The 56,964-nt window shown below is 60.5% G+C and carries 55 protein-coding genes and 1 tRNA gene (1 of these 56 cut by a window edge); 22 read left to right on the top strand and 34 right to left on the bottom strand.

The window, feature by feature from the left end; translation table 11 throughout:
- Positions 1-154 precede the first annotated feature (154 nt).
- The 3 genes from BR24_RS07440 to BR24_RS07430 all read left to right on the top strand — a co-directional run bounded on the left by BR24_RS07440 (position 155) and on the right by BR24_RS07430 (position 2,834).
- On the top strand, positions 155-1,645 hold the full coding sequence (locus tag BR24_RS07440; protein ID WP_496540868.1) for a pentapeptide repeat-containing protein: 1,491 nt from the start codon (positions 155-157) through the stop codon (positions 1,643-1,645).
- A gap of 89 nt (positions 1,646-1,734) precedes the next feature.
- On the top strand, positions 1,735-1,947 hold the full coding sequence (locus BR24_RS07435) for a hypothetical protein (protein ID WP_496540867.1): 213 nt from the start codon (positions 1,735-1,737) through the stop codon (positions 1,945-1,947).
- A complete protein-coding gene (locus BR24_RS07430) occupies positions 1,947-2,834 on the top strand; it encodes a DMT family transporter (RefSeq protein ID WP_496540866.1) in 888 nt (295 codons plus the stop codon). Before BR24_RS07435 ends, BR24_RS07430 begins: the two co-directional genes overlap by 1 nt.
- A 76-nt stretch (positions 2,835-2,910) precedes the next feature.
- Here BR24_RS07430 and BR24_RS07425 read toward each other — a convergent pair whose 3' ends face one another.
- From BR24_RS07425 to BR24_RS07390, 8 genes are all read right to left on the bottom strand, one after another.
- Positions 2,911-4,578 carry a nickel-dependent hydrogenase large subunit gene (locus BR24_RS07425; protein ID WP_496540865.1) on the bottom strand — a complete coding sequence of 556 codons (1,668 nt, stop codon included), beginning with the start codon at positions 4,576-4,578 and terminating at the stop codon, positions 2,911-2,913.
- A gap of 30 nt (positions 4,579-4,608) precedes the next feature.
- Positions 4,609-5,574 (bottom strand): hydrogenase small subunit, encoded by a 966-nt coding sequence (locus BR24_RS07420; RefSeq protein ID WP_496540864.1) that lies wholly within the window; start codon positions 5,572-5,574, stop codon positions 4,609-4,611.
- A gap of 14 nt (positions 5,575-5,588) precedes the next feature.
- Entirely contained in the window at positions 5,589-5,990 is a 402-nt protein-coding gene (locus tag BR24_RS07415) for a cytochrome c3 family protein (RefSeq protein ID WP_496540863.1), read from the bottom strand.
- 127 nt (positions 5,991-6,117) lie between these two features.
- A complete protein-coding gene (locus BR24_RS07410; protein WP_496540862.1) occupies positions 6,118-7,572 on the bottom strand; it encodes a sensor histidine kinase in 1,455 nt (484 codons plus the stop codon).
- Positions 7,569-8,228: a cobalamin B12-binding domain-containing protein gene (locus BR24_RS07405; protein WP_496540861.1), complete on the bottom strand. Its 660-nt coding sequence runs from the start codon at positions 8,226-8,228 to the stop codon at positions 7,569-7,571. Before BR24_RS07405 ends, BR24_RS07410 begins: the two co-directional genes overlap by 4 nt.
- Positions 8,225-8,686 (bottom strand): hypothetical protein, encoded by a 462-nt coding sequence (locus tag BR24_RS07400; RefSeq protein ID WP_496540860.1) that lies wholly within the window; start codon positions 8,684-8,686, stop codon positions 8,225-8,227. Before BR24_RS07400 ends, BR24_RS07405 begins: the two co-directional genes overlap by 4 nt.
- 186 nt (positions 8,687-8,872) lie before the next feature.
- On the bottom strand, positions 8,873-10,135 hold the full coding sequence (locus BR24_RS07395) for a DEAD/DEAH box helicase (RefSeq protein WP_496540859.1): 1,263 nt from the start codon (positions 10,133-10,135) through the stop codon (positions 8,873-8,875).
- Positions 10,136-10,454: 319 nt separating this feature from the next.
- On the bottom strand, positions 10,455-11,054 hold the full coding sequence (locus tag BR24_RS07390; RefSeq protein WP_496540858.1) for a flavodoxin family protein: 600 nt from the start codon (positions 11,052-11,054) through the stop codon (positions 10,455-10,457).
- Between the two features lie 117 nt (positions 11,055-11,171).
- Here BR24_RS07390 and BR24_RS07385 point away from each other — a divergent pair, with 117 nt between their 5' ends.
- Complete coding sequence (locus tag BR24_RS07385) at positions 11,172-11,588, top strand: winged helix-turn-helix transcriptional regulator (RefSeq protein WP_496540857.1); 417 nt, start codon at positions 11,172-11,174, stop codon at positions 11,586-11,588.
- A gap of 62 nt (positions 11,589-11,650) precedes the next feature.
- Here the strand turns inward: BR24_RS07385 and BR24_RS07380 are convergent, their stop codons facing one another.
- From BR24_RS07380 to BR24_RS07335, 10 genes are all read right to left on the bottom strand, one after another.
- Positions 11,651-12,676, bottom strand: coding sequence for a PEP-CTERM sorting domain-containing protein (locus BR24_RS07380; protein WP_496540856.1), 1,026 nt, complete (start codon positions 12,674-12,676; stop codon positions 11,651-11,653).
- A 367-nt stretch (positions 12,677-13,043) separates the two neighbouring features.
- The gene (locus BR24_RS07375) at positions 13,044-13,211 is read right to left on the bottom strand and encodes a hypothetical protein (protein ID WP_496540855.1); all 168 of its coding nucleotides are present in this window, start codon (positions 13,209-13,211) and stop codon (positions 13,044-13,046) included.
- 13 nt (positions 13,212-13,224) lie between these two features.
- A complete protein-coding gene (locus BR24_RS07370; RefSeq protein WP_496540854.1) occupies positions 13,225-13,620 on the bottom strand; it encodes a CBS domain-containing protein in 396 nt (131 codons plus the stop codon).
- A 27-nt stretch (positions 13,621-13,647) separates the two neighbouring features.
- Complete coding sequence (locus BR24_RS07365) at positions 13,648-13,995, bottom strand: P-II family nitrogen regulator (RefSeq protein WP_496540853.1); 348 nt, start codon at positions 13,993-13,995, stop codon at positions 13,648-13,650.
- Between the two features lie 4 nt (positions 13,996-13,999).
- Positions 14,000-14,779, bottom strand: coding sequence for a DUF1538 domain-containing protein (locus BR24_RS07360; protein ID WP_496540852.1), 780 nt, complete (start codon positions 14,777-14,779; stop codon positions 14,000-14,002).
- 13 nt (positions 14,780-14,792) lie between these two features.
- Entirely contained in the window at positions 14,793-15,545 is a 753-nt protein-coding gene (locus BR24_RS07355; RefSeq protein WP_496540851.1) for a DUF1538 family protein, read from the bottom strand.
- 225 nt (positions 15,546-15,770) lie between these two features.
- On the bottom strand, positions 15,771-16,454 hold the full coding sequence (locus BR24_RS07350) for a type 1 glutamine amidotransferase domain-containing protein (RefSeq protein ID WP_496540850.1): 684 nt from the start codon (positions 16,452-16,454) through the stop codon (positions 15,771-15,773).
- Between the two features lie 206 nt (positions 16,455-16,660).
- A complete protein-coding gene (locus tag BR24_RS07345) occupies positions 16,661-17,509 on the bottom strand; it encodes a glycine betaine ABC transporter substrate-binding protein (protein WP_496540849.1) in 849 nt (282 codons plus the stop codon).
- A gap of 116 nt (positions 17,510-17,625) precedes the next feature.
- Positions 17,626-18,990, bottom strand: coding sequence for a radical SAM protein (locus BR24_RS07340; RefSeq protein WP_496540848.1), 1,365 nt, complete (start codon positions 18,988-18,990; stop codon positions 17,626-17,628).
- Between the two features lie 10 nt (positions 18,991-19,000).
- Entirely contained in the window at positions 19,001-20,257 is a 1,257-nt protein-coding gene (locus BR24_RS07335) for a M24 family metallopeptidase (protein WP_496540847.1), read from the bottom strand.
- A gap of 194 nt (positions 20,258-20,451) precedes the next feature.
- Here BR24_RS07335 and BR24_RS07330 point away from each other — a divergent pair, with 194 nt between their 5' ends.
- Together BR24_RS07330 and BR24_RS07325 are read left to right on the top strand one after the other, a co-directional pair.
- Positions 20,452-21,336 (top strand): LysR family transcriptional regulator, encoded by an 885-nt coding sequence (locus tag BR24_RS07330; protein ID WP_496540846.1) that lies wholly within the window; start codon positions 20,452-20,454, stop codon positions 21,334-21,336.
- Positions 21,337-21,535: 199 nt separating this feature from the next.
- On the top strand, positions 21,536-23,710 hold the full coding sequence (locus tag BR24_RS07325) for a malate synthase G (RefSeq protein ID WP_496540845.1): 2,175 nt from the start codon (positions 21,536-21,538) through the stop codon (positions 23,708-23,710).
- A 338-nt stretch (positions 23,711-24,048) separates the two neighbouring features.
- Here the strand turns inward: BR24_RS07325 and BR24_RS07320 are convergent, their stop codons facing one another.
- The 6 genes from BR24_RS07320 to BR24_RS07295 all read right to left on the bottom strand — a co-directional run bounded on the left by BR24_RS07320 (position 24,049) and on the right by BR24_RS07295 (position 31,307).
- Positions 24,049-26,130, bottom strand: coding sequence for a methyl-accepting chemotaxis protein (locus BR24_RS07320; RefSeq protein ID WP_496540844.1), 2,082 nt, complete (start codon positions 26,128-26,130; stop codon positions 24,049-24,051).
- Between the two features lie 554 nt (positions 26,131-26,684).
- Positions 26,685-26,760 (bottom strand) — tRNA-Ala (locus tag BR24_RS07315).
- A gap of 84 nt (positions 26,761-26,844) precedes the next feature.
- Positions 26,845-27,684 carry a DNA polymerase III delta subunit-related protein gene (locus tag BR24_RS07310; protein WP_496540843.1) on the bottom strand — a complete coding sequence of 280 codons (840 nt, stop codon included), beginning with the start codon at positions 27,682-27,684 and terminating at the stop codon, positions 26,845-26,847.
- Between the two features lie 11 nt (positions 27,685-27,695).
- Positions 27,696-28,970 (bottom strand): adenylosuccinate synthase, encoded by a 1,275-nt coding sequence (locus BR24_RS07305; protein ID WP_496540842.1) that lies wholly within the window; start codon positions 28,968-28,970, stop codon positions 27,696-27,698.
- Positions 28,971-29,074: 104 nt separating this feature from the next.
- A complete protein-coding gene (locus tag BR24_RS07300) occupies positions 29,075-29,455 on the bottom strand; it encodes a hypothetical protein (RefSeq protein ID WP_496540841.1) in 381 nt (126 codons plus the stop codon).
- Between the two features lie 145 nt (positions 29,456-29,600).
- Positions 29,601-31,307 (bottom strand): methyl-accepting chemotaxis protein, encoded by a 1,707-nt coding sequence (locus BR24_RS07295; protein WP_496540840.1) that lies wholly within the window; start codon positions 31,305-31,307, stop codon positions 29,601-29,603.
- 173 nt (positions 31,308-31,480) lie between these two features.
- Between BR24_RS07295 and BR24_RS07290 the strand changes: the two genes are divergently transcribed.
- From BR24_RS07290 to BR24_RS07255, 8 genes are all read left to right on the top strand, one after another.
- The gene (locus BR24_RS07290; RefSeq protein WP_496540839.1) at positions 31,481-32,755 is read left to right on the top strand and encodes an IMP cyclohydrolase; all 1,275 of its coding nucleotides are present in this window, start codon (positions 31,481-31,483) and stop codon (positions 32,753-32,755) included.
- Between the two features lie 134 nt (positions 32,756-32,889).
- A complete protein-coding gene (locus BR24_RS07285; RefSeq protein WP_496540838.1) occupies positions 32,890-33,174 on the top strand; it encodes an ArsR/SmtB family transcription factor in 285 nt (94 codons plus the stop codon).
- Positions 33,174-34,331, top strand: coding sequence for a mercury methylation corrinoid protein HgcA (gene hgcA, locus BR24_RS07280; protein ID WP_496540837.1), 1,158 nt, complete (start codon positions 33,174-33,176; stop codon positions 34,329-34,331). Before BR24_RS07285 ends, hgcA begins: the two co-directional genes overlap by 1 nt.
- A complete protein-coding gene (gene hgcB, locus BR24_RS07275) occupies positions 34,331-34,606 on the top strand; it encodes a mercury methylation ferredoxin HgcB (RefSeq protein ID WP_496540836.1) in 276 nt (91 codons plus the stop codon). The genes hgcA and hgcB overlap by 1 nt, the downstream gene beginning before the upstream one ends.
- A gap of 113 nt (positions 34,607-34,719) precedes the next feature.
- Entirely contained in the window at positions 34,720-35,997 is a 1,278-nt protein-coding gene (locus BR24_RS07270) for a double-cubane-cluster-containing anaerobic reductase (RefSeq protein WP_496540835.1), read from the top strand.
- Complete coding sequence (locus BR24_RS07265) at positions 35,998-36,750, top strand: acyl-CoA dehydratase activase (protein WP_496540834.1); 753 nt, start codon at positions 35,998-36,000, stop codon at positions 36,748-36,750. It begins immediately after the preceding gene.
- A 262-nt stretch (positions 36,751-37,012) separates the two neighbouring features.
- A complete protein-coding gene (locus BR24_RS07260; protein WP_496540833.1) occupies positions 37,013-37,771 on the top strand; it encodes a substrate-binding periplasmic protein in 759 nt (252 codons plus the stop codon).
- A gap of 12 nt (positions 37,772-37,783) precedes the next feature.
- Positions 37,784-40,036: an ATP-binding protein gene (locus BR24_RS07255; RefSeq protein WP_496540832.1), complete on the top strand. Its 2,253-nt coding sequence runs from the start codon at positions 37,784-37,786 to the stop codon at positions 40,034-40,036.
- Here BR24_RS07255 and BR24_RS07250 read toward each other — a convergent pair.
- Entirely contained in the window at positions 40,033-41,187 is a 1,155-nt protein-coding gene (locus BR24_RS07250; protein WP_496540831.1) for an iron-containing alcohol dehydrogenase, read from the bottom strand. The two genes, BR24_RS07255 and BR24_RS07250, sit on opposite strands and share 4 nt — an antisense overlap.
- 140 nt (positions 41,188-41,327) lie before the next feature.
- Here BR24_RS07250 and BR24_RS07245 point away from each other — a divergent pair, with 140 nt between their 5' ends.
- Entirely contained in the window at positions 41,328-41,888 is a 561-nt protein-coding gene (locus BR24_RS07245; RefSeq protein WP_496540830.1) for a GAK system XXXCH domain-containing protein, read from the top strand.
- Positions 41,889-41,974: 86 nt separating this feature from the next.
- Here the strand turns inward: BR24_RS07245 and BR24_RS07240 are convergent, their stop codons facing one another.
- Positions 41,975-42,904, bottom strand: coding sequence for a PilZ domain-containing protein (locus BR24_RS07240; RefSeq protein ID WP_496540829.1), 930 nt, complete (start codon positions 42,902-42,904; stop codon positions 41,975-41,977).
- The gene (locus tag BR24_RS07235; protein WP_496541146.1) at positions 42,904-44,040 is read right to left on the bottom strand and encodes a murein transglycosylase domain-containing protein; all 1,137 of its coding nucleotides are present in this window, start codon (positions 44,038-44,040) and stop codon (positions 42,904-42,906) included. The genes BR24_RS07240 and BR24_RS07235 overlap by 1 nt, the downstream gene beginning before the upstream one ends.
- A gap of 137 nt (positions 44,041-44,177) precedes the next feature.
- Between BR24_RS07235 and BR24_RS07230 the strand changes: the two genes are divergently transcribed.
- Complete coding sequence (locus BR24_RS07230) at positions 44,178-44,480, top strand: Hpt domain-containing protein (protein WP_496540828.1); 303 nt, start codon at positions 44,178-44,180, stop codon at positions 44,478-44,480.
- Between the two features lie 309 nt (positions 44,481-44,789).
- Here the strand turns inward: BR24_RS07230 and BR24_RS07225 are convergent, their stop codons facing one another.
- From BR24_RS07225 to BR24_RS07200, 6 genes are all read right to left on the bottom strand, one after another.
- Positions 44,790-45,167, bottom strand: coding sequence for a RidA family protein (locus BR24_RS07225; protein WP_496540827.1), 378 nt, complete (start codon positions 45,165-45,167; stop codon positions 44,790-44,792).
- Positions 45,168-45,187: 20 nt separating this feature from the next.
- Positions 45,188-46,165, bottom strand: a complete 978-nt coding sequence (locus BR24_RS07220) for a hypothetical protein (RefSeq protein WP_496540826.1) — start codon at positions 46,163-46,165, stop codon at positions 45,188-45,190.
- A 129-nt stretch (positions 46,166-46,294) separates the two neighbouring features.
- On the bottom strand, positions 46,295-46,645 hold the full coding sequence (locus BR24_RS07215) for a hypothetical protein (protein WP_496540825.1): 351 nt from the start codon (positions 46,643-46,645) through the stop codon (positions 46,295-46,297).
- A gap of 2 nt (positions 46,646-46,647) precedes the next feature.
- The gene (locus BR24_RS07210; protein WP_496540824.1) at positions 46,648-47,250 is read right to left on the bottom strand and encodes a DUF8043 domain-containing protein; all 603 of its coding nucleotides are present in this window, start codon (positions 47,248-47,250) and stop codon (positions 46,648-46,650) included.
- Positions 47,251-47,337: 87 nt separating this feature from the next.
- Positions 47,338-48,879: a glycosyltransferase family 9 protein gene (locus BR24_RS07205; RefSeq protein WP_496540823.1), complete on the bottom strand. Its 1,542-nt coding sequence runs from the start codon at positions 48,877-48,879 to the stop codon at positions 47,338-47,340.
- 72 nt (positions 48,880-48,951) lie between these two features.
- Positions 48,952-49,992 carry a putative nucleotidyltransferase substrate binding domain-containing protein gene (locus BR24_RS07200; protein WP_496540822.1) on the bottom strand — a complete coding sequence of 347 codons (1,041 nt, stop codon included), beginning with the start codon at positions 49,990-49,992 and terminating at the stop codon, positions 48,952-48,954.
- Between the two features lie 222 nt (positions 49,993-50,214).
- Here BR24_RS07200 and BR24_RS07195 point away from each other — a divergent pair, with 222 nt between their 5' ends.
- From BR24_RS07195 to BR24_RS07175, 5 genes are all read left to right on the top strand, one after another.
- On the top strand, positions 50,215-50,508 hold the full coding sequence (locus BR24_RS07195) for a sodium/substrate symporter small subunit (RefSeq protein ID WP_496540821.1): 294 nt from the start codon (positions 50,215-50,217) through the stop codon (positions 50,506-50,508).
- Position 50,509: 1 nt separating this feature from the next.
- The gene (locus tag BR24_RS07190; RefSeq protein ID WP_496540820.1) at positions 50,510-52,081 is read left to right on the top strand and encodes a sodium/solute symporter; all 1,572 of its coding nucleotides are present in this window, start codon (positions 50,510-50,512) and stop codon (positions 52,079-52,081) included.
- A gap of 175 nt (positions 52,082-52,256) precedes the next feature.
- On the top strand, positions 52,257-52,898 hold the full coding sequence (locus BR24_RS07185) for a LysE family translocator (protein WP_496540819.1): 642 nt from the start codon (positions 52,257-52,259) through the stop codon (positions 52,896-52,898).
- A gap of 103 nt (positions 52,899-53,001) precedes the next feature.
- Positions 53,002-53,346 carry a hypothetical protein gene (locus tag BR24_RS07180; RefSeq protein ID WP_496540818.1) on the top strand — a complete coding sequence of 115 codons (345 nt, stop codon included), beginning with the start codon at positions 53,002-53,004 and terminating at the stop codon, positions 53,344-53,346.
- 78 nt (positions 53,347-53,424) lie between these two features.
- The gene (locus tag BR24_RS07175) at positions 53,425-55,962 is read left to right on the top strand and encodes a TIGR03960 family B12-binding radical SAM protein (RefSeq protein ID WP_496540817.1); all 2,538 of its coding nucleotides are present in this window, start codon (positions 53,425-53,427) and stop codon (positions 55,960-55,962) included.
- Positions 55,963-55,964: 2 nt separating this feature from the next.
- Here BR24_RS07175 and BR24_RS07170 read toward each other — a convergent pair whose 3' ends face one another.
- Positions 55,965-56,330, bottom strand: a complete 366-nt coding sequence (locus BR24_RS07170; RefSeq protein WP_496540816.1) for a protease inhibitor I42 family protein — start codon at positions 56,328-56,330, stop codon at positions 55,965-55,967.
- A 258-nt stretch (positions 56,331-56,588) separates the two neighbouring features.
- Here BR24_RS07170 and BR24_RS07165 point away from each other — a divergent pair, with 258 nt between their 5' ends.
- Positions 56,589-56,964: the beginning of an ABC transporter substrate-binding protein gene (locus tag BR24_RS07165; RefSeq protein WP_496540815.1), read on the top strand. 1,226 nt of this gene lie beyond the right edge of the window; only the first 376 of its 1,602 coding nucleotides appear in the window; the start codon lies at positions 56,589-56,591; its stop codon lies beyond the right edge, outside the window.

The raw sequence follows: 56,964 nt of genomic DNA, 5'->3' as shown, positions 1-56,964 counted from the left end.
TTGTCTTTTCCATGCGCCGGGCGACTTGAAGGATCATGAAGCGCTTATGGATGCCGTTTGGGAGCGGGTAAACTGTGTGCTTGAAGCCAATGTCGGGCGGGCGGATGACGATCAGGTCTCTTGTGATTTAAGGGGGACGGTCTTTGGTGAAGACGTGGATTTTGACAGAATGGTCTTTCCTGCGAGCAACTTCTTTAGCGCCACGTTCGAGGGTGAAGCCAACCTCTGGGCCGCCAAGTTCGGGGGGGAAGCCGACTTCACGGACACCACGTTCGAGGGGGAAGCCGACTTCCGAAACGCCACGTTCGAGGGGAAAGCCAACTTCTGGGACGCCACGTTCGGGGGGGAAGCCGACTTCTGGGACACCACGTTCGAGGGGGAAGCCTACTTCCGAAGCGCCACGTTCGGGGGGAAAGCCGACTTCACGGGCGCCACGCTCGGGGGGGAAGCCGACTTCTGGGACACTACGTTCGAGGGGGAAGCCGACTTCCGAAACGCCACGTTCGAGGGGAAAGCCAACTTCTGGGCCGCCACGTTCGGGGGGGAAGCCTACTTCTGGGACGCCACGTTCGGGGGGGAAGCCGACTTCCGAAACGCCAAGTTCGGGGGGAAAACCAACTTCACGGGCGCCACGTTCGGTGGGAAAACCAACTTCATGGACGCCACGTTCAAGAGGAAAGCTCAATTTCCTTTATGCACCTTTTCTTCTTTCGTAACCGCTGACAAAACGATCTTTGAAGGTAAAACCTCGTTTGAAAAAGCCACGTTTGAAAAAAACGCCTCGTTTTCACAGACCACATTCAATGAAGTAATTTTTGCCCTGTCCCGATTTTACGAGGAACCCGTCTTTGACCGGGCGGACCTTCGTAAGGCCGAACTGCTTGGCGCGCCTGTAGAAGACTTTCGGCTCATGGCCTGCAAGCTGCCCACGCGACGCGGCAGGCGCATAACCTCTGATGCCCGCAAGGTGAACGGAATTGGCTATTTTCCGCTGGACAACGTGAACACTGTTCGCAATCTGAAAGAAGTTCCGCCGCCGGGGCACCTTGAAGACCTCTACCGCCGCCTGAAAAAAGTCGCCCGCCGGGAGTACGACGAGACGCTGGCCTCGGATTTCCATTACGCGGAAAAGGAGATGCAACGCCACCGAGGCTGGGACATGCTGACCAACTGCGAACGCAGCCGGGAAAACGACCACGGCTTCTGCCTCCGCGACCGGACGAGAGGACTCGGACTCTGGTTAATCCTTTCTCTGTACCGTTTCATCAGCGGCTACGGCGAGTCGCCCCTGCGGGCCTTCGGAGCGCTTTTACTGCTGATACTGCTTCCCGGCGCACTCATGCACCCCCTGCCGGTTCATTTGCCGCTGTGGCTTGCCATTATCGGTTTGATGGCCTTTCCGAAGGGCATCCTGCTACCCATTGTGCTGGGTGTAGCTTTTTGGCACTTTCCTCCCCCAATACCAAGTTCTTTGGAGAATCTGGACCTCGGCGCGAGCTGGCTGCATTTCATTCCACTGGTAAAATTGCCAAAGGCGGCCGAATTCGACTGGGTACCAAGGGCGCTTATGCTCTGCTCTCAGGTCGCCATCACCCTTCAGGCGGCGCTGTTCGGTTTCGCGCTGCGCAACAGGTTCCGGCGATAGGTGCGTTTTTCTTGAAACCACGCCCCTTTTGTGTCAAATCTCCCGAAACGGAAAAATGCATCAAAAACAGCTTGAAAGGGGCAACGGTCATGGCTGACGAAAGCACCAAGCGGTTCCTTGAATGGATCGACGTTCTCGCCAAGGGCATCCTCGCAGGAGGCTCCCTCGGTGTCATCGCGGGATGGTTCGACCTCCTGCCCATGGCCCGCGGCGTGGCGCTCGGCGGGCTGGCCGGATGTCTCGCGGCCATCAACTTCAAGCAGCGCAGGGACGAGAAGCGCAAGAACGACAGGGACGCGTAATGCAGCTCCGCGTCGTCCTCGCACTGTGCGCCACCCTCACCTTCTGGGCCTCGGCCTTCGTCGGCATCCGCGCGGCCCTGCCCGACTTCGATCCCGGACACCTCGCCCTGCTGCGCTTTCTCTTCGCCTCGGCCGCCATGCTGGTCTACGCCTTCATCGCCAAAATCCGCCTGCCGAGACTGCGCGACCTGCCGATCATCCTGCTGCACGGATTCCTCGGCTACACCGTCTACCATGTGGCCCTGAACTACGGCGAAACCACGGTCAGCGCCGGATCCGCGAGCTTCATCATCAGCTCCATCCCGGTCTTCTCCACCCTGTTCGCCGTGGTGCTGCTGGGCGAGCGCATCGTCAAGCGAACCCTCGTGGGCATCGGCATCAGCATGGCGGGCATCGCGCTCATCGCCTTCGGCGAAGGCGGCGGCATGAGCTTCGACTTCGGCGCCCTGCTCATCCTGCTGGCCGCCGTGTCCGAGAGCCTCTACATCGTACTCCAGAAGCCCTACCTGGAACGCTACACGCCCTTTGAGTACGTCACCTACACGCTCATCGCCGGGACAATCTTCATGGGCCGCTTCCTGCCGGGACTGCCAGAGGCCGTGGCCGGGGCGTCCTTGGAGAGCATCCTCGCCGTGGCCTACCTCGGCGTGTGCCCGGGCGCGGTGGCCTATGCGTTCTGGTCCTACGCGCTCTCCAAGGGCAATGTGTCCAAGATCGTGGTGACGCAGTACTCCCTGCCGCTGCTGACCATCGTCATCGGCCTTATCTGGCTGGGCGAGTTCCCGGCCCCGCTGGCGCTTGCGGGTGGTCTGGTGTCCCTTGCGGGCGTCGTCCTCATCACGGTCCCCAAGGAATTCCTGCGGCGCTGGACGCGGCGCGAAGCCTGATCCAAAGCGAATCACGCACGAAAAAGCCGGGCATCCGATCGGACGCCCGGCTTTCTTTTTTCATTATACGAGACCGCTACAGCACGCGGAACTTCTGGCGGGTGCCCTTGCGGTTGTCCACCAGATGCACCGAGCAGGCGATGCACGGGTCAAAGGAGTGGATGGTCCTGAGAATCTCCACCGGACGATCCGGGTCGGGGCAGGGGCAGCCGATGAGCGACTGCTCCGCGGGACTCAGCTTGCCTTCCTTGCAGCGCGGACCGAGGTTCCACGTGGACGGAACCACCATCTGGAAGTTCTCGATCTTCTTGTCCTTGATGCGAATCCAGTGCGAGAGGCCGCCACGGGTGACGCAGCACATGCCGACCCCCTTGGCCTCGTCCGGCATGGTCCACTTGCGATAGATCTTGTCGTCGCCTGACTTGACCCGCTCGTCCACTTCGTCGATCCACCCTTCCATACGGCGGGTGAGCATGGCGGTCTCCACCACGCGGGACACGGTGCGGCCCATGGTGGAGAAAAGGTGCTCCGACTTCATGCCGGTCTTGGCGAACACGTCGTCCAGCATCTTCCTTGTCTCGGATTCGCCGCGCGCGTAGGCGATGGCCCGACGGGCGAGCGGCCCGGTCTCCATGGCCTCGGTCTTGTAGCGCGGCGCCTTGGACCACGAGTACTTTTCCTTGTCCTCGTAGTTGGTGTACTTCGGATCGGTGACGCCGTCGTACGGCTTGAGCACGTCGTCGCCCTTGTACCAGCTTCGGGCCACGTGCTCGTCGATCTTGTCGATGTCGAGCTTTTCCGCGCTGTCGAGGTCGTTTCCCCAGAGCACGCCTGAGCGGAAGTAGGGGTCCTTTCCGGTGCCGGGATCATAGAAGTCGCTGAAGTCGAAGAAATTCTTCGTCCTGCCGTACTTCCACGACTCGGGGAATCGCTTGGCCATCATGACGATGTCCGGCATCATGGCGTTTTCCACGAACTCCTTCGTTTCCTGCCAGAGGCTGCGGAAATGCGTGACCACCTCGGGCTTGAGGCTGTCGTAGCAGGTCATGCCGCCCACGACCATGGACTGGGCGTGCGGATTCTTGCCCGCGAACAGGGCCATGGCCCGCGCGAGCTTGAGTTGGACGCGCAGTCCTTCAAGATAGTGGGCGGACATGATGAGGTTCTCCTCGGGCGAGAAGCGGTAGGCCTCGTTGCCGCCGAGGAAGTAGGCGTTCTCCAGAAAGCCGAGCTGTCCGGTGCCCACGAAGTCCTTGAGCCGCTTGCGAACGATGAACAGGTCCGCCGGGTCGCCGCCGCGGTTGCTGGTCTTGTCCACTATTGCAGCGGCCTTGGCCGGATCGGCCTGTGTGGCGGCGGCCATGTCTATCCAGTCCAGCCCGTGCAGATGATAGTAATGCACCAGATGGTCATGCACCACCAGCGCGGACAGGATCAGGTTGCGCATCAGCCCCGCCAGCGGCGGCACTTCGATGTCGAGCGCGTTCTCGATGGCGCGGATGCTGGTCAGGGCGTGGGTGTTGGTGCAGACGCCGCAGGCGCGCTGGGTGAACAGGGGCGCGTCCTCCGGCGGTCTGCCCTTGAGGATCTGCTCGATGCCCCGGTAGAGCTGCGTGCTGACCCACGCGTTCTTCACGTGATCGTTTTCAAGTTCCACCTCGACCTTGAGATGGCCTTCTATGCGGGTCACCGGGTCCACGATCAGGCGGTTGCCGGTGCCGTTCATGGCATTGCTTTGACTCATGCGGTAATTCCTCCTTCCTGATGGCGCGGGTTAGGTTTCCGGTCCGTCCTCGATGGGATGGAAGAACGGCGAATAGTCGTCCCAGAAGTTCGGCTCGCTGCATCCGATGCAGGGCGCGCCCGCCTGAACCGGCCAGCTGACCTGGTTGAACAGGGAGGTAGGACAGTTGTTGTAGGTGTACGGCCCCTTGCAGCCCAGCTGATACAGGCACCAGCCCTTCTTGGCTTCGTCGCTCCCGAAGTCCGGAGCGAACTCGCCGCGGTTGAAGTGCTCCTGCCTCGGGCAGTGGTCGTGGACGGTGTTGCCGTAGAACATCTTGGGCCGATTCCAGGCATCCAGCTCGGGCATGCCCTTGGTCAGCAGATGGACCACGGTTCCCACGAAGTTCATGGGGTGCGGGGGGCAGCCCGCGATGTTGATGGCGTTGACCCCGACCGCCTTGAGCGCCTCGTTGGTGCCCTTGGCGCCGGAGGGGTTGGGCGCGGCCGCCTGAATACCGCCGAAGGAGGCGCAGGAGCCCATGGCGATGGTCGCGTTTGCCTTGGCCGCCACACGTGCAAAGAGCTGGAACATGGTCTCGCCGCCCACCTTGCCGTACTCCCCGCCGTGATACGTGGGTATACCGCCTTCGATGACGCAGACGTACCCTTCGGGATTCTTCATGGCCTTTTCAAGCGCTGCGTGGGCCGCCTGTCCGGCGGAAGCCATGACGGTCTCGCAGTAATCCAGCGAGATGGTGTTCATGATGATTTCATCGAAATACGGCTGGTACGCTCTGAGCAGTCCCTCGGTGCAGCCGGTGCATTCAGCGCCGTGCATGTAGATGACGGAGGGCCGCTTCTTGTTGGTCAGCGCATGGGCCACCCTGGGCGCGAAGGCCGGTCCCATTCCGATGAAGGCGGCCATGGTCCCGCAGAATTTCATGAAGTCTCGACGACTGGGCTTTTCGGTTCCCGCCATCATCTTGAGTGTATCGAACCTGTTCGAGTTCGGCATGCGATCCTCCTTGGCTAACCGGGCTTGTGACAGGCGGTGGTGCAGCCGACGGGATTATCGCTCCCTGCGGCTCGCCTCTGCGTATGACAGCCGAGACAGCTCGGCGCTCCCTCGGAGTGCCATGCCCTGTAAAAGCCGGTCTTGTCCTTGGGATCATCCGCACTGTGGCACTGGCGACAGGCCACGAATTCTCCCAGCGTCTTGTCCGACTCCTTGTGATGACACTTCTGACACGGCACCCTGATGGCATGGAATCCGTGCGCGAACTTGACCTCCTTGACCCATGTGGCCAGCGGCTCGTTGCCCTTCGGACGCTCCAGAACGATTTCGTCGGGGACCTTGTAGGCGACCGCCGTGGTCACGATGACGGCCATCGCCAGAGAAGCCGCCACGGAAAACAGGACCTTTCGGAACATGCTTCCTCCGTTTGGTGAATAGTTGAGCTATCGGGAGCAAGTATACACGGAACGCGTATTATTCTGATTATAAGTTTTCCGAACCCTGCCCACTCTCGGGGAGGAGGATACTCCGCGAGAGTCGGACTCACCCCGCTTCAATGGAGAACAGAAGCGTGGTCCCCTCCTGTTCGGAGGTCCGCAAACCGAGGGAACCGCCCAGGGTCAGGGCCGTCAGGCGGGCCGAGTATGTTCCGAGACCGCTGCCGTCCCTCTTTCCGTGGGTTGCGTACTTCTCGAAGAAACTCTCTCTTACTGCTGCGGGCACGGCCCCATAGTTGTGGACGGAAAGCCTATACCCCTCGTCCGGACTCCCGCCCCAGCGAATGGTGACGGTCGACCCCGCCGGTGCGGCTTCGAAAGCGTTTTTCACCAGATTGGAAAGCATGTTGTGATAAAGGGAGGGCTCCCCCGGCAGTTCATCGCAGCGCCCCACCTGAACGACCTCGAGACGTTTGCCCTGACGCAGGCCTTCGCAGTCGGCAATCACGCCCCGCACTACAGACGCAATCTCAACATCCTGCATCTCGGGAACATACTCTCCCCGCTCCATGCGATAAAGCGTCAGCGAGCCGTTGACCATGTTCAGCAATCGGCTTCCCGCATCCTCCACAAGCTCTCCGGCTTCCCGCACATCCGGGTCTTCGTGCGTCTTGAGCAATTGCGACAGGGACACAACGCCACCGAGAGGACTTTTGAGATCGTGCTGCGAGATGCGGGCCACATCTTCCTTGAGCTCCTCCAGCTCCTTGCGCTGCGTCACGTCGCGCAGTGACACGAGTGTGACCGGCCTGGAGTCCCACTCCGTCTCGGTGGAGCGGATTTCCATCACCTTCGCGCCCGTCGCGGTCTGCACGCAGGTTTCGACGTCGCCGTCCTGCCCGAGGGGAAACTTCATGCGCAGCTCGGAGAGCCCGTCCTCGTCGGTCTCGAAAAGCCTCTGGGCGGCACCGTTGCCGGTGATGATGGTACCGGAGTCATCGATGATCAGAAGGGCGTCAGGGTTCAGCTCGAAAAGTTTCGCGGCCCGCTCCTTCTGCCGTTTCAGCAGGATGTTGCGGATGCTGAGCTCCCGCTGGGCGTTCACCAACTCGTTGTTGAGCTGCATGATGCTGTCAAGCTGCGCCGGATCCTCGCTGCTTCCGAGTCCCATCGATAGTTTCTGCTGGCACTCGCGAAGCAACACATTCTGCTCGTTCACGATGGAAATCATCTGGTCATAGAGGTGTACCAGATTCTCCGGCATGGGAGAGATGACCACGAGCACTCCCTCGTCGTGCCGCACGCCGAAGTAATAGAGAGGACGGACGCCTGCCGACGTGATGGTGTTGAGTTCCCAGCCCATGGACGACTTGTGGGTCTGCACCCGCTGCAGAAAGTCCGTGAGCTTCTCCACGGAGCCGTCATCCACCACGGAGACAAGATCTTCGGAGTCGGAAGAATCGAATATGCCCAGTTCATCGGATACAACACGCAGGACCTGTGAGTTGTGGTCACATATCACCGCTGCGCCCTGCGGGTGGGGAGTGAGATCATGCGTCATGACACCAGCTCCCAGCCCGTACTGACTGCGGCCTTGGCATCCGGCGCGGTCGCATCCGCCCCCACGAGGGATACCAGCTCGGGATTCGCGGCAAAGGGTGCTCCGCCGACCATGACCGCCGGTGCGAAGTCGGGGTCCTCCTTGAGCGCCGCGACAAGGGACCTGACCGCCTGAACGTTGTATGAAGTCGTGCATGAGATGCAGACAAGGTCGGCCCCTTGCTCCCGGACAAACCCGACCAGATCGGCATCCGGCATGCCTGAGCCGAGAAAATGGGTGATCCAGTTGTTCATCTCGAAAAAATCGCAGACCATGCGCATCCCCATCTCGTGCAGCTCGGAGCTGACGCAGCAGCCCACCACCGTTTTTCCGGCAGAGCCGTCACCCACGATACGCGGAAACAGATTGGACATGATCAACTGCGTGACCGCCGTGCTGTAATGCTCCACGGCGACGCTCACCTTGTTTTCCTGCCACAGGCGGCCGATGCGGTACTGCGTGAACTGAAAGACGTCTATGTACAGGGACGGGATGTCCAGCCCGTCGTCAAGGGCCCGCATGATCGCATCCGTAGCCCTGTCGCGCTCTCCGGCCAGAAGCGCCGCCTGATACTCATCAGCGACAAGCATGGTCCGGTCATGATCGAAACCGCTCACCGCTGCCCCCCTTCCGTTTCGCCGGAGGGCGTGGTGATAACGCCGAGCGCATCCAGATTCTCGAGAATCCACTCGTAAAGCGTGGAGAGAAAACGGGCTTCCTCTGGCTGCAGCCGACTCCGGGTAAGCTCCATGCAGTGCGGGAGCATCCGGCGCCAGTAGTCCAGAGTGAACCCGTGCCCGCGGTAGGTACGCAGCGCCCATGCCACGGTTTCGACGAACTCGCCGGGGCTGAAGACCCGCGTCACGGAATGCATGTAGCGGAAATGGTTGGCATGGTTCTCACGCATCATGCCACGTTTGGATACGGGAACAATCCTGTCAATATCCGGCTCGGCCTCCATCCTTTCATTCAGACCGACCGCCAGACTGACGTGGGCATCCACGGCAGACCCTGCTCCGGGAGCGCTCACTTCCTTTGAGACGAGGTTGTCCCTGAGTGCGTCCAATGAATTCATTTCGCTTCACTCCGCATTGAAAGATGAACACCCTACTCAAAAAACCAATACCGAATAAAAGTACATCATGCGTAAAACGCATACGGCAAGGCGTTTCAGCATGCTTTTATAAACGGCAATGCAAGCGTAATCAATAACATGCCCGAAAAAAAACGCCCCGCATTACTGCGGGGCGTCTTGTTGATGCTAGCGTCGTCCTGCGGACTGTGGCGCGCGTTTTCCACCGCGCGCCCCACTGGAGCCGCCGGGGCGTCCGGAGCGTTTTCCGGAGCCGCCGCCGGGCCTTCCGCGGCGCGGGGCGGACGTTCTGATGTCCGCGCGGTCATAGTCGAACCCTTCGAGCTTGTGACGCTCGATACGCTGGTTGACGATCTTTTCGATCTGTCCGACGAGACGCTTGTCGTCGTCAGGAGCCAGCAGGGTCAGCGCTGCGCCCGTACGCTCGGCACGGCCAGTGCGGCCGATGCGATGCGTGTAGGTCTCGGCAGTATCCGGCAGGTCGAAGTTGATGACGTGGCTCACACGGGCGCAGTCGATGCCGCGGGCCGCGATGTCCGTGGCGACCATGATGCGGAACGTGCCGTCGCGGAACCCGTCGAGGGCGCGGCGACGCTGGTTCTGACTCATGTTGCCCTGCAGGAAAGCCGCCTCGTGTCCCTGACGCTCCAGCTTGCGAGCCAGATTCTTGGCGCGATGCTTGGTGCGGGTGAAGACGAGCACGCTTTCATGCTCGGTTTTCTCAAGCAGGTCTTCCAGCAGGTGTCCCTTCAGGTGATGCCTGACGGGATAGAAGGCATGACTGACGCTGTCAGCGGGGCGGGTGTTGTCCACCTGCACGGTGACAGGGTTGTTGAGCATCCTGTCGGCCAGCCTGCGGATGTCGTTCGGCATGGTGGCGGAGAACAGCAGGTTCTGACGCTGCTCGGGCAGCTTGGCAATGATGCGGCGAAGGTCGGGCAGAAAGCCCATGTCCATCATGTGGTCGGCCTCGTCCAGCACCAGCGTATCCACCTGGTCCAGCTTGATGACGCCCTGATTGAGCAGGTCAAGCAGACGACCCGGGCAGGCCACCACCACGGTGGCGGAGCGGGCGGCCTTGATTTGCGGAGTGAAACCGACGCCGCCGAAAACGGCTGCGGTACGGATACCGGTCTGCTTGCCGAAAGCCACAAAGCTTTCCTGAATCTGCAGTGCCAGTTCACGCGTCGGCGCGAGAACCAGCGTCTTCACGGGACCGCGCTTGGGAGCGTCGGCGTCCAGCAGACGCTGCAGGATGGGCAGCGCAAAGGCTGCGGTCTTTCCGGTTCCAGTCTGCGCAAGGCCGAGCACGTCGTTGCCTTTGAGAACATCGGGGATGGCCTGCTGCTGGATGGGGGTCGGGGTCTCATAGCCACAGGCCTTGATTCCAGCGACGATGCGCTGGTCAAACGAAAATTGGTCGAAATTCACTAACTAGTCCTAATTTGGAAGAAAATATGAACGACGGCGCGTGACAGCGGTCGTAATCCGGCAATGCCGGGGAGCTTCAGGCAGGTCTCTGGGACGAAAAGTCGATCTTGGTCCGAATTGCTGCGGAACAGGGTCGCCCGTTGGGGAACAGGCGTGAGGGTTTCCGTGCGTCCAGTCACGCTGAGGTCTTACTTTGTAGACGTTATCAGCACAGATGTAAAGCGGCAGCGCGAAGACGGGACGAACAAAGCCCGGGAGCGCCGCAAAACGGGCGCTCCCGGGCTTTTCGCCCTTCCGGTTCCGATCCTCGCCGGAGCGGTTATTCCACGGGGAAGGAATCCATGTTCGGCTTCATGGCCCTGCCGAGCCAGTCAATGGTCCGGCCGAGATTGCCCATGTTTCTCATGCCTTCCGCGTCATCGGCGGCTTCGGCCTTGTTCAGCCCGTAGCCGAGGTTCCAGTAGGTGGAGCCGGGGACGATCATCTGGGACATGAGGAACATGTGGTTGATGGAATCGTAGACGTGGATTCCCCCGCCGCGACGCACCGCAACGACTGCCGCGCCGATCTTGCCGCGCAACAGGCCGCCGTTGGCGAGGCCCACGTAGCCTGCGCGGTCGAGCACGGCCTTGAGTTCGGCGGAGACATCCGAGAAATAGGTCGGGCTGCCGAACACCAGCGCGTCGGCGCGAACGATCTTCTCCATCAGGTCGTTGAACAGATCGTCGTGCGCAATGCACGTGCCGTTCTTTTCCTCGAAGCATTTGTTGCAGGCGATACAGCCGCGCACCTTGCGTCCGCCCACCTGAACGAGTTCGGTTTCCCAGCCGGCCTGCTCCAGCGGTTCGAGGGTCGCCTTGAGAAGCGTTTCGGTATTGCCGCCCTTTCGCGGGCTTCCGTTTACTGCTACTGCGTACATGTTGCCTCCTTTGGCTTGCGTTAGTACGAACAGGGAACAAACATAACATGATCTTTCCTCTTTTCAAGAGGTTACACCAAAGTCAGCCACTTACACGCATGTAAGTCAGGAACCCCCATGATCCAGCAGTGCCCCCTCAAGAAGGTCAACGACAAGGAATACCGATGCTTTTTCGAACTGACCCTTCAGGTCTTCGGCGGAAAGTGGAAACCCGTCATCATATTCCATCTGGCACGCTCCGGGACCATGCGATACGGGGAACTCAAGCGGACCATGCCGCAGATATCCGAGAGGATGCTGGCAAAGCAGCTGCGCGAGCTGGAGAAGGACGATATCCTGACCAGAAAAGCCTATCCGGAGGTTCCTCCCAAGGTCGAATACACCCTGACCGAACTTGGCCGGAAGTTGCTCCCTGCCCTGCTCGAACTGCGCAAGTGGGGCATCGAATACGAACGTCACCTCGGCGGAGGCGAGCTGGTCTTCGACCCAAACGAGTACGAGCCGCTGGAAGACCCTGTCCTTCTTTCCGAGTGACCGCTCAAAAAAAGGGACGGCACTGGACTGCCGCCCCCTTGCGAGAGAGTCTGAACCGCGATCTAGCCCTGTCCGAGACGGCGTCTCATGGAGAAGGCCATCAGCGCTGCCAGACCGAGTCCGGCAAGGACCACGGAAGAAGGCTCGGGGACCGGAGCGGACTCGAATGTCGACGGCACCACGAACGCCTGTTCATAGCCGCCGTTGAGCGAATGCATCCTGAAGTCCATGGAGATCATGTCGTACGGACTGTCCCCGCTCCATGCCGCGAGCATGGCGTTGAGCTCGGGAGAGAAAACCGCATACGCCACCTGATCCGATCCGAGGTTGTGGGGGAAAGGTCCGGCGACAGCGTCCGGGCTGCCGCACGGCACCGGAACCCCGGAGGCGTTGATGCATACGTCTCCGCCCGAAATGATATAGTCCTCGAACGGAGTCGGTTCCCATGAGGCATCGGAATATGTCGGAGAGACATACGTGCCGGGATCACCGCCGAAGATACCGGTCCCGTCGCCGTTGGGGCTCGCCAGATCAAAATACTCCGGCGTTGCGCCGCCGGTGCTGCTCCAGACCTTGACCTGCCCGTATGCCCAGAGGTCCTGAGCGGACCGTTCCTGCGTGTTGTTGAAGAAGAAGGCCGGGCTCTGTCCGTTCATCTGCCCTGTGAACGCTTCGATGGTCGAATCCCACGTATCGGGCTGATTGGCCGGCATGGTGGGGGTGAACCCGGGATCCGGAGTCGTGCCGGTAGAAAACGTGGGCACGCCGGAGCTGTTCGGGGTCGGATACGCGTCATCCATACCCGCGAAGTTGGTGTTCACCCCGGTTCCAGACGCACCCGTAGCTATGACGATGCCATCCTTGATATGACCGGCAGTCGACCGGACGTAATAGGGATTGCCGGGCCCTGTTCCTCCCCCGAATTCCTGATCGTACTGATACGCCAGAACCGGCAGGGAGTATGAGTAGAAATCGCCGTACAGGAAAGCGTTGGCGGTTGGCTCAGGAAACGTGAATGCACGTGCCCATGAAGGCATCGCGAGCATGATGGCAACAACGAACAACCATGCGTAAACAATTCTGCTCATAGCACCTCCTCCGATTATTACCAAGAAAGCAAAATCCATGCGCGCAATAAATAACACCTTCATTACAGGCTGCTAACCACACTCTCAGTATGAAAAAGTGTATGGTTTTCAATACACCCTCAAAGCTTTCTTTACACCTCGTTACTCATGCGGGACAGGTCGGCTCTTCCCTTCCTGATTGCGGGAAGGGGTGGACAGCACAGGACCTTGTCTGTACGAATCTGCGCCGAACGGCGCGACAGGGTCGCCGCTCTCGCGTCGACAGGGTTCGGCATCCATAAACAGAAACGGACCCTTCCGGCCAAAGCCGGCCAAGGGCCCGTTTCAGGAATATAATCGCCGCACGCTCAGGTGCGGCCGGGTCGGCTCAGGATCTTCTTCCGCGCCCGCTGCTCGGCGGGATGTCGGCCCCGCAGTTGCGGCACCGCACCGAGTCGTGCTTTTGCGAATCGCCCACAGCCTGCTTGTGGCTGCATTTCGGGCATATCCGCACCTTGTTGAGCAGCGAGTTGATCGCCACGAAGAATCCCCACATGCCTTTTCTCCGGCTACAAAAGTTCGTGCTCGAGGATGAGGGAATCCAACGTCACCATACCGACCATTTCTCCCATGTGCTCCACCGGCGCGCGGTGGATTTTCATGCGGTGAATCAGCCGCGTGGCGTACCGGATGTCCATTACGGCGGGAACCGTGATGACGGGTTTGGTCATTACCTCGTAGACGCTCACATCCTCGGCGTCGAGACCGGGAACGAGCACGCCTTCGACGATGTCCATGATGGTTATGATGCCCCAGGCGTCATCCTCGTGTCGCCGTTCCACAAGCAGCTCGGAGACCTGCGCCTGCCGCATCTTGTCTGCGGCGACCTTGACGGTCGCCATGCCGTCGATGCTCAGGATTTCCGACTGCATCACGTCCCGAACGCGGACAATGGACTTCTTCATCTCTGCACCCCTTCGAATACTGAATTATTAAAAATACTTCTCGCGGACTTCTTCCTTGAAGCGCTCGATCTGGCTCTCCATCCCGATCACCTTGTCGATGGGAACCACGAAGGCAATGCCGGTGCCGGGCTTCTGAAACTCCCCGGCAGTCCGGATGGCCTCGAGGACGGGATTGACGAGGTGTTCCTCGAGCAGGAAGAAGACGATATCGGTCTGATCCTCGAGCGTAAGCCCGAAGAACGTCTTTGCTTCACGCATCCCGGTTCCGCGGGCGGAAATGATCGTCGCCCCCGTGGCTCCCGCCTCCTTGGCCGCGTCCACGATAGGGTCGGTCTTGTGCGTCTTGACCGGGGCGAAAATGGCTTTGAACTTCATGACATCATTCCTTTCGCGTTTTTGCTCTGGTACGCATGTTCAGCAGATGCGCGATCTGCGCGTACCCCATGACGGCAATTATCGGAAAAAGACTCGCGAACGCAATCAGCCCGAATCCGTCCAGAGCCGGATTGCGTCCCGGAACGGCCTCTGAAAGGCCAAGCCCAAGCGCCGCCACCAGCGGTACCGTGACGGTGGAGGTCGTCACGCCTCCGGAGTCGTACGCAATGGCGATGATCTTCTTGGGCGTAAAAAACGTCATCAGCACGACGGCAACATACCCGCAGAGTATGTAAAGGGAAAGGGGCGTGCCGGTGACGATGCGGTACGCCCCCAGCGAGATACCGAATGCCACTCCGATGGCCACGGTGATGCGCAGCCCCCACTGGCTGATGCTGCCGCCAGACACTTCGCTGGCTTTCAACGCCACGGCCAGCAGCGACGGCTCCGCGATGGTGGTGGAGAAGCCTATCATGGCGGCGAACAGATACACCCACAGATAAGCGGTCCACTCGGACTGGGCCTGAATACCGCCGACGAGAAAGTCCGGAGCGGTCAACTGGGCCACCATGGCCTTGCCCACGGGGAACAGGGCCTTTTCCAGGCCGATGAGAAACAGCGCCAGCCCGAGCACGACGTACACACCGCCCATGATGACCCTCGGCAGATGCGGGATCGGCTGGCGAATGACGAATATCTGGAAAACGAGGATCAGCCCGAGGATCGGCAGCGTATCGCGTACCGTCGCCAGAAATACCGATCCGAAGTCAATGAAAAATTCCATATGGCTTCCAGACTTAAAAGATTATGAGGCCGTATCCCATCACGAAGATCATGGGCAGCAGGCTCGCCAACGCCACAAGTCCGAAGCCGTCCAGCAACGGACTGCGGCCGCGGATGATGGAAGCCAGCCCCACGCCGAGCGCTGCCACGAGCGGCACCGTGACAGTTGAAGTGGTCACCCCGCCGGCGTCGTAGGCCACACCAATGATCTCCTCGGGGGCGACGATGGTCATCAGCATCACGAGAACGTAGCCGCTTATAATCACGACAGAGATCGACCACCCGCGGATGATTCGGAGCACCCCTATCAGGATGGCGACGCCCACCGAGAGCGCAACCGACAGTCGCAGTCCCATGGCGTAGCTGTCCATGGAAGACTGTGCGGCATCAATGAGTTTCGCCGTGGCAGCGATGCTCGCGGCTTCGGCGGCGACGGCGATCAGCGCGGGCTCCGCCACGGTGGTGCAAAAACCCAGCAGAAAGGCGAACGTCAGAATCCAGAACAGACTCCCCTTCCTCGCAAGTGACCTGGCGAGGTTTTCCCCGATGGGGAACAGTCCCATTTCGAGCCCCTGCACAAAAAGAGCAAGCCCGATGAGCACCAGCAGACTGCCGAAGGCCACCTCCCCGAGATTCGGGAACGGCTGCTGAAGCACCACGGCCTGAAAGAAGACCACGACGAGAATGATGGGAAGCATATCCTTGAGCGAGCTCCAGAGCTTGCCCAGAATGACCTTCGCTATTCTATTGAGAGTTCGAACCTGCATGATTATGGATAGTTCCGCCTTTTTCGCACCCTTGCAAAAGAAACGCCCCAAGTCAAAGATTCTTTGCCGTTTCGCACATATTTATCACTGGAGAGACGAAAACAGGGGGAACCGGCCCTTCGGACGGACGCGAAAGGCGCGGGCGCGCTTCATCCGCATACTTTCTGCCCGTGAGCGGCGCATCGCGATGCCCCGCTCACGGGGCAGCTGAGGGCAATCGCCGAATCAGCCCTGCAACTCCCTGACGAGCAGACGGCCGACCTCCGCGCCCGAGGCCGGGTTCTGCCCAGTGATGAGCCGCCCGTCGACCACGGCATGCCCCGCAAAGGGCTTGTCGGCCTTTTCGTAGACTCCGCCGCAGGCGCGCAGCTCGCTCTCGGTGAGGAACGGAACCACCGAGTCGAGCTCCGCAAGCCGCTCTTCCTCGTCGGAAAAACCGGTGAGTCGCTTTCCGTCGATGAGCAGCGTCCCGTCGGACAGCCTGAGATTCAGCAGGGCCACCACGCCGTGACAGACGCCGGTCACGAAGCCGCCGTTTTCGTAAATCCCGCGGCTGATCTCCTGCAACCCCTCATTCTCGGGAAAGTCCCACGCGGTTCCGTGACCACCGGCGTAATAGATTGCGGCGTAATCGTCCGCCCGAAGCTCGTCCGGACGCACGGTGGCCCCGAGACGGTTCATGAACGACTTGTCCTGATACCACTGCCAGTCCGTGTCGTCGGCACCTTCGAGACTGTGCGGGTCAATGGGCGTGTAGCCACCCTGAGGGCTGACGTAGTCCACCTCGTATCCGGCCTCCCGAACCTCCTTGACGAAGTGCACGGCCTCACTCAGCCAGAGGCCAGTGGCACGGCGCATGTTGGGATATTTCGCGACGCTGGTCACTGCAACCAGTATTTTCTTCGACATGAGACACCTCACATTGTTTTCTGCTTTTTACGGATGCAACGAATGAAGTTAGCACACGAAGCTGAGAGATGTCATACCTGAAGGGAATTGTCTGGTTTCCGGAGTGCGCAAAAACGAAACGGGCCGACGGATTGATCCGTCGGCCCGAGTGCGGTTCGGCGCATAGTCCGGCACGGGCTCAACGGGGCCCGGCCGGAAACGGCGACTTATTCAAACCAGGAGTCGACCAGTTCCCGGTTGGCTTCGATCCACTTCGCGGCGCCCTCCTCCGGGTCCTCGGCGCGCTTGATGGTGCCTATAAGCTCGCCGAGAGTGGCGTCAGTCATGAACCACTTGTTCATCCACTTCAGCACTTCGCCGAAGTCCTCCTTGAACCCTTTGCGGGTGATGAAAAAGATGTCATCCCCATCGCCGTAGACGTTCTTGGGGTCTTCAAGGTACTTGAGATCATATTCGGCAAAGGCGAAGTGCGGATTCCACAGGGTCACCACCACGGGCTTCTTCGCCTTGTAGGCCGCGTCCAGCACGCCAAGCATGGCAGGTTCGGAGCTTTCCACGAACTCGTAGTCCAGCCCGTAGGCCTCCACGGCTTCGCGGGTCATCTCGTTCAGGCTGGACCCGGAGTCGATGCCGATGATTTCGCTTTCAAACATTTCGGCGTTCTCGGAGAGCTGGGCCAGAGAGTCGATCTCCACGTAGGACGGCACCACGAGTCCGAGGCTGGCGCCCTTGTACCACGCGCTCTGGATGTCGAACTCATCGCCGAAGCGATCCACCATCGGCTTGTCGGAGTTGGGCAGCCACACTTCCAGGCCGATATCGAGAGAACCGGAGGCCACCCCGCCGTACATGACGCCGTTGCCCACCTGCGTCAGCTCGACATCGTACCCGCGCTCCTCCAGAAGAATCTTCCACATGTTCGAGACGGCTACGTTTTCGGCCCAGTTGTTCACGCCGAAACGCAGCGTCTTTTCCTTGGCAGCGGCAGGCTGCGAAAAAACGGACAGGACAAACGCCATGGCCATGATCGCAATGATTCCCTTCAGCCTCATCATAGATTCACTCCTTTGGTACTGTTGATTTTTTTCAGCGGTGAGTCCAACGACATTCCCTCACGAGTTGGAATCCCGCTCCTTGACCTTTTTCGACCGGCGAACCCTGCCGACCGGCACTAGACACGCTGTATGATATACAAGTATGTCGCAAACATACTGAACGTTTTGAGTTGCTTGAATGCAAAAAGAGTCTCGGGGGACGGCCTGCTGAGGCAAAGAGGCGACAGGTACAGGGTCCCCTTGACTGGCGGCGCGTCCCCGTCTCCTTCCGCCAGTTCCAGAAACGCGGGGATGTGCCCTGCCGGAAGCGCTTCGTCAAAAACGAAGTTGCCCGTGAACTCGATGTTCTGATGCTCGCGGTTGAGCGACTGCATACGTTTGAAACAGCGCACGACTTCGGCGCTCCCGAGCGGTTTGCCGATGTAGTCCAGCGTCTCCTGATCCGCCGACTCGAGGCCGACATTGATGTGGACTCTGGCTCCGCACGCATCGAGCTTTTTGAAAAAACCATCCTCCTTGGCCATGAGCGACGCGACGCTGGCAAAGATGAAGACGTTCGCGCCCCGCATGTAGGATCGGTCGAAGCCCAACCCGTTTCGCGCCTCCGAGATGGCGAACAGGATGTGGTCGTCAGCGGTGTTGAGCGCGTCGTGATCGCCCAGAAAGATAGAATTGTAGTTGTACCGATCATCCCCATAGAGTGCGGCCAGCCCATCAATCTGCCGACGAATCTCCATGCGCGAACGTTCCGAGAACGGCATGTCGTTCTTCACCGAACAGAAACGGCATTTGTAGAGGCAGCCCTGCGAGATGTTCAGGGGAATGACGTCGTAATCCGCATGGCGGGCATCCGGGGGCAGCACGGAAGTCCTCCCGCCGCAGACCTCGAAAAGTCGCTCGGCCTTGGCCTGAAGGCGCTCGGGAGAATTCCTCAGGGCATCTTCCAGAAACCGGTTGAAACGAGGCGGCAGCTCCACGGCGGCACTGCGGACCTTCTCGATCTCTTGGTGCCAGCCGTTCAGAATCCGCCGCACGCCCGGCGTGGCAAACGGGTCGTCGCCGATGATGTTGTTGGATTCGTAAGGCAGGTTGGGAAGGTAGTATTCCCCAACGGTCTTGTACACTTCGCTGTACGGCTCTGGAATCCTGAACGAGATCGGGGCCGGAAACGAGGCGTCAGTCAGCGTTTCCCAAGACCCCGCGTAGCCCCCGGTGGAATAGTATACCCAGTCGTTGCCGGCGGTACGCTTGAGGTACTCCAGATCGCTCGGCCAGTCTTCGCCGCGCCCTTCGGCCCTGACAATCTCGTTGTTCAGGTTGAACCGCAGCAGGGCGGACTCGGTTTCAATCTCCGAATACACGCCGTACATTACCGGACGCCGCTGTTTGACGTGGGCGTTCTCGCCGCGCCTGTGCAGCGTGATGCGAAACCCGTCACCCTCGACGGTTTCCGTGCGGAGGTTATCGAAATCCATACTCATTGTTGCCCCACTACCGCAGCAGTTCCTCTTCGAAGGGATAATGCGTCAGCAGTTTCGTACCGTGCTCGGTCACCAGAAGCTGCTCTTCGAGCTTGACGCCTTCACCCCCGCCCTGTTCGCCGATGTAGGACTCGACGCACAGGGTCATGTTCGGCTCGATCACGCCGTCATAGCCCGCATCCGGGAAGTCGGCGCGGTGGTAGAGGTACGGATATTCGCCAGACATGCCCACGCCGTGCGCAGAAAGGTAGTAACGGTTGGCGTGATATTTTTCCGGGATGTCCCACGCCCTGTCGGCGTATTCGCGAAAGGTCATTCCGGGCTTGATGATGTCGATGTTGTGCTGAATCTGCTCGTACGCGACTTTGTACAGAGTACGCTGCTCCTCGGTGGGAGCGTCGGGGCCCGCATGGAACGTGCGGGAAAAGTCGGAGTAGTATCCGTGACACCCCACCACGTCGGTATCGAACCCTACCAGCTCGTTTTTCCCGATCACCTTGTTGGCGGACTCCTGAAACCACGGGTTGGTGCGCGCGCCGGAACTCAGGAGCCTCGTCTCCACGTAGTCACCGTTCAGGGCGATGACCTCCTGATGCAGGATGGACCAGAGCTGATTCTCGGTGATGCCCGGCCGGATGGCGCCGCGCATCTTGCCCGTGGCCTGCTCCGTCGCCTGAAGCGAGGCGATCATGCACTTGACCTCCTCGTCGGACTTGATGCAGCGGGCCATCTCCACCGGCTCCTGCGCGTCCACGATCTGCACGCCGTTCTTCGCCATTTCGATGGCCACCCCGGCGTTCATGCGCTCGATCCCCACTCGCAGTTCGGGACCGACGAGCTCCTTCATGAGCGAGATCATCTTGCGCGCCCACTCTATCTCGCGCTCCTTGATGTTCGGCCCTGCCGCCACGAAGCTCGCGGTTTCGGAGGGGCGCACCTCGTCGATGGTCTCAAGGCCGTCGGCAAGGTGCAGGCAGCCCGTGAATTCAAAGAGAATGCTCCTGTCCTGCGTGAGCAGCAGGTAGCGCGACGGCGCGTTGCGGGACGAGAAGACCTGCATGTTTCTGGCACCGGTGGCGTAACGGATGTTCACCGCGTCGGACAGAATCATGGCGTTCACGTCGTAACGCTCCATCTGCTCGCGCACGCGGCCCAGACGGTACCGGCGAACCGCCTTCAGATCGATGCCCACGCTCTCGGGGGCGAGATCCACCAGCTCGGGCCAGCACATTTTGTCATCATCCGTATGCCACTCCATCAGGGCCATATTCCACCTCGGGTCTTTGGCGTTTCATGTTTTTCTGCTGCCGCATTCCGGCGTCCATCGCTGCGCAACCTATACGCGAACCACAGGAAAACAAAGCTAGAACCTATTCGACTTTCAGATAGGTCATAGACCTCCGAGACCGGATGTAGTATCGTCACCAACATGAAGGACATCGCCACGAGGGGTAAAAAACTTTGATTTCTTTCAATTTTTCGCATCTTGAATGTTTCGTGACCGCCGCGGAAACGGGATCATTCTCGGCGGCGGGGCGTCTGCTGGGCAAGGCGCAGTCGGGTGTCAGCACCGCAGTGGCGAATCTGGAGATAGACCTCGGCGCGCAGCTCTTCGACCGAAGCCGCAAGTACCTGACGCTGACGGACGAAGGGGAGGCGCTGCTGCGCGATGCGCTCGGGGTCATTCGAGGCGCGCAACGGCTCAAGGACCGCGCCCTGTCATTCTGCGCCGGGGAGGACACGCACATCCGCATCGCGCTGGACGAAGCGCTTCACCCTGACTTCATAGAGAAGCACCTCAGACCATTCGAGGAACAGTTTCCTTTCACGGAGCTGGACATCCAGACGGGCATCTTCAACGACGTTGAGGAATACGTCGCAGCGGGCAAGGCCGACTTGGGCCTACTCATCAGCTCGGGGATTCCCAAGCGTCTGGAGGCATACAAGCTGCTTTCCTACGTCCCGTTTCAGGCGGCGGCCTCGAGGCATCATCCGCTGACGCACAAGGAAGACGTGTCCGTGGGCGACCTTGAGGACGAACGGCAGATCGTCGTCACCAGCCGATCGGAAGCCAAGGACACCGAGGTCACGCACTTCAGCCAGAAACGCTGGCTCATCGACAGCTACGCCGCGTGCGCCTCACTGGTGGAGCGCGGCCTCGGGTGGGCGTTCTTCCCATCCCCACTGCTCAAGAGCGCTCTGGCGGAGCGGGACATCCTGCCCGTCTCACTTGAACTCGAGATTCGCGAGCACGCCTCGCCTTTGTATCTCATCCGCAATCAGAACAGGGACATGGGCCGCGCCGGACAGTGGCTCCTGCGCAACTTCGGTGAATATCGGATTTGAGTATGACCAAAGGACAACGGCACGTTGATGAACGCCGGTTGTCATGCGACCGGCGGAATTGGTTGCAGACGAGTCACAACAACCATCTCAAACCCTTTGCATTTTTTCTCCGGAGCGCTATATTTGCCCAAATCTGCGGACCAGGGCGCGGCTTTGCGCCTGATGGATTGCGACACAGAACAGGCAAGGAGCTGCCATAATGACCCAACGGATCACCACCGGCAAACTCGCGGTCGACCAACGTCTTTACGACACACTGTCCCCGCTGGCGGAGGAATGCGGCATTGACGCGGAGTCCTTCTGGAACGGGCTGGAGCGGCTCGTGGAGGAATTCGGCGAGCGAAACCGCGACCTGCTGGAAACGCGGGAACGGCTTCAGGCTTCCATTGACGAATGGCACCGGGAGCGTGCCGGGAGACCTCACGACCATCAGGCGTACCGGGCGTTTCTCGAAGAGATAGGCTACATCGTTCCGGACGGCGGCGACTTCAGCGTCACCACGGCCAACGTGGACCCGGAAATCGCCTCCATCGCAGGCCCCCAGCTCGTGGTGCCCGTGACCAACGCCCGCTTTGTCCTCAACGCCGCCAACTCCCGCTGGGGCAGCCTGTATGATGCCCTCTACGGCTCGGACGCCATCCCCGAGACGGAAGGCGCGGAGAAAGGCACCGAATACAACCCGGTGCGGGGCGACATGGTGATCGCCGAGGCCGCAGCCTTTCTGGACATCGCCGCCCCCCTCGCACAAGGCAGCCATGCCGATGTGGCGCGATATTTCCTGACGGACGGCGGCAAGGGGCTCGGCATCGAGCTTTCCGACGGCACGGAAACCGGACTGGCCGCCCCCGAGCGTTACAAAGGGTATTCCGGCGGTGCGGACGCCTTCTCCGTCCTGCTGGAAAACAACGGCCTGCACGCGGAGATCGTCGTGGACCGAAATCACCCGGTGGGCGCGGGCAACCCTTCCGGCGTCAGCGACGTCATCCTAGAGTCCGCCATGACCACCATCCTCGACTGCGAAGACTCGGTCGCCGTGGTGGACGGGCCTGACAAGGCCCTTGCCTACGCCAACATCATCGGCCTCGTCCGCGGCGAGCTTGAAGCGCGCTTCCGCAAAAACGGCAGGACCGTGACCCGCACGCTCAACCCGGACCGGCAATACACCGCGCCCGATGGCTCCCTCTTCACCCTTTCCGGGAAAAGCCTGCTGTTGGTGCGCAACGTGGGGCACCTCATGACCACTCCGGCCGCGCTTCTGGACGGGCAGGAGATTCCCGAAGGCATCCTCGACGCCTTTGCCACCGGCCTCATCTTCAAACGCGACATCGCGGGCGAAGAAGCCGTGGGCAACAGCGCCACCGGAAGCGCCTACATCGTCAAGCCCAAGATGCACGGCCCGGACGAAGTGGCGTTCACCTCGGAGCTTTTCGGCAGGGTCGAGGAACTGCTGGGGCTGCCGCGAACGAGCCTCAAGATGGGCATCATGGACGAGGAGCGCAGGACCACTTTGAATCTCAAGGAGTGCATCCGTCAGGCCGCCGACCGGGTCATCTTCATCAACACCGGCTTCCTCGACCGCACGGGAGACGAGATTCACACCGACATGGAAGCCGGACCCATGGTCCCCAAGGACACCATGAAGGCCCAGCGCTGGATTACGGCCTACGAGGACTGGAATGTGGACATCGGCCTCGAATGCGGGCTCGCCGGCAAGGGACAGATCGGCAAGGGCATGTGGCCCAAGCCGGACAGGATGCGCGAGATGATGGACACCAAGGCCGCCCACCCCGAAGCCGGGGCGAACTGCGCATGGGTGCCCTCCCCGACCGCCGCCACGCTGCACGCCATGCACTATCATCAGGTCAACGTGGCCGAACGCCAGAAACAGCTTGCCGGCAAGCGCCGCGCCGACCTCGACGATCTGCTGCAACTGCCGGTCATGAGCGAAACCATCTCCGCTGACAGGGTCCAACGAGAGCTTGACAACAATGCGCAGGGCATCCTCGGATACGTTGTCCGCTGGGTCGAGCAGGGCATCGGCTGTTCCAAGGTGCCGGACATCAACGACGTGGGTCTCATGGAAGATCGCGCCACGCTGCGCATCTCAAGCCAGTACATGACCAACTGGCTGCTGCATGGCGTCTGCACCGGGGAGCAGATCACGCAGACGCTTGAGCGCATGGCCGCAGTCGTGGACAAGCAGAATCAGGATGCCCCGGGATACCGCCCCATGGCTCCGAACTTCGATGACAGCGTCGCCTTTCAGGCCGCCCGGGACCTTATCTTCAAAGGCCGAACGCAACCATCCGGATACACGGAGCCGATCCTCCACGCCAGACGCATCGAGGCAAAGAGAAAGTTCGGCATCATCTAGCTACCAAGGAGGCTGTCCGGGACGCTCGGGCAGCCTCTTTTTTCGAGTGAGCGAAAAGACGAACTCGCCATCTAGAAGCCGCAAGGCTGACCCTGCGCGCTGTCGCCTGCTGTTTGGCCATCATATCGGCTTTACTGATGAATGATCCGGTTACAGACTAGATGTTCATCTGCCAGGATCACATGCCTGCCCCCTTTCAGCCTGTCGCGACGGGAATTCTTTGGGCGCGCAGTGACTGACCGACCGTTCCTTTGTGCAACCGTTCTGAGGCCTGCTACGGACAACAAAAAAAGGGTGGCCCGAAGACCACCCATTCTTGTCATCCATCACCAGCGCGATCAGAAGCGCTCAAAGTCATCATCCAGCGACAGATTCACGCCGTCCGAAGAACCTGAATCAGCCGGCCCCTGCTTTCCGGGCTTGGCCTTCTGTTCGCCGGAACCGATGGCCTTGGGCTTTTCCGTTTGCACCTTGGGCGCCCGCTGCCGCGACTGACTCGGGCGGCGACGTCCCGAGCCGACATTGAAGAATGAGACCGTCTGCTGAAGGCTCTCGGCCTGTCCGGAAAGTTCTTCGGAGGTCGAGGACATCTCCTCGGAGGCAGAGGCGTTCTGCTGCACGACGTTGTCGAGCTGCTGTATCGCGCTGTTGATCTGCGAAGCGCCGGAGCTCTGCTCCTGAGTGGCGCTGGTTATGTCTTCTATCAGATCGGCCGTCCGTTGGATGTCAGGCACGAGATGGCTGAGCATCTCTCCGGCCCGGTCGGCTATGTCAACGCTGTTGCCCGCCAGCTGGCTGATCTCGCCGGCGGCCACGCCGGAGCGCTCGGCCAGTTTGCGAACCTCCGCAGCAACGACGGCAAAGCCCTTCCCGTGTTCGCCCGCGCGTGCGGCCTCAATGGCGGCGTTCAGGGCAAGCAGGTTGGTCTGCCGTGCGATTTCTTCGATAATGCTGATCTTCTCAGCAATCTCGCGCATGGCAGTCACGGCCTCGCCGACGGCAGTCCCGCTGTCCTCTGCCTGAGTGGCAGCGCTGCGGGCAAGCTCTTCCGTCTGCTTGGCATTCTCGGCGTTCTGGCCGATGTTCGAAGCCATCTCCTCCATGCTGGAGGAGACCTCTTCAATGGAGGCGGCCTGCTCCGTAGCCCCCTGTGAAAGTGTCATGGACGTTGAAGAAAGCTCCCCGGCGCCGCTGGAGACACTGTCGGTAACGTCACGCACATCCCCGACAACCTGCTTGAGTTTGTCGCCCATCTCCGAAAGCGTCCTTGCCAACACCCCAACCTCATCTCGCTGGTCGACATCAAGCCTCGCCGTAAGGTTGCCCTTGGCGATCTCACTGGCGAACGCAACGCTTCGCACCAACGGGTTGGTGATGTTCTTGGCGAGAAGGAACACTACAGCCGCGACGATAAGCAGCGCGCCCACGGCGAGGGCAACGCTCAGATACAAGAAGTTCTGGGAATCCTTGTAAATGGTTTCTCTGGGAATAACGATACCGATGCTCCACGGCGTCTTGGTACCCTGAACCCGGATGGGCTGGAAAAGGAAGTATGATTCGTCTCCGGTCAGGGGTGAAGCCATGAATGAATCAAAGCTCTCGCCTTGCTCAATGGAACGCATGATGGACTGTGAATACTCCTGATTCAGGAACTGGCCGAGTTCCTTGTTGACCAGATCCGGATTAGGGTGCGCCACCACCGTTCCCTTGTTGGACACGATGAGCGCACGCCCGGTACCCATGGGGTGAACCCCGTCGACCATGTCCTGAAACGCGGCGAGGCTGAAGTCGATGCCCACAATACCTATGAAGCGCCCTTTCGACTCGACCGGCACGCTCATGGTGGACATGTTGATGTTCGCCACGTCCGTGTAATACGGTTCTGTAAGGTACGGCCCTCCCGTGTCACGGGGGCCCTTGTACCAATCACGGGTATTCGGATAGTCGAACTTGGTCAGGTTGACGACCTTGAGTTCGCCGCCTTCGCGCCACCAGTAGTTGCCATACGCGCCGCCCATGTGCTCCCACATGGGATCGCCAGTGGCCTTGTACTCGGCATCCCGCGCGTCAAGCGCATTGGGTTCGAACGCGCTTTGTATTCCGAAAAAGGTATCGTTCGAGAGCAGAACCTTCTTCTGAATCTCATCGACCATATCACGGTCGACAAGGTCCTTTCGCTGAACCATGGCCTCGAATACTGCGGCGGTTGTCAGACTTGCGTCCAAGGCCTTTTCGATGTCGTTCTTGACCTGATTACCATACCTGTTTGCCATTTCGTAAGCCAGTTTCTTCGCAGCCTCAACGGAGTTCGTCTCCGACTTGGTGACCACGATCACCGTGTAGACTGTCAGAATCACGGCCACGACCAGACAGACGCTCACTCCGATCTTCAGTCTCAGTGGAAAATTTTTGAATGCCATAGAGCCCCCCTTTTAAAACAAAGAACACGACCAACCCTGTTCCCAGTCTGAATCGAATCCGTACGCCAGAAGCACATTCTCCCGACTCAGCCGGAACAATCCCCCTCACTATTTATTGGAATATACGCGAACAGACCTGTGAGCGAGTATTATTTTATCGGGACAAAGCAAACAACCCTCTGTCACAACGACAGAATAATCCAATTCAGACGGTTTGACCCTACCTGCCTTTCTTATCCCCAATAAGACTTCTTCCTTAAGCTCAAAGCAGCACCAAAGGACGGATAGCAAATAATTGGCGCACATGACTTTGTTAACCAAACATGAAAACAAAGATCATCCGAGACACCGTCTGCACTTTTCTACACAACGCCCAATCTGAAGAAGTGGCCCTGACTTGGCCGAAGAATGCGAAGTGGAGTGTGTGGGAGGGGGGCTTTAGGTGCTGAAAGCCGAAAATTCGGATTAGGCCACATTTGGACCACAAACCGGATTTCCGACCGTCAGGCAACAAAAAATGGCTCCGGTAATCTACCGAAGCCATTAAGGAAAATTGGTGGAGCTGGACAGAATCGAACTGACGACCTCTTGAATGCCATTCAAGCGCTCTCCCAACTGAGCTACAGCCCCACTGCGTTGGGAGAAATGTGTTTAGCGAAACACGGTATCGCTGTCAACACATTCATGGGAGAAAAATGAAAATCTTTGAAAAGATTAGCGAAGTCGCGTGGCGAGCCAGTCCAGCACAAGGGAAGGATTGACCGGCACCTGCGTGTTGAGGGCATCCTGAGCCTCACCGAGAGCGAGGTCCAGACGACGCAGGCCGTCGGGGCCGAGCTTCGCCGCCATTTTGGAGCCGAGATCGTCCGCTGCCCCGCTCATGGCGTTGCGAAGATGCCGCTGCATACCGAGCAGGACCTGAAAGGCAAGATCAGCATCAACTTTTCCCTTGGTGGACGTCCGCGAAAACCAGCCGCGTCCCGACTGCCAGAAACCCACCATGGCCGCACACCACTCATCAATGTCCGAGTCGTTCGCGGCTACCTCGGGCCATGCCAAGGTCACCACGAAGCTGCGGGACACCAGTGTCTCCAGCAGTCTCTCGCGCTGCGGGGTGCACAGGACGAACACGTTTCCCGGCCGGGGCTCCTCAAGGGACTTGAGCAGCGCGTTGGCCGACTCGGTCATGAGCCGCTGGGCTTCGGCGAGAATAGTGACGCGGTAACCGTCTCCGTGCGGCGGCTGGCCCCAGATGGGACGGGCCTCGCGGATGGGCTCCACCTTGATGAGGTCATCGCGTCCGTCAAACACCATGAGGTCCGAGAAAGCCTGATCCGATATTTGGCGACACGTGACGCATCCGGCACAGGGTGTATCCGGCACGGCACAGTTCAAGCGCATGGCCCACCACTGGGCGGCGGCGAAACGTTCGTCCGCGTTGCCGCCTTCGATGACCACGCTCTGGGGCGGATTGGACGCCAGGGCGCCCAGCCGGAGAATCGCGTTCTGCTGTCCGGAGAGGACGGTGAGCGGATCAGTTCGGCCGGACGCCATGGCTCGTATTCCTAAAAGGTCTGTTCACGGTCAGGGCCAACGGACACCAGACCGACCGTCACGCCGGTAAGTTCCTGAATGCGCTCCAGGTACTTCTTGGCATTCAAAGGCAGGTCGTCCCAGCTCTTTGCCTTGGTGATGTCCTCGTCCCAGCCGGGCAGGATCTCGTAGACGGGCTCCACGTTGGCCATGCCGTTCTGCTCCTGCGGCGGATAGTTAACGATCTCGTCGTTGTACTTGTATCCGGTGCAGATTTTGAGCTCCTTGAGACCGGAGAGCACGTCAAGCTTGGTGATGGCCAGCTCGGTGGGGCCGTTGAGGCGCACGGATTCGCGAAGCACCACCAGATCGAGCCAGCCGCAGCGACGGCGACGGCCGGTGGTGGCGCCGTATTCGCCGCCCTGTTCCTGCATGAAGTTGCCCACTTCGTCAAAGAGTTCGGTGGGAAACGGCCCTCCGCCGACGCGCGTGGTGTACGCCTTGACGATGGCGATGATGCGATCGAGGTCGCGCGGGGAGCTGCCGGAGCCGGTGGCCGCGTTGGCGGTCACGGTGTTGCTGGAGGTCACGAACGGATAGGTGCCGTGATCAATGTCCAGATGCGTGCCCTGCGCGCCTTCGTAAAGGACTCGGCCGCCCTTTTCGTTTATCTTCTGGATGGTGGAGGAGACGTCACCCAGATACGGAACGAGGCGCTCCGCGTAAGGCAGGATGTCTTCGTAAATATCTTCCGCATCAAGCGGCTCCACCCCGTAAAGGTGCTGAAGAAGAACATTCTTCTCTTCAAGCCCGCGCTTGATCTTTTCGCGCAACAGCACCTTGTCCTGAAAATCCGCGGCGCGGATGCCGCAACGGTGCATCTTGTCCTCGTAGCAGGGACCGATGCCGCGTCCGGTGGTGCCGATCTTCTTGCTGTCGGACTTGGTGGATTCGCGAGCCGCGTCCATGACGCAGTGATACGGCATGATCACGTGCGTCTTCTTGGAAATCATCATACGCGAGGGAGAGACGTCCAGACCGCGCTCGGCCAGTTTGTCTATCTCTTCGCAGAAAACCTTGGGGTCCAGCACGACGCCGTTACCGATGAGACATTTCTTGCCCGGGTGCAGCACACCGGAAGGGATGAGGTGCAGAATGCACTTCTCGCCGCCGACCACCAGCGTGTGACCGGCGTTGTTGCCGCCCTGGAAGCGGACAATCGCAGAAGCCTTTTCCGCGAGCATGTCCACGATCTTCCCCTTGCCCTCGTCCCCCCACTGGGAGCCGAAAACCACTACGTTAGCCATTGTTCAACGCTCCTTGACGCGGGCCGAGGCAAAGCTACAACCCGTAAATTGACCACAAAACGGTAATCTTGCGTAATGAATACGTGAAGATGTGTCAACTGCGGCTACTTGTCGCGCGGGGTAAAGCGCAGCACTTTTCCTCTTGGGGCCGAGTCGTCGCCGTTTTCGGCGGATTCGGGCTCTTCGGATTTGTGCTCGCCTTTCACGCTGCCCTGCGGCGCGGTAAGCGCAGTGAGATCAATCCCGCCGTCCTGCGGCTCGGGATTGCGGGACTCGCTCCAGCGGTGATTGAAAAGCTGGTTCTTCAAGCGCACGGACTGCAGCAGGCAAAAAACGAGAACATCGTCCTCCCAGCGTTTTGTCGGCTCGAATTCACGCACTCTCTCGGCGTATTTTTCCCACACGCTCATGAGAGAGGCTTCGTCATAAGCGTTGAGCTGACGCGCCATCTTGACCAGCGCTTTCTCCAGATATGAATCTGCCATGATGGTTTCTATCTCTCCTTGATTGGCAATGCCGTGGCCTGCATAGCAGATTCCCCGCCGACAGCCAATGACTAATGCCCAAACGGAAAGGCCGCCCCCGACCGTCGGAGGCGGCCTCCCCTCAGGAGGTTATGCACGTCGAACATCAGAAGCGTTCGAACTCGTCATCGTCCATGTTGATCATTGCGCCGGAGTCATTATTTCCGCCACCTCCGCCGCCCTTGGGTTCCGCGGACTTCTTCTTGGGAGACTCGGCGGAGGGCAGCGGCTTCGCCTTGGCCTGCGGCTTCTTCTTGGCGCCTTTCTTCGCGGGCTTCGCGTAGCGGCTCTGCTCCCTGCTGTCGCTGGCAACCTTGAAAAAGCCGATGCTCTCCTGCAACTGCTCCGCCTGGCTCGAAAGTTCCTCCGCGGTGGAGGCAACTTCCTCGGATGCCGAAGCATTCTGCTGCACGACCTTGTTCAATTCCTGAATGCCGGAGTTGACCTGCTCGGCACCGGAGGTCTGTTCGTCGCTTGCGGTGGATATCTCCTGAATCAGTTCCGAGGTCCGCTGAATGTCCGGAACGATCTTGGCGAGCAGTTCCCCGGCCTCTTCGGCCACGGCCACGCTGGAAGTGGACAGTTCGCTGATTTCAGAAGCCGCCTGCCCTGAGCGCTCGGCAAGTTTTCGGACCTCCGCGGCAACCACCGCGAACCCCTTGCCGTGCTCGCCCGCCCGTGCGGCCTCGATGGCCGCATTCAGCGCGAGCAGGTTGGTCTGCCGGGCGATCTCCTCGACAATGAGAATCTTCTCCGCGATCTGGTTCATGGCCTCGACGGTCTTCTTGACCGCCTCGCCGCCCTTTTCCGTGTCAGAGGCCGCCTTCACCGCGATGGAATCCGTTTCACGAGCATTTGCGGCATTCTGGCTGATACTGGAAGTCATCTGCTCCATGGAAGAAGAGACCTGTTCCACGGCGGACGCCTGCGTATTGGCTCCCTGCGAAAGCTCCATTGACGCCGAAGCAAGTTCCTCGTTGCCCGCGGTCATGTTCTCGCTGGCCTCCTGAACCGAGGACACCACGTCACGGAGTTCGTGGACCATGCCCCGCATTGCCTCGGCAAGCTGACCCGATTCATCTCGGCACCCCTTGGGGATTTCCACAGTCAGGTCACCCTTGGCCAGCCTTCTTGCTGCGACAACAGCCGCCTGCAGAGGGCCGACCATTCCTCTGACCACCATGACGACGACCAGAATGACCAGAGCGATCACGATTACGGAGGGAGCAATGATTTTCAGGCGCAGCGCGTCCATCTGCTCTTCAACATCGTCGACGTAAATGCCGGACCCGACGATCCACCCCCAGGGCCTGTAATTTTTTATGTAGGACACTTTGGGAACCGGCTGCTTTTTCCCGGGCTTGGGCCAGACATAGTCAACGAAACCGCCACCTTCGTTTTTGGCGATGTCAATCATCTCTCTGAAAAAAGGCTTGCCGTTGTCATCCTTGACCGCGATAAGCTGCTTCCCTTCCAAATCCGGCGAGATGGGATGCATGACCATCTTGCCATCAGTGGCCTGAATCCAGAAATACTCACTCCCGCTATAGCGAAGCGCCCGGACTTCCTTGATGGCCCTTTTCCGAGCCTCTTCTTCGGACAACTCGCCGGCAGATGCCATCTGGCCGTATTGTTCAACAAGCGTGTATGCCACGTCCACGACACTTCTTGTTGCAAGGCGCTTTTCCTGCATCAAAGCATCGCTGGTCACCGGAAGAAAATATCCCAACAGCCCTCCCAGCACTATCGCGGCCATGCCGCCGAAAACCGTCAGAATCTTGGTCTGCATTTTCCAGTCGCAAAAACGCTTCATTTTGGCCTCCGCTGAGAGTGTATTCCTTGCGGCCTATTTGATGATCATGTTTCTAATGTACACGAGCCTCCATGTAATGCATCCATTTTTCCCAAAAAATAACCCTGCTAACAGCGCATTGCCCGCCGAGGGGTCCTGTGATATGAGACCTCACCCCACAAACCGGAGGAGCCATGAGCGATCTCAAGAAAATGTACCGGACCCTTCAGCAGGACCCGTTTCCCGAAGAAATGACCATCGAACTCGGAGGGCAGAAGATGTCCTTCCGCAAGCGCACATGGGAAATCGACGGAGAAACCAAGGGGCTGCGTTACGGCGAGAACCCTGATCAGCCCGCGGCCCTCTTCGAGCCGGTCGAGGGCGAACTCGAAGTCGGCGGCGTGAAGCTGCGCGGTCCCGGACAGGGTCTTGTCTGCGCCCTCACCGAGCAACACATGCTTCAGGCCGGCAAACATCCCGGCAAGATAAACCTGACCGACGTGGACAACGGCCTGAACATTCTTCAGTATCTTTCCGCCAAACCGGCCGCCGTCATCCTCAAGCACAACAACCCGTGCGGCGCAGCGTGGACCGACGAAGGCCTCGCCACCGCGCTGGATCGAGCCTTCAAGGCCGACCGCATCGCGGCGTTCGGCGGCGCCATCGTCGTGAACCGGAAGCTCGACAAGGCCACCGCTGAGATCATCAACACCGCCTACTTCGAGGTGGTCGCGGCACCGGCATACGACGCCGACGCCCTCGAGATGCTCAAAAGCAAGAAGAACCTGCGCATCCTGCAGATTCCGGGAATCGGTGAACTCGAAAAGCTCACCGGCCAGCCCTTCCTCGACATCAAGTCCCTGATGGACGGCGGCATGGTGCTTCAGTTCTCCTTCTGCAACCGCATTCTCGCCAAAGAAGATTTCATCTCCGCCAGCGCGGAGAAGGACGGCAACGCATTCACCGCCCGCACTCCGGACGCCCGTGAGGCCGACGACCTCCTCTTTGCATGGGCCGTCGAGGCCGGAGTTACCTCCAACTCCGTGCTGTTCGTCAAGGACGGCGCCACGGTAGCCGTGGGAACCGGCGAACAGGACCGCGTCGGCTGCGTGCTCCTCGCCATCGGCAAGGCCTACACCAAGCACTCGGACCTGCTCGCTTTCGAAAAGACCGGCAAAAGCCTTTTCGAACTCAAGCTGGCAGCCAAGGAGGACGAATCCCTCGCCGCCACGCTGAAAGAAATCGAAAAACAGACTGAGGAAGAACGCGGCGGCCTCCCCGGCTCCGTGGCTGTTTCTGACGGCTTCTTCCCCTTCCGCGACGGCGTGGACCTGTGCATCGAGCAGGGCGTCAGCGCCATCGCCCAGCCCGGCGGCTCCATTCGCGACCACGAGATCATTCAGGCCGTCAACGAGGCCACCCCGCAGGTCGCCATGGTCTTCACCGGCCAGCGCAGCTTCAAGCACTAGCAAAAATTCGATATTGTTAATAAAATGGCCTTCCCTTCCGGGGGAGGCCTTTTTTGTTTTCCATTACCCATCAAGGTTTGACATCCAGCCCCGAAGCGAATATCGTCAATCGACGATTAACGATAGGTGGAATCATGAAAGAAAACGAAACGGAACGTTTGGCCGGATATTGCAAGGCGTTGGGACACCCCACACGGGTGCTCATTCTTCGCAAGCTCGTCGAAATCAACCGCTGCACCTGCGGCAGCATCGTGGACGAACTGCCTTTGGCCCAGTCTACGGTGAGCGCGCACCTCAAGGTATTGCGCGAATCGGGCCTTATCCACGGCGAAATCGAAGGCCCCAAGACCTGCTACTGCGTCAACCCCGAAGCATTTGATGATATGGGGACCCTGATGCACGCACTCGGAGAACGATGATGAATGATCTCAGAGACCTGAACGACGTAATATTTAATCAGCCGCCGGTCGCTGCCGCGTCTCCGGCCGAAGAAATCTGCTGAGGCCCTCAGCCCGACCCCGAGGCCGGGGTCTTTGAGCGTCCCGGATACGAAATCTGCGGCTTCGTCGAAGACTTCATGGAAACTTCGGCAGGAACCGTGCCGCGTATCTCTTCCAGAATCCGTTTCAAGGACCATCTTGGAACCTTCCTTGTTCGTACAGGCTTTCTACGCACCAATTACCGGGTCACACCGGGCATTCACGCCGTGGGCACCCCCGGTCCGGACTCTCCGGTCATTGTCACCGCCAACTACAAACTGACCTTCGATGTCGTCAGACGCGATCTCGCCGGTACCGATGTGTGGCTGCTGGTCATCGACACTCGCGGCATCAACGTCTGGTGCGCGGCAGGCAAGGCCCTGTTCTCAACGGAAGAGGTCATTCGCAAGATACGCTCCTCAGGACTTGAAAAGCTCGTCGATCACCGTTCGGTCATCCTGCCCCAGCTCGGTGCCCCGGGCGTTTCCGCTCACGAGGTGAAAAGGGCCACCGGCTTCAGCGTACAGTACGGCCCTGTCCGCGCCGCCGACCTGAAGCCGTTCATCGACAACGGCCTGAAAACCACGGACAACATGCGCGCCGTCTCCTTTACGTTAAAGGAACGAGCCGAACTGGTGCCTATCGAAATCATTCTCGCATGGCGCTGGATTCTGCTCGCCCTGCTGCTTTTCGCACTGCTGGGAGGCATCGGCCCTTGGGGATACGACATTCACGCAGCATGGTCGCGTGGCTGGAGCGCGTTCCTCACCGCCTTTGCCGGATTTCTTGGCGGCGGTGTGCTGGCGCCTCTACTCATCCCGCGGCTTCCGGGACGCATGTTCTGGCTGCACGGGGCGATGACGGGAGCCGTTACGGCATCATGCACGGCGCTCATTGCGAATTCGGGACCGGGGGCCGTCCTTATCGGCACCGCCGCCGGCTCGTACATGATGATGCACTTCACCGGTTCCACGCCGTTCACCTCGCCCACCGGCGTTGAACATGAAATGAAACGGGGCATTCCCTTCCAGCTTGGGGCCGCGCTGCTGGGCCTCGCGCTCTGGCTTGCCCTGCCTTTTATCACCGGAGGTGCCTGATGAAGGAGTTTCGCTACCTTGAAGGCATGGCCACGCTCACCCTCGACACGCAAACGTGCGTCGGGTGCGGCATGTGTCTTGCCGTATGTCCCCATTCCGTTTTCCGGCTCGAAGGCGGCAAGGCTGTCCTGGCCGACCACGGAGCATGCATGGAGTGCGGCGCCTGTGCGCTGAACTGCCCGGTGGAAGCCGTTTCCGTCACCCCCGGGGTGGGTTGTGCCGCGCTGATAATCAAACGCTGGCTCGGCATCCGCAACAGCGGAGGGTGTTGCTGATAGATATTCCCTATGATTCCGAGATGCCGCCATGCCGACAAACGATTTGCCTTCACACTCCGCTATCGGGATAAACTCCCGGACATTGATGAAACCAATAGGAGGGTTGACCAATGTCCGAGTCCGCGTATCGCGAAATGTGGGAGAAGCTGGACCTCGACCTTGCCGCGCATGACGGCCTGCTTGAAGTCCTCGGCAAATTTTACGGCGACATCTACCTGTCGCAGAAAGGACGGTTGAACGGCGCAGAGTATCTGGACTTCGTGCTTTCCGAAGTCCACGGCCTGCGCATCAAGGAGCTTCAGGACGCAAAGGCGCAAGGGAAAAAGGTTATCGGCACATTCTGCGTTTTTGTGCCCGAGGAACTGAGCCTCGCGGCCGACGCGGTGCAGGTCGGGCTGTGCTCCGGTGCGGATGCGGGCAAGGAATTGGCGGAGGAGATCGTCCCGCGCAACACCTGCGCCCTCATCAAGTCTTTCATCGGCTTCAAGCTGGCAAAGCTCTGCCCGTTCACCGAGTCCTGCGACATGATCGTGGGCGAGACCACCTGTGATGGCAAGAAAAAGGCCTACGAAGGCTTTGGCGAGTACGTGGACAACATGTACGTCATGGAAGTTCCGCAGCGCAAGGAAGCCTCGGACCGTGAACTCTGGAAGTCCGAAGTGCTGCGCTTCAAGGACGCCCTCGAGGAGCTGACCGGCGTCGAGATAACCGCCGAGCGGCTCAGGGAAGGCATCCGGGTCGTCAATGAGAAGCGGCGCGCCCTGCAGCGGCTGAACGCCCTGCGCGCGGCAGTGCCCACCCCGATTTCCGGGCGCGACGTGCTGCTGGTCAACCAGATCAGCTTCTATGACGATCCCGTCCGCTTCACCGAAAACATCAACAAGCTCTGCGACGAGATCGAAGAACGCATCGCCGCGTCCGAAGGTGTCGTGCCCGAGGGAACCCCGCGCGTCATGCTCTCGGGCTGTCCCATGGCCGTGCCCAACTGGAAGCTCCCATGGCTCATCGAAAGCTCGGGCGCGGTCATCGTGGGTGAAGAGTCCTGTATCGGCACCCGCAACTCCCGCGACCTGGTGGACGAGTCCGGCGAGACGCTGGAGGAGCTGCTCGACAACATCGCGGACCGCTACATGAAGATCGACTGCGCCTGCTTCACGCCCAACGACGAACGCCCGCAGAACGTGGAATCCATGGCGCGCGAACTCGACGTTGACGGCGTCATCCAGTACGCGCTCATGTTCTGCCAGCCCTACACGCACGAATCCATCAAGCTGGACCGCCGTCTTTCTGAGGCGGAGATTCCTGTGCTCGGCATCGAGACCGACTACTCCATGGAAGACGCGGAACAGCTCAAGACGCGCGTGGAAGCGTTTCTGGAGATGATGTAAATGATCGCCGGCATCGACATCGGTTCCAGATCCATGGAACTGGTCCTGCTGGACGACGGGGAGGTCGTGTCGCAGCGAACGCTGCCCACCACCTTCGATCCCGTGTCGCAGCTGCGAAAGCTGCTGGCCGACGTCGTCCCGGAGCGATGCATGGCAACCGGATACGGAAGGGAGCTCGTGCGAGAAGCCGGGCTCCCCTGTCCGGTGGACACCGTCACCGAGATCAAGGCCCACGCCACCGGTGCTCACACGCTTCACCCTGAGGCGGCGACCGTTCTCGACATCGGAGGGCAGGACACCAAGGCCATGTCCCTGAGCGGGACGGGAAAGGTGCTGAAGTTCGAGATGAACGACCGGTGCGCAGCCGGAACAGGCAAGTTTCTTGAATATACCGCCGCGGTCTTCCAGATTCCGGTGGAGGAATTCGGCGAGTACGCCCTCAGAGGCGACAACGCACCGATCATCAACAGTATGTGCACCGTCTTCGCGGAAACCGAGGCCACCTCCCTCATGGCCCGGGGCACTCGCCCCGAGGACATCGCGCTGGGACTGCACCTGTCCATTGCCCGTCGCACGGTGAACATGCTGCGCCGCGTCGGCGGCAAGCTCCCGGTGGCATTCGTCGGCGGCGTGGCGAGGAATCCGTGCATGACCGCCCTGCTGCATCAGCTTCTGGAGACGGACGGGAGCGACATACTGACGCCCGAAGCCCCGGAAATGACCGGGGCGCTCGGAGCCGCCATGCTGGCCTGACATCACCCCGCAACGGTACGTTAAGGACACCCTGCCCCGCGGCAGGGGCCCTCCGCCTCGCCTCCCGCCGCCGAATATCCGACATGCCGACCGATTAACGAAGAATAATCTTCAGCACAGTCCGCCGAGTGCGGACTCTCTTTTTCAATCCTTCATTTTTTTCCAAACGTAATGTATTGCTTTTTACCGAGTCTCCGACAATTCTCGTGGACTCGCCGCGACATGCCCGGAACATCTTCCCCACTCTTCAGGAGGCTTAGGCATGACCAGAACCATAGCGGCCCTGCTGCTGTTCTTCACTTTGGCCGTTCCCGCTTCGGCAGGTGAGCGGACCGAGCTCGTGGTCGCCACCGAGGGCGCATACCCGCCGTTCAACTACATGGATGAACAAGGCCGCCCCGCCGGCTTCGACGTGGACATCGCCCGGGCCATCTGCGACATGATGAACCGGGACTGCAAGGTCGTCACAGCCCCTTGGGAAGAGCTGCTTCAAAGGTTGTCTGATGACGAATTCGACATGGTCGTGGCGAGCGTCGCCAAGACCCCGAAGCGCGACGCCATCGTGGACTTCACCATCCCCTACTACCGCTCCCGAAGCAACTTCGTGGCCCGGGCCGGGCGCTTCCCCGACGCTTCACAGGAGACCCTGGCCGGCAAGACCATCGTCGCCCAGCGGGAAACCGTGCAGTCCGACTACGTACGAAACAACTATCCCGAAAGCGAACTCCTCCTTGCCGAGAGCACCAAGGCTGCGTTCGACATGCTCATTGAAGGCAAGGCGGACATCATGCTCTCTGACAGCCTCACCATTTACGACTTTCTGCAAACGCCGCAAGGGCGGGACTTCGACTACACCGGCGCCGCCCTCCCCGCGAACAATGTTTCCAGCCACGCGCACATCGCGGTGAACGAAGGCGACGACGAACTGCGCGAGAAAGTCAACAGCGCCATCAGGCAGCTCAAGGCGGAAGGCCTCTACGACAGAATCAACAAGCGATACTTCCCCTTCAGCATCTACTAGTCCGGAAACGGCATGAGCGAACAGACACAGGACCAGCATCTCAAACGCGCGCGACACGGGCTCATGCCCATGGCCATGCGCTACCTCGCCGTCATCTGCCTGCTGATGGTCCTCACGGGCCTGATCGTCGGCCACGCGCTTTTCTCCATCAACACCCTCTCCAAAGACACTCGCGACAACGTGCTCAAATCCGTTTCGGACAATCTGCGCACAGCGGTCAACCTCGAGCGGCTGTCCCGTTTCGCCCAGATCCTCTACCGCAGCGACGACCCCGAGGAACGTCGGCGGTACATGCTGGCTGCCCATGTCCTTTCGCAGGACGCCACCTTTGACGGCACACCTTCCATGGCCTCCATCGCCCATTCGGTGGCAACCAGAATGCGCACCATACACGCCCTGCGCGGTGAACAGGATCAGCTCATGGACATGGCCTTCAACAACTTCGCGGAGTTCGAGCGACTTTCCGGCGGCACTGAGCACGCACCTGTTCTGGACCTGGGACTACAGGCCTTGCGCAGCAGAGACACCGACAACCTTGACAGGATATCCGCAAATCTCATGCAGATCGCGGAATCCGGCGCGTCCGGCATGGGACCCGAGAAATCGGCCACCCTGCGAACCATGGTGAAACACCTTCAGGAAAGCGCGGCGCTGGGAGCGCGCATCGACGGAATGTGGCAGGAGATTTCCTCCACGTTGGACGCCAACGTCGGCAAGATATCCACGCGCACGGTCAGCACGGCTTCGGACCGGTTCACCGTCATTGCGCAGAAGTCGAAACAGACGCTCGCCATCGGCGCCGCCTGTTTCGTCATCATCCTGACCGGGCTCGCAATGGTGGTTCTTCTCGTGCGACGGGACATCCTGCGCCCCATCCTCAACTCGGTAACCATCCTCGATCAGGTCCAGCGCGGCGAAACCCCGGAGCGTTTCCCCGGTGCCCGGCTCAGGGAACTGGACGACATCGGCTCCTCCGTGGAGCGCTCCGCAAGGCTGGTCAGACAGATCGCCGAGCGGACGGACGCGCTCGAGAGGACAAACGCGGCACTGGTTCGCGAAATATCCGAGCACCGCAAAACGGAAACGCAGCTGCAAAACGCCATGGACAAGGCCGAGGCCGCGGGCCGGGCCAAGAGCGACTTTCTCGCGGGCATGAGCCACGAAATCCGCACTCCCATGAACACCATCCTCGGCATGGCCGACCTGATGCTGGAAACCGATCTCACGAACCGGCAGCTCAAGTACATCACCACGTTCAAGACCTCAGGCCAACTGCTCATGGGCATTCTCAACGACATCCTCGACTTTTCCAAGATAGAAGCGGGACAGCTCGAACTGGAAACCCACGCTTTCGAGCCTGCCAGACGCATCCGCGAGCTCACGCGGGGCATAGCCCAGAAGGCCGAAGCCAAAGGATTGGATTTCCGGCTGAACATCGCCCGCGACGTTCCCGAAGTCGTCCGGGGCGACAGCGGTAGAATCAGCCAGATTCTCATCAACCTTCTGGATAACGCCGTGAAGTTCACGGATCAGGGGTATGTGGCGCTCACCGTCGAACCCCGCTTCGGGCGGGAAAACGGCAAGCCCTCCCTGTGCTTCACGGTCAGCGACACGGGCATCGGTATTTCGGAGGAAAAGCAGGAGCTCATTTTCGGCAGATTCATGCAGGCGGACGCCTCCACCACGCGCAAGTACGGAGGCTCCGGACTGGGACTCAGCATATCGCGCGCCCTGACGGAACTGATGGGTGGCAGCATGAGCGTCATCTCGACAAGGGGTGAAGGCACTACCTTCCAGTTCCTCGTGCCTTATGAGGCCGGCACCCGGGCGGACATCCCGGACGAACGCCAGAAAGACCGCACTCAAAAGCTGGAAAAGGTGCTGCAGCAGAGGAATCTGCACATGCTCGTGGCCGAGGACTCCGACAACAACCGGGCGCTCATCGAGCTCTTCCTGCAAAACAGCGTCAGAAGCCTCGACTTTGCAGAAAATGGAGCGGACGCGGTCGCCCTGTTCCGCAACGGAAAGTACGACGCGGTCCTCATGGACATCCAAATGCCCGAGCTGGACGGGTACGGCGCAACGCGAATGATCCGAGCCCTTGAGGACGACGAGCATCGGTCGCGCACGCCCATCATCGCCCTTACCGCCAACGCCATGGATCAGGACCGGCAGCGCTGCCTCGAGGTAGGCTGCGACCAGTACCTCTCCAAACCCGTGCGAAAGACCGCGCTCCTTGAAGCCATCATAGACGCGCTGACCTAAAGGGCGCTCTCCAGAACTCCCCTGAGCTCCTCTCGCGTCAGCTCAATCGGGTTGCCGCGCATGCTGCTGGCTGCGGCGGCCGCCTCCACCATGGAGTCTAGGTGCTTCGCTTCCATTCCGTACGCTGAGAGCCCCGGTATCTCCAGCTCCTCGCAAAGCTCGGCCACCGCGCTCACGCCGTCGTCCAGCGTGGCGTCCGCCGTGCGACAGAGCAGCCAGGCGGCCCCGGCATAGGCGGCAAGCCTGTCCGAGCCGGGGTCGCGTTCACGAAGCGCATCAATATTGGCCTTCATGACCTGCGGCAGCAGTGCCGCGCAGACAGCGCCATGCGGTGCGCCGAAACGGCCTCCGATGGGAGCGGCGAAACCGTGCACCGCACCGAGCCCGGCGTTGGCCAGAGCGATGCCTGAGAGCATGGCCGCGTATGCCATGTCCTCACGCGCCTCCATGTCTTCCGGGTCATGCCACGCCTCGGACAGCGCGCCCGCCGCACGGGAGAGGCCGTCGCGGCACAGGGCGTCAGTCATTGGGGTGGCCTTGCGAGAAACCAGCGCCTCTAGCAACTGCGTCAAGGCGTCCATTCCGGTGGAGGCCGTTACCGCGGGCGGCATGTCCACGGTCAATGCCGGGTCCACCAACGCGACGTCGGGAATCATCATGGGCGAACGCAGACTGACCTTCACCCCGTGCTCCCGCGAGAGCAGCACGGCGTTGGCCGTCACCTCCGCGCCGGTGCCGGAGGTTGTCGGGATGGCGACCATCGGCACAGGACGTTCGAGGAGAGGCTCCCCTTTCCCCACCACCTCGAGGTGGTCGAAAACGTCGCCACGGTTTGCCGCCAGAGCGGCCAGCGCCTTGGCCGCGTCGATGACGCTGCCGCCGCCGATGCCGACCACGACGTCCGCCCCGAACTCCCGCACCTTCTCGCGCAGGACGGTCACGGTTTCCACGTCCGGCTCGCCATGGGAGGGCAGGACAAGAACCTGCTCTCCCGAATCTCGCAGGCTGGCCGTCAGGTCTTCATGACGCGCCGGAGATGAGCCTGTCACGAGACAGACCCGTTTTCCGAAATCCGAAACAATCGAGGGCAGCTCCGAGATGGTACCGCTGCCGAAAAGAATCCTGGCGGGTGTGCGAAAGTTGAATTGCATTGCTCATGACTCCGACATATTGGCCGTTTTACTCATTGTGTTTGCGTCGCGTCCCATGTGATGTAATATGGACGATAGCCGTGTTTACGATGTACTCAAGCCTGAACCAATGGGCAAGTCCAGAAGGAAAAGGAGATACCATGTCCCAGAAGACCGAACGATACATTGCGCGAGACAAATTTCCGGAACTGCTGCGCGAGCTTGCCGACATCCTCGAGGGCAAGGCGCCGGACAACCTCGAGTGCCCTTCCGACTTTCACAAATTCAAGCTCAAGGCCAAGGAAAGCTACGGGCAGCTGGAAGTTAAGCTCAAGGTAAGCGACGGCGAAGTCTGCACCGTCCGCGACGAGGACACCGCCGAACCCGGGATTGAAGCTCCCGAGGACGGCGGTTTGCCGGACGAAAAATCGGCAAAGCCCTCCTACAAGAAACTCAAGGAGCGCATGAAACGCAGCTTCAAGATGATCTTCCGCATGATCCACGACGACGAACTCCCCCCGCGGGCAGCCGTGGAGGAGTTCCTGAAAGACTCCGCGCTCATGGTCACTTATCCCGGTTACGGGGATGAATACTACGAAGAATACAGCCGGGTCTGCTCCGCGTTTTCCGAAGCCTTCGAGGCGCAGGACATGGACGCGCTGCACGAGACGGTTGACCAGCTGCAGGCCCTGAAGAGCCACTGCCACGCCAGATACGACTAACAGCAAAGGGGGCGCCTCGGAAGGCGCCCCCTTTGATCATTATCCATTCTTTGCAGATTACTGCAAGACATCTCAATCAATCATCCTCAACGCACTGACGGCGGATACGAGCCACCCGTGTTCCAGTCGACGCAGCCGTCGTCTCTCGGAGTGCCGCTGCCGCTGAAGGCTATTCCCACGCGCGTATAGCCGTCCTCACCGCCCTCCATGCTGCGAATCTCCCCGGAGCACCAGTAGGGGATGAATTCCTTTTCGCGAAAGTTGAACAGAAAAATGTTCAGCACCACGGGCACGCCGCTGATGCAGGTCGGCGGCAGGTTCTGATTACGTACGGAGAGTCCCATGCCTCCGTTGGAAATGTTGATCACGGTATTGGCCTCGTGACCGGAGTCGTCCTGGGCGTATGAGTTCACCCCCACATCCGGCTGGGCATCCTGAAACGGGAAATCGGAGTCGGTGTTGGAGACCCACAGCCTTACCCGAATGAACTGCTGATCCATGACGCGCTTTCGCACGTGCTCGCGCCGTTTGACGTAGCCGAAGGAATGCGGCGCCTCCAGCACGAAGCGGTCGGCGTCGCCTTTGCCGACTGTGGCGCTGAACGTATTGGTCTTTGTCCCCCCCGCCGTGGAGGGAGCAAAGAGAAGCGTTGCAGACTCTCCCTCCTGCGGCACCCGTCCACTGCTCTCGATAATGTCGCACTGGAGTCTGCGGCGGCCGGCGCGGGTGATCACGCAACGCGCGGCCACATCGCCACCCGACGCGTCCAGCAGGTCGAGGACCGCGCCCTTGCTGCTCAGGCGAGAAGGGATGTCCTCCACCCGCCCGGTGCTTCTGCGCCTTCCCGGACGCATCAGGAGCCACGCGAGCAGAAGCAGGGCCAGCGCAACGGCGGCCAGCGCACCGGCCAGCAGCATTCGCGCCTGTGCGGGGCCTTCGAGTCCGAACATGGAGGTAAGCATCTCGGCCAATGGGCCGTCAACGTATCGCTGAAGGTCTGCGAAAATTGTTTCCATTATCTGAAATTGACGAATTCCTTTTTGGCCGCCATCACCTTCTGGAGATAGCGGCGCGTTTCCGCACGCGGATGGTCATTGACGAGCCTTCGGTAAACCGTTCCGGGCTTCAGGCCATTCACCCTGTCATACGCGTTTTCACGGTCGCTGTCGAAAGTCCGCAGGACGTTGCCCGCGCCGCCGTTGTATCCGGCGATGACACAGTACTCCCTTGCCACTGGATCGGCAACGCGGGAAAGGTAGCGTGTCTGCAGAAGATGAAGATAGCAGGTCCCATATGTAATGTTAAGCGGCGCGCGGTAAAGCTGCTGCATGGTAGGGCGGCCCTTGCTTCCGTTGAGGTAGCGATAGACGTCGCTTCCCGCCGTGGAAGGCACCACCTGCATGAGCCCGACGGCCATGGCATGACTCACGGCGAACGGGTTGAAATCCGACTCCACCTTCATGATGGCATATATGAGGTTGCGGCTCACGCCAAACCGTCTGGCGCTTGCCAGTACCAGCTCCCGATACTTTCGGGCCCGAACCTTCAGGTGGTCCGAGACCATCGCGAATTCCACATAGCGAACCTGCTTGCCGTCGGTACGGCGGGTCTTGAGGGCAGTATCGAGAAGATGGTCTGCATAGCGACCGGCGCGCCACTCCCAGCGGATAGGCTTGCCGTCGTGGTCGAGCACTTCGTTGTAGAGAAACGGCACGCCGCCAAGCCGGACCTCCCCTGCGTCGTACAGATCCACCGCCCTCGGGTCATCAGGGGTCAGCAGCGCGGTAACCACGGCCTCGCGCAGGCTCTTGCGAGGCGTTTCGGTGTCGACGGTTTCCACTCGAACGAACCCTGCGTCGAAATCCACGATGGCTCTGGACTTGAACGCCTGCGTGTATTTTACATACACCTTCGGCTGAGGTTCCCGGACGTCGTCCCCCCACTCGCCGGAAACCGCCTTTCTGAAAGCCTCAAGCAGTTCCCCGAAACGTTTGACGTCTCCCACGAGCGCGGTCGGGTTCGTTGCGTAGGATATTGCTTTGGAGCGCGCGAAGCCTTCTGCGGCAGCGGCCACATTACCCGTGGCAGCGGCCGAGGCCAGCCGGACGGCATCTCCGCGAGAGCAGGAGGTGCACAGCAGGGCGAGCAGCACCAAGGCAAAACAGGCTCTTGTGCCAAATCCTTGTAAAGTGAAATCCTTATGCATTGTTCACCCAAAAAGAGTATTATCTCTACTTTATTTTTTTGTTGGAAAGAATCCGCCCTGAAAATACGACAAAAGGTCCCCGAATGAAAGTCACGGAACAGGTCAACGAAGAATTGCGGCCTCTGATAGACCGGTTCATGCAAAACTCCCGCAATGATCTGGAAGAGATGCGCGCCGCTCTCGACGCGGGCGAACTCGAGACGGTCGAGCGTTTGGGGCACAACGCCAAAGGCGCCGGATACGGCTACGGCTTCGACGGCCTCGGAGAGATCGGCAGGCAGATCGAGGAGGCAGCCAAGCAAGGACGCCGAAAGGATATCACCAGCCAGCTCGACAGGCTGGACGAATACCTGAACGAGGTAACGGTCTCGTATGTCGTTGAATGAAAAAGCGGGTGCATGCACCCGCTTTTTTCGTTCCCGGTCTGCCGTGGGCTTCGGGGCCGGAACTCATTGGTAAACGTTCCTTTTGATGCTGTTAGTTCCCGACCGCATCCGGCCTCACCTGCTTTCCAGGACGTTTCCCATTGAAAAGCAACAAGCGGGCCAAAAATCTCGCATCGTAAAAACCATCAACCTCGTCAACCACTTGGGCTGACGAGGTGTTTTTTCAGTTTTCTGCGCCGGAGAGTTTCGTCGGATTTCCGACATCGGCATCCGATGAAAAACCGAAGGCCGGTTCGGTACAGACCGGCGCTAAACCAGCGCGGTGCACTTCACTTCCACTTCACCGCCAAGAGGCAGTCCGGCGACCTGAACGGCGGCGCGGGCAGGCTTGTGCTCTGAGAAGTAGCGCGCGTAAATCTCATTGAACTCCTTGAACCGTCCCATGTCGGTCAGAAAGATTTCAACCACGGTCACCTTGTCCAGCCCGGAACCGGCAGCGTCAAGGATGGCCTTCAGGTTGTCCATGGCCTGCACGGCCTGAGCCTCAAAGCCTTCCGCCAGTTTGCCTTCCCCGGGGATAAGCCCCAGCTGCCCGCTGACGAAGAGCAGGTTACCGGCCTTGGTGGCCTGAGAGTACGGTCCCACCGCGGCGGGCGCGTTATCGGTATGAACGGTTTCGATGGTCATGACTTATCTCCTTTATGCATTCATTGTGCGGGGTTTCCCCACAGATACTTGTCGCAAAAACGGCTCGAGAGTCGCCGCGTCACCTGCACCAGCAGCGCGGTGAGCAACAGCGCGAAGGCGAAACGGGCCCAGAGCGCGCCGGAAATATGCGCTCCCATCAGCAGGATCAGGAACGTGTCCTCGATGAGGGCGTGCGCGATGCCCATGAGCGTCAGGGAATAGAAGACGTCCTCCTTTGGAAGCGCGCCGCTCTTGGCCTCGCGGATAATCAGGCCCGAGCCGTAGGTGATACCCAGCGTCAGGCCGATGACCGTGATGGCCGAGGCCTTGGACCCGATGCCGATCAGCCGCAGAAGCGGGCGAAGCAGCTTGTTGAGCAGTTCCACCACCCCGATGGCGTTCAATAGGCGCATCATGGTCATGAGCGCAGTGATTATGAGAAAAATGTAACCGAGATTCTTGAGTTCGCCCAGCGCCCACATGGCGAGTCCCGGCTCCGGGCCGGCCTTGGGCTCCAGCATCATGACGGCCGGCTGCGAGAGCAGGTCCGCCGAGGAGTAGATGCCGTGCAGGATCATGCCCAGAACAAGGGCTCCGACGATGCGCACCGCCCCCTGAAAGATGAACTTGGGGCCGGACTTCTTCGCTATGGCCGCCTCGAGCGGAACGGCGTGAGCCACCAGCATCATGACGCCCAGCACCGTTGCCTGCGCCTGCGTCAGGCTCAGGTCGGACCACAGGGACATGATGACAATGAGGCCGGTGTAGATGTTGTTGACCAGCGCGAAGGCCCAGACCAGCCCGGCTTCCGCCGGGAGCCCCACCAGCGCCATGAGCGGCTTGAGCGGCAGCGCCACGTAGCGGATCAGGTCGAAGGTCTGCAGCAGCTTGACCCCGATGATGATGGGCACCATGACCTTGTAGAGGTCGAGGGCGGTCATCACGGAGTCCCTGAGTATATTGCGACAGAATTCCAAAACCTTGGATGCGATTCCCATGAGTACCTCGTTGTTGCGCGGCGAACTCTAGAAAATATCGCCCCAAAAGGGAAGGCGCGGCGGAAAAGAAAACGAGGCGCACCGGTGTTCCGGCACGCCTCGAAAGAGTCGGTGTCGCCCCCGCGGTTCCTAGCCGCGCCTGTGGTAGAGTCCCCTGTTGCCCTGAGGCACTCCCGCGCCCATGCTGTAGCCCTTGAACTGCTTGCCGGTGTTGCGCACCTTGCCGAGGTCGGCCTGAAGCGAATTCTTCAGCTTGCGGCCCTCGGCCATGATGGCGTCGAGCTGTTCGTGCAGCCCCCTGAGCTGGTCGGCGCAGCGGTCGCGAGTCCGGTCGTCGAGCACGCTGAATGCTTTCTGCATCAGCTTCTGCCGTTGCCCTGCGAGGTCGGAGGCGCTGTCCACGTCTCCCCTCTTCAGCGAATCGAGCTCCTGACGACCGAGGTCGCGGGCCTCTTCCAGAAGGCGGCGAGGATCGGTCATGGTTACCCCTTTGTCCTGCGGATATCCTCGCGCAGGTTTGCGATGACCTTCTTCCACTTCTCGACTGCGGGCAGGAAGTCATATTCCAGAAGGTCGGCGAGGAGAATCCAGTCCTCATTTTCAAGCACGTCGCTCATCTCGGTGAACAGATCGCTCATGAGTTCGGATGCGGCGTTGTACTCGGGGTTGTCCTTGAGGGAGTATTCGTCGCGCAGCATGGAGACCATGTTCAGGAAGTGACGGGTCACGTCCAGCAGGTCCTGATAGCTCTCCAGGGCTTCTGCATCGTCAGCACGGCGGAAGAGGTCGGAAACGCCTTCCGCGCCCTTGGCCATGATGTTGACGACCTTGTAGAGTTCGCGAGTGATCTCCACGGCCATGGTGTCGAACGGGACCGTCTTGATCTCGATGGACTGCACTTCGGACAGTTCGATATCTTCCGACTGGTTCGGATAGATTTCGCTGAACGGCTCCTCGTTCAGGTACACGTCGGTGACGACGCGGTCATCGAGCCTGCCTTCCTCAACCACCTTGGTGAACACCTGTTCGAGGTTGTCCATATTGTGGTTGCCGAGATCGTATTTCTGTCCGTCGATAACGAGCATGATGTCTTCCTCCTCAAAAATTGGGGGCTGAAATTTTTACCGGGGCACCGGCCTCGGAGGGACTGCTTTCAATTTCGGTGCCAAAAATTATATACATTGTGAAAAGGCCCGGAGCAGCGCGTGGTACCGTGCGATGAGCCGCGAGAGCGCGGCAAGGTCCCCGCCATACTGGTGGGACTCGAAATTCCACAGTTCCCCCACGACGCCAAGCCTTGCATCGGACTGCAATACATGATGAAAACGCTCCCACCCGGCAAGGAACTTCGACTTGAGCGCCTGTCTCGGGTCATGTGCCAGCAGTTCGGCCTGACGGGCCAGCAGAAAGAGCAGATCCGTTCCGCTTCCGATGGAACGCATGAGACTCTCGCGGTCACTTTCCTCCAGCCTCGCACACCGCTCCCCAGCCCCGTCAAGGGCTTCTCCGTCAAGAAATCGACGATACAGTTCACGCTGAATGCATATCCATCTGGACCGGAACGTCTCCCCGTGGCCGGAAAGCGACTCCAGCCGCATGAAGCCGTCCTGATCGAACAGGGTTCTCCACGCGCGCGCTCCGGGGTACCCACCTCCCTGCCTGTCCATAGCGGTCAGCAACGCAGACTCGGCGGCTTGAACGCTCACGGCGTCGCGGCATTCCCCGCCCCTCTGGCAGACCTCGCCGAAACGGCAAGGATGACACTCCATGTCCGGCTCAAGGCACACGGAACCCGCGCGGTACGGGCCGGTGTCCCACGGCTGTGCGGTGGCGAGAAAGATCGAGGCCACGGGCGTCCCCATACCGGCGGCCAGATGCATGGTTCCGGTGTCGTTGCTCACGATGCCGCCACAACGGGAAAGCACCGCCGCCAACACCGGGAGGGACGTTTTCCCCTGAAGGGACAGGCCAGGAAAATCGCCCTCTTCAAGGATGCGCTCGCCGAGTTCGGCCTCACCGCCCGTACCGAGGATGACAGGTACGAGCCCATGCCCTTCCCAGAGTTTTTTTCCGAGCTCACGAAACCGCGCGACGGGCCAGCGGCGACGATCCTCGCTGGCGCCGGGCTGAAAGGCCACGAACCCGTCCATGCCGTCAGCGCGGGCCGGCGCCAGCAGTCCGTCGGCCTCACTCAAGGCCGCAGCGTCAGGGGACGCCAGCTTCAGGTCGCGGCCCGAATCAGTCAGCCCGGCGGTGCGGCGGAACAGATCACACATGTTGAAGGGGCTGGCCCCGCGATTGCCGCCGGCCACCTGCAGAAACTCGGCCCACGGTGACGAATCGGCATTGAAGCCCTGCGCGTCGATGCCGAACCCCCGCACGGGCGCGCCGCCGGAGAGTCTTCGCGCCAACAGACGCGACGAAACCGACGGTGTCAGATTGACCACGAGGTCCGGCGCGAACTCGCGAGCTCTGGCCGCGAGTTTTTCTGAAATATCAACAGCCTCGCGCCAGTTGGCATCCAGCGCGGCGAGGATTCTGGCCCCGGAAAAGGAGAATACGTCGTCCACGTCCCGCAGCAGCCCTGCGGCTGAAGCGAAATTCTCCACGCACACGAGGCCGACGTTGGCTCCCTGAGCCCGGTAGCCGCTGATGACCGGCTGCGTCTGAAGCAGGTCCCCGAAACGGGTGAGATTGATAATGAGTACGTTCACGGTGTTGACTCCCTTTGCATCCCGTCGGAATGACGACGGTTCCGGAGAGCCGATGCACGAACGGGGCCAAGTCTACAACGAGGACCCCGCCTGAACGAGGCGCACCAGTTTTTCAGCGGCTTTCACGGCGTCCTTGAGCGTGGCCCGCTCATCGGCAGCAAGCGTGCCCGGGTCAATGCGTGAATGCGGCTGTTTTCCCGCCTCTTCCAACTCGAGTCCGAGAGTTATTCGCTTGCGTTGAAGATACTCCCAGCCCGTCAGCAGGGCCGTGCCATGGCGAGAGGAGACATGCCCGTCGGCCTGAAGCGCACGCAAGCGGTCGCAGGTGTTGCTCTGGTGCATCCCGTGTTTGAGGGAGAGAATGCGCGCCGCGTTGGTAATGTGGGCCTGAACCGAATGCTTGAGGTCCAGCGTCCCGGCATGGGGCCCGCTTTTTTCGGTGATCAGCGAGCCGAAGAAGGAGAGCGGCAGCCGGTAATCCGTCAGCTCGTCGGCCAGACGGGCCACCACCATGGGCCGCGTTCGGACGAACTCCCTGAGCCGTCCGAGCAAGGCCAACGCTTCACCACCGGGGCCGAAGACCGGCAGAAAGTCGAGAATCAGCCCGGATTGCCACGGCCCTTTCTCCGCCGGGTTGGAGAGCCATTCCGAGAGCCTGTCCAGCCATTCGTCGGGCGACCCGCGCCACTGCGGATTACTGACCATGACCTCTCCGGGACACAGCGGAATGCCGGCGCCGTCGAGGGCGACCACGATATCTTGGCAGGCCTCCTCCAGTTCGTCGGGATCCGGGTTCCCGCGAACGATGAGTCCGTTGTCCTGATCCGAGCCGGGCACATGTTCATCGCGTCCGCCGGAGCCGAACTCCAGAAACGTGCACTCCTCCAGCCACGCATACTCACGCACGTACGCACGCAGCACCGCGAGAACAACGGACCGGTTGAACGCGGTGAGCCTGCGGCTGACAATCTCCGCCGTGGCGGATTCGGCGAGCCATTCGCCGACAAGGTCGCGACGCACGGCGCGCAACCCCTTGAGCCGCCCGGTGGAGGCCATGTCGAAGAGCTCCTCAGGCGGAAAAAACGTCTGGTTTTCCGATTGCAAACCGTTCACGACACCTCCGATACCGTCCGCAGCGCACCGTCCGTCTCCTCGGCGGGAAATCCCGGAAGCGAAAAGCCTCCGTTCATCTGCGGATATTCTCCGTTCACCGGGAGCGGCTCGAACCCTTCCCGGTTTACCGGGGGATTCGTGCCGTTCACCACATAAGCGATGCCCTGTCTCTTTCCATACCGTAAAAAACAGATATCGCGAAACCCGAACAAGGGGGAAAAAATGACTCCGACTCAGGAAAGCAACAGGAAAGCCGCAGATCGCATCACCGCAATTCGCAGGCGTCAGCTCTCGCTGGCGCTGGGCGTAGGCATTCCCTACTTCACGGCCATCATCTGCATGTTTCTCGCGGTCTATCTCATAGGCGCGCAGGTGGCGTCGGTGAAACTGCTCGGGTTCCCGCTGCACTACTGGCTCGTGGCCGTTGCGGTCTATCCCGTAACATGGGGCCTTTTCATCTGGTACGTGGGCAAGGCCAACCGGATGGAAGACGAAATCGAAGAGGAGGTCATGTAGCATGCAGCCAGGATATGAAACCCCGATCACCGCATTGGTCCTCATCGGGCTGATGCTGGCATTCACCGTGGTCACCACATGGATGTTCCGCATCCAGAAGACCTCGGCCGACTATTATCTCGCCGGAAGAAAGGTCAACAGCTTCATCAACGCCTCGGCCATTTCCAGCGACTACCTCTCGGCGGCATCGTTCCTCGGCGTGTCAGGCGTCGCCTTCCTCTACGGCTTCGACGGCATCATCTACGCCCTCGGATTCTTCACGGGCTACATCGCCCTGCTGTTGTTCCTCGCCAGCCCGCTTCGCAAATTCGGGCGCTACACCGTGCCGGACTTCGTCTCCGAGCGCTTTCACTCCAAGACCGCGCGCGTGCTCGGCGTCATCGGCGTCCTGTTCGTCTCGCTGTTCTACATGGCCCCGCAGATGCTCGGCGCAGGCAAGGTCATGGGACTGCTGCTCGGCATGGAGTACCGCACGGCCATCGTCGCCATCACCATCATCATCACTCTGTACGTGGCCGTGGGCGGCATGAAGGGGACTACTGTGAACCAGCTCGTGCAGTTCTGGATTCTCTTCATCGCCATGTTCCTGCTGGCTTTCATTCCCTTCGTCGTCAAGGGCTACTCGTACACCGACGTGGTCGAGTTCATCGGCACATTCAAGAACACGGTCGAGTCCGGCAATGAGTTCAACGGCGCGGCATACACCGCTCCGGGTTACTGGCTGACCAACCTCAAGGACACAATGAGCCTGCTGCTGGCGCTCATGTTCGGCACCGCCGGCCTGCCGCACATCCTCGTGCGCTTCTACACCGCGCCCGACGGCAAGGCCGCACGCCGCACCGTCATCTACGTCCTGCTGCTCATCGGCGCGTTCTACATCCTGAGCCCCTACGTGGGCCACGTGGTCCGCTTTGCCTACCTTCAGGGCACCGAGCTCGGCGTGAGCCCGCACCTCATGGACTGGCTGGCCGAAAACGGCAAGAACCTCGCGGTTCCTGTGGCCGGCTCCTATTTCGGCGGGCAGATCCTGCTCGGCATCGTTGTTGCCGGAGCCTTTGCAGCGGTGCTCTCCACGGTGGCAGGCCTGATCATCGCCTGCGCCGGAGCCATCGGGCACGACCTCGTCGTCAACGTCTTCAACCCGAACATGCCCGAACGCACCCGCGTGAACATTGCCCGCATCGCCTCGCTCGGCATCGGCCTGCTCGGAATCCCTCTGGGCTTCCTCGTCGAGAACATGCAGATCGCGGTTCTCGTCGGACTGGCCTTCGCCATCGCGGCCTCTACCTTCTTCCCGGTTCTGGTCATGGGCGTGTGGTGGCCAAAGATGACCCGCGGCGGCGCCATCGCGGGACTCGTCACCGGCATCGTCGGGTCCTTCGCCATGATTCTCGGCAAGGGAATGCTTCCGACGGTCCTGCAGTTCAAGAACCCCGGCGGATTCGTCATGCTCCTGACCTTCGCGGCCATCTACATCGTTTCCAAGATGGAGTTCTCCTCCAAGGGCGAGGCGGCCCTGCCGCACGACATCGACGAGGTCATGTCCATCCTGCACGGCCCCGAAAAGGCCTAACGCCATACCGAAAAACCAACAACGCCCCCGGCATCCTTGCCGGGGGCGTTTTCCCATGGCCAGCCTCGGGGCTCCCTCTGCGGGACCGCTATGATCCTTTTCCGGCGGTTCTTTTGACACTACCGTGCTCCTGCCGTACATTCCCGTCACGGTCAAAATTCAGAGGAAATTCTTCATGATTTTCGAATATACGCTCGTGCACTGGGCAACGTTTTTCACCGCCGCCCTGCTGCTGAACATATCGCCGGGACCGGACATGGCCTTCATACTGGGCCAGACCGCACGCGGCGGCGCCCGCACAGGATTCTCCGCCATGCTCGGCATCTGGAGCGGAGCCTTCATGCATGTGCTCTGCGCCGCGCTGGGCCTGTCCGCCGTCATCGCGGCCTCGGCGACGGCCTTTTCAGCGGTCAAATGGGCAGGGGCGCTCTATCTCGTCTGGCTGGGCGTCCAGTCCCTTCGCTCCGGAGGCGGCCCATGTGCCGCCGAGGCCGGGGAAGGCCCCATCTGCCTGAAGAGCGTGTACCGGCAAGGAATCTTCGTCTCCCTGCTCAACCCCAAGGTTGCCGTATTCTTTCTGGCTTTCCTGCCGCAGTTCGTGGAGCCCGCGGCAGGGCCGGCCGGACCGCAGCTGTTTCTGCACGGCCTGCTGATCATCGCCGTGGCCGGGCTCGTGGAGCCGCCGCTGATCCTGCTCGGCGGCAGGCTGACCGAAAAGCTCAAAAACAGCCCTGCCGTGAGCCGCTGGATGGACCGCAGCCTCGGCGCGCTCTTCATCGGGCTGGGCGTCAGGCTGGCCCTGAGCGACCGGACCTGATCCGATTTTCCTGCGCGGGCACGGCCGTGAACAGCCCCGCTTGACACCCCGCGCCCCAATACATACTTAATGGGCCGACCAAGAAACACTCAAGGAGAGTTCAATGGCTTACGAAATCAAACTCGCCAAGCTCGTGACCGGCGAGACCGTTATCGGCAAGAACGAAGAGGGAAAAATCAAGGAACCCGCAATCATCCAGACCGTTCCCGGTCAGCAGGGCGTGCAGATCATGCTGGTGCCCTACGGCTACCCGTTCGAGTCCGAGATGGGCGGCGAGATCTCTGCGGAATACATCATCTACACCTATGAAAAGTGCCCGCAGGAACTGGAAAACAAGTACGTGGAAGCCGCGTCCAACCTGACCATGGCTTCCGCCTCCGCGCTCAACGACCTCGACAACATGGGCGGCGGCGGATCCGGTGCCGGCGGCTCCGGCCTCATCCTGTAGCAGCCCCGACACATCGAAGACCATCACAGGGGGCGGTTTCCGCGAGAAACCGCCTCCGTTTTTTCAAGGGAACAATCAATGAAGGAACTCCTGCCCGTCCTGCCCCGCCCGACGCGATACCTCGGCTCCGAATGGGGCGTGGCCGTCAAAGACCCCGAGAAGGTGCGCGTTCGCATCGCCGTCGGCTTTCCCGATCTCTACGAAGTGGGCATGTCCTACCTCGGCCAGCGCATCCTGATGGAGCAGGTCAACGCGCATGAGCAGTTCCACGCCGAACGCGTCTACTCCCCCTGCGAGGAGGCCGCCGCCATCATCACCGAGCACGGCGCGCCGCTGGCCACCCTCGAGACCGACACCCCTCTGAGCGACATGGACGCGGTTTCCTTCAGCCTGACCCACGAGCTGTGCTACACAAACGTGCTCTGGATGCTCGACCTTGCCGCAATCCCCCGCCGCACCGCGAACCGCGACGAGACGCACCCGCTGGTGATCGCAGGGGGCGGTACGTGTTTCAACGCCGAGCCGCTGGCCCCGTTCATGGACGTCATGATGATCGGCGACGGCGAGAAAGCCATCGTCACCCTCATGGAAGTATTGGACCGCGCAAAGGCCGAGAGCATGTCCCGGAACGACCTGCTCATGGAGCTGACCCGGCACCCCGGTTTCTACATCCCTTCCTTTTTCGAGGATCAGGGCCCCGGCGAACCGCTCAAGCCGTTGGTGGAGGGGCACGAGACCGTGGAGAAGGCCGTGGTGGACAATCTCGACGAGATCCCGTTCCCCACGCAGCAGCCCGTCCCCTTCGGACAGGCGGTCCACGACCGGCTCACCGTGGAGATTGCCAGAGGCTGCACGCGCGGCTGCCGCTTCTGTCAGGCCGGGATGATCTACCGTCCGGTGCGCGAGCGCAGCCTCGACGAGCTCAACCGCCTCATCTTCGAAGGATTGGAAAAGACGGGCTTCGAGGAAACGAGCTTTCTGTCGCTTTCCACCGGGGACTTCTCGGCGCTGGATTCCCTTTTCAGCCGCTCCTTCGACCGCTGCGCCGCCGAGCAGATTTCCATTTCCATGCCCTCCCTGCGCGTCGGCTCGCTCTCGGAGCCGATCATGGAGCGCATCTCCACCATCCGGCGCACAGGCGCGACCATCGCCCCCGAGGCTGGCAGCCAGCGACTGCGCGACGCCATCAACAAGGGCGTGGACGAGGAAGAGCTGCTGGCGCACGTGCGGCACCTCTTCGAGCACGGCTGGCAGTCGGTGAAGCTCTATTTCATGATCGGCCTGCCCACCGAGACGGACGAAGACCTCGACGCAATCCTCGACCTGTGCCTCAAGGTGCGTGACGCTGCGGGCAAACACATCAAGCGACTTCAGGTCACGGCGGCCATATCGCCCTTTGTGCCCAAGCCGCAGACGCCGTTCCAGTGGGAACCGCAGATTCCGCTGGACGAGATCGAACGGCGCATCAACCGCCTGCGTGACGTTTTCCGCCCTCACAAGCGAGTGAAGCTCAAGTTCCACATTCCGCGCATGACCTTTCTCGAAGGCATTTTTTCGCGCGGAGACCGCCGCCTCGCGGACGTGCTGGACAAGGCCACCGATGCCGGAGCGCTGTTCTCCAGCTGGAAGGACAAGCTCGACCTGCAGCCGTATCTGGACGCCATGGACGAGCTTGGACTGGATCCGCTGGAGTACACGGGCGCCCGCGACCCGGAAAAGCCTCTGCCGTGGGACCACCTCAACGCGGGGCTCACCAAACGTTTTCTGCTCACGGAGCGGGAACGAGCGCTTGGCGGCAAGGTCACCGAGGACTGTCGCTATGCCCCGTGCCGCAACTGCGGCGTGTGCAACCACGACAACCGCAAGAGCGTTCTGGACGTTCAGGCGCCCGAGATGGAAATCCGGCCCCGGACCATCAACGAATCCCGGGATCAGGACGCCGAACAGCCGCCGTATACCGTCGAAAAGCCGGACCTCACGGTCAAGGGTGGTCACTATCGCCTCTGGTTCACCAAGACAGGCCCCGCCGCGTACCTGAGCCAGCTTGAGCTGCAAAGCGTATTCGAGCGCGCCATGCGCCGGGCGAACCTGCCGCTTTCCTTCTCGGCCGGCTTCCATCCCATGCCGCGCATTTCCTTCGGCAAAGCCCTGCCCGTCAGCGTGCACAGCCAGTGCGAATGGCTGAATCTGTTCCTGCGCGAGGACTGGGAGCCCACCCGCCTGATTCGGGAGCTCGCCCCGCAGATGCCCGAGGGACTTGACATGCTCAAGGCCGACAGGCTCGGCATGGGCAAAAAACAGCCCCAGCAGGTGGAGGAGGTCTTCGAGATCGTCTTCAACGAGCGCATTGAGGAGCTGGCCGGACAGTGGCGCGCCTATGCCGCTTCGGACAGCCTTTTCATGGAGAAACTCACCAAGCGCGGCAACGTGAAGCGCGTGGACCTTCGGGCCATGCTGGTTGCCATGGAAGAGATCGACAACGGGGTGCGGGTCACCTTCGACTGGCGCGACGCCTACATGAGCCCGCTGCGGCTGGCGCAGGAAGTGATGCCGGGGGTCAGGGAAACCGAATTCACCATGACCAAGACCGCACAGCGGTTCGACTCCCGCGGATAATACTATTCCACGGTCACGGGCTGGCGCTGGTACTCTTCCGGCGCCTGCCCGGGCCGCTCTATCTTGATCACAACCTCGGTCTCCCCGCTCTGCAGAGCGCGGAAGATGAAATGTCGCGCCCCGAAATCGCCGAGCATGCCGGTTTCGGGGGCTTCGTCATAGACCTTCATCAGGTCGAGCACTTCCGGATCGAAAACCGTGCCGCGGAACACATACCCGCCGTCACCGGGGTCGCGCACCACGAGCCTCAGGGTTTCTCCCGGTTCGAGCGTCAACGGCGCGGGTTCCTCTCCATACCCGAGCTCCTCGACGACATCCCCGGCACCGCCGATGCTGAACATGCCGCAACCATTGCAAAAGAGAATCATGACGGCCGAAAGCGTCAAAAAGCGGACCCTGAAAAGAAAAGTTGTATTCTGCATACGCCGAACCGTCACGAATTTGTTGTTAAACATCCACTTAAAGTGTATGTAGGAAGGCGCTTTCGCATAGGGACCGCACCGAGACGCGGAGACACTCCGGGGGAATTTCCCGTTGTGCGCCGAATGCGAGGCATCCCCTCATGGGTGGAGGGTATTTTGTTCGCCGACGTCGGCGATTGTCAACCGCAACACGGAGGTTCTTTCATGAAACGTTTCCACAGCGGGATCAGGCATCTGATCCTGTTGGCTCTCGTCTTCGCCGCGCTCGTCGTTTCCGGCTGCGCCGACTCGAAGAAAAAAGAGACCAAAACCGAAAAGACCGAGACCCAGCAGCAGGCCGACACCACCAAGTCGCTTACCGTGGCCATGGACGCCATCCCGGTTTCCATGGACCCGCACGTGCAGCTTTCCGGCGGCATGCTCCAGTACTCCCACCTGGTCTTCGACCCGCTGGTGCGCTGGACCCAGGACATGGAAATCGAACCGCGCCTGGCAAAGAGCTGGGAACAGATCGACCCGACCACCCTGCGCTTCAAGCTGCGCAAGGGCGTCAAGTTCCACTCCGGCAACGAATTTACCG

It is taken from the genome of Pseudodesulfovibrio halophilus DSM 5663, from assembly GCF_059568665.1.
This window is presented reverse-complemented; position numbering and strand designations above follow the sequence as displayed.

What these genes read in the sequence shown, in the direction of transcription:
- BR24_RS07435 (WP_496540867.1), top strand. Translation starts at nt 1,735, where the DNA reads ATGGCTGACGAAAGCACCAAGCGGTTCCTTGAATGGATCGACGTTCTC.
- BR24_RS07430 (WP_496540866.1), top strand. Translation starts at nt 1,947, where the DNA reads ATGCAGCTCCGCGTCGTCCTCGCACTGTGCGCCACCCTCACCTTCTGG.
- BR24_RS07425 (WP_496540865.1), bottom strand. Translation starts at nt 4,578, where the DNA reads ATGAGTCAAAGCAATGCCATGAACGGCACCGGCAACCGCCTGATCGTG.
- BR24_RS07420 (WP_496540864.1), bottom strand. Translation starts at nt 5,574, where the DNA reads ATGCCGAACTCGAACAGGTTCGATACACTCAAGATGATGGCGGGAACC.
- BR24_RS07415 (WP_496540863.1), bottom strand. Translation starts at nt 5,990, where the DNA reads ATGTTCCGAAAGGTCCTGTTTTCCGTGGCGGCTTCTCTGGCGATGGCC.
- BR24_RS07410 (WP_496540862.1), bottom strand. Translation starts at nt 7,572, where the DNA reads ATGACGCATGATCTCACTCCCCACCCGCAGGGCGCAGCGGTGATATGT.
- BR24_RS07400 (WP_496540860.1), bottom strand. Translation starts at nt 8,686, where the DNA reads ATGAATTCATTGGACGCACTCAGGGACAACCTCGTCTCAAAGGAAGTG.
- BR24_RS07390 (WP_496540858.1), bottom strand. Translation starts at nt 11,054, where the DNA reads ATGTACGCAGTAGCAGTAAACGGAAGCCCGCGAAAGGGCGGCAATACC.
- BR24_RS07385 (WP_496540857.1), top strand. Translation starts at nt 11,172, where the DNA reads ATGATCCAGCAGTGCCCCCTCAAGAAGGTCAACGACAAGGAATACCGA.
- BR24_RS07380 (WP_496540856.1), bottom strand. Translation starts at nt 12,676, where the DNA reads ATGAGCAGAATTGTTTACGCATGGTTGTTCGTTGTTGCCATCATGCTC.
- BR24_RS07375 (WP_496540855.1), bottom strand. Translation starts at nt 13,211, where the DNA reads ATGTGGGGATTCTTCGTGGCGATCAACTCGCTGCTCAACAAGGTGCGG.
- BR24_RS07370 (WP_496540854.1), bottom strand. Translation starts at nt 13,620, where the DNA reads ATGAAGAAGTCCATTGTCCGCGTTCGGGACGTGATGCAGTCGGAAATC.
- BR24_RS07365 (WP_496540853.1), bottom strand. Translation starts at nt 13,995, where the DNA reads ATGAAGTTCAAAGCCATTTTCGCCCCGGTCAAGACGCACAAGACCGAC.
- BR24_RS07360 (WP_496540852.1), bottom strand. Translation starts at nt 14,779, where the DNA reads ATGGAATTTTTCATTGACTTCGGATCGGTATTTCTGGCGACGGTACGC.
- BR24_RS07355 (WP_496540851.1), bottom strand. Translation starts at nt 15,545, where the DNA reads ATGCAGGTTCGAACTCTCAATAGAATAGCGAAGGTCATTCTGGGCAAG.
- BR24_RS07350 (WP_496540850.1), bottom strand. Translation starts at nt 16,454, where the DNA reads ATGTCGAAGAAAATACTGGTTGCAGTGACCAGCGTCGCGAAATATCCC.
- BR24_RS07345 (WP_496540849.1), bottom strand. Translation starts at nt 17,509, where the DNA reads ATGATGAGGCTGAAGGGAATCATTGCGATCATGGCCATGGCGTTTGTC.
- BR24_RS07340 (WP_496540848.1), bottom strand. Translation starts at nt 18,990, where the DNA reads ATGAGTATGGATTTCGATAACCTCCGCACGGAAACCGTCGAGGGTGAC.
- BR24_RS07335 (WP_496540847.1), bottom strand. Translation starts at nt 20,257, where the DNA reads ATGGCCCTGATGGAGTGGCATACGGATGATGACAAAATGTGCTGGCCC.
- BR24_RS07325 (WP_496540845.1), top strand. Translation starts at nt 21,536, where the DNA reads ATGACCCAACGGATCACCACCGGCAAACTCGCGGTCGACCAACGTCTT.
- BR24_RS07320 (WP_496540844.1), bottom strand. Translation starts at nt 26,130, where the DNA reads ATGGCATTCAAAAATTTTCCACTGAGACTGAAGATCGGAGTGAGCGTC.
- BR24_RS07310 (WP_496540843.1), bottom strand. Translation starts at nt 27,684, where the DNA reads ATGGCGTCCGGCCGAACTGATCCGCTCACCGTCCTCTCCGGACAGCAG.
- BR24_RS07305 (WP_496540842.1), bottom strand. Translation starts at nt 28,970, where the DNA reads ATGGCTAACGTAGTGGTTTTCGGCTCCCAGTGGGGGGACGAGGGCAAG.
- BR24_RS07300 (WP_496540841.1), bottom strand. Translation starts at nt 29,455, where the DNA reads ATGGCAGATTCATATCTGGAGAAAGCGCTGGTCAAGATGGCGCGTCAG.
- BR24_RS07295 (WP_496540840.1), bottom strand. Translation starts at nt 31,307, where the DNA reads ATGAAGCGTTTTTGCGACTGGAAAATGCAGACCAAGATTCTGACGGTT.
- BR24_RS07290 (WP_496540839.1), top strand. Translation starts at nt 31,481, where the DNA reads ATGAGCGATCTCAAGAAAATGTACCGGACCCTTCAGCAGGACCCGTTT.
- BR24_RS07285 (WP_496540838.1), top strand. Translation starts at nt 32,890, where the DNA reads ATGAAAGAAAACGAAACGGAACGTTTGGCCGGATATTGCAAGGCGTTG.
- hgcB (WP_496540836.1), top strand. Translation starts at nt 34,331, where the DNA reads ATGAAGGAGTTTCGCTACCTTGAAGGCATGGCCACGCTCACCCTCGAC.
- BR24_RS07270 (WP_496540835.1), top strand. Translation starts at nt 34,720, where the DNA reads ATGTCCGAGTCCGCGTATCGCGAAATGTGGGAGAAGCTGGACCTCGAC.
- BR24_RS07265 (WP_496540834.1), top strand. Translation starts at nt 35,998, where the DNA reads ATGATCGCCGGCATCGACATCGGTTCCAGATCCATGGAACTGGTCCTG.
- BR24_RS07260 (WP_496540833.1), top strand. Translation starts at nt 37,013, where the DNA reads ATGACCAGAACCATAGCGGCCCTGCTGCTGTTCTTCACTTTGGCCGTT.
- BR24_RS07255 (WP_496540832.1), top strand. Translation starts at nt 37,784, where the DNA reads ATGAGCGAACAGACACAGGACCAGCATCTCAAACGCGCGCGACACGGG.
- BR24_RS07250 (WP_496540831.1), bottom strand. Translation starts at nt 41,187, where the DNA reads ATGCAATTCAACTTTCGCACACCCGCCAGGATTCTTTTCGGCAGCGGT.
- BR24_RS07245 (WP_496540830.1), top strand. Translation starts at nt 41,328, where the DNA reads ATGTCCCAGAAGACCGAACGATACATTGCGCGAGACAAATTTCCGGAA.
- BR24_RS07240 (WP_496540829.1), bottom strand. Translation starts at nt 42,904, where the DNA reads ATGGAAACAATTTTCGCAGACCTTCAGCGATACGTTGACGGCCCATTG.
- BR24_RS07230 (WP_496540828.1), top strand. Translation starts at nt 44,178, where the DNA reads ATGAAAGTCACGGAACAGGTCAACGAAGAATTGCGGCCTCTGATAGAC.
- BR24_RS07225 (WP_496540827.1), bottom strand. Translation starts at nt 45,167, where the DNA reads ATGACCATCGAAACCGTTCATACCGATAACGCGCCCGCCGCGGTGGGA.
- BR24_RS07220 (WP_496540826.1), bottom strand. Translation starts at nt 46,165, where the DNA reads ATGGGAATCGCATCCAAGGTTTTGGAATTCTGTCGCAATATACTCAGG.
- BR24_RS07215 (WP_496540825.1), bottom strand. Translation starts at nt 46,645, where the DNA reads ATGACCGATCCTCGCCGCCTTCTGGAAGAGGCCCGCGACCTCGGTCGT.
- BR24_RS07210 (WP_496540824.1), bottom strand. Translation starts at nt 47,250, where the DNA reads ATGCTCGTTATCGACGGACAGAAATACGATCTCGGCAACCACAATATG.
- BR24_RS07195 (WP_496540821.1), top strand. Translation starts at nt 50,215, where the DNA reads ATGACTCCGACTCAGGAAAGCAACAGGAAAGCCGCAGATCGCATCACC.
- BR24_RS07190 (WP_496540820.1), top strand. Translation starts at nt 50,510, where the DNA reads ATGCAGCCAGGATATGAAACCCCGATCACCGCATTGGTCCTCATCGGG.
- BR24_RS07185 (WP_496540819.1), top strand. Translation starts at nt 52,257, where the DNA reads ATGATTTTCGAATATACGCTCGTGCACTGGGCAACGTTTTTCACCGCC.
- BR24_RS07180 (WP_496540818.1), top strand. Translation starts at nt 53,002, where the DNA reads ATGGCTTACGAAATCAAACTCGCCAAGCTCGTGACCGGCGAGACCGTT.
- BR24_RS07175 (WP_496540817.1), top strand. Translation starts at nt 53,425, where the DNA reads ATGAAGGAACTCCTGCCCGTCCTGCCCCGCCCGACGCGATACCTCGGC.
- BR24_RS07170 (WP_496540816.1), bottom strand. Translation starts at nt 56,330, where the DNA reads ATGATTCTCTTTTGCAATGGTTGCGGCATGTTCAGCATCGGCGGTGCC.